The organism is Corynebacterium sp. MSK310, assembly GCF_030227355.1.
Classification (GTDB): Bacteria; Actinomycetota; Actinomycetes; order Mycobacteriales; family Mycobacteriaceae; genus Corynebacterium; species Corynebacterium rhinophilum.
This window is the reverse complement of the sequence record NZ_JASPFZ010000004.1, coordinates 56,311-113,981: the sequence shown is the minus strand read 5'-3', so window position 1 is coordinate 113,981 and position 57,671 is coordinate 56,311. Positions and strand designations below refer to the sequence as shown.

The following is a 57,671-nucleotide window of genomic DNA, read 5'->3' as shown; positions in this document are numbered from 1 at the left end:
CGGCGATGAGCACGCGAATGGCCTCCAGAATCTCCGGGCGGCGGAAGAAACCTTCACCGCCGCGGACTTGGTAGACCACTCCGGCATCGGCAAGCGCCTGCTCGAACTGTTCCGACTGGGCGTTAATGCGGTACAAGATGGCAATTTCTGAAGCCGGCACACCCTGATTGAGCAGTGTCAGCACCTGCCCAGCCACCTCCTGCGCCTCATTTTCCTCGGACTCGTAGGCCTTGAACGTCGGCTCCGGCCCGGGCTCGCGCATGCCCTGCAGCTCCAAGCGGGTGCCCGCCGCGCGCCCCGTAGCCTTGCCGATGACCCGGTTCGCCAAATCCGTTACCTGCGGCGTGGAACGATAGTCGCGCTGCAGCTTGACGATGGTCCCGTCCGGATAGCTGCGCGAAAAATTCAGCAGGTACTCCGGAGATGCGCCATTGAAGGAATAGATGGTCTGGTTGGCATCGCCCACCACGGTGAGATCATCGCGATCACCCAGCCAGGCGTTCAGCACGCGCTGCTGCAGGGGCGTGACGTCCTGGTACTCGTCAACGACGAAGGTGCGGTATTGCTCGCGGAAGGTCTCCGCAATGGCTGGGACGTTTTCGATGGCGCCCGCGATGTGCATGAGCAGGTCATCGAAGTCCAGATGCATCATATCCGGCGTGGCTTTGGCCTTTTCGTAACGCCGGAAGGCCTCGGCCACCTTGGCGGCATCAGCCGGGGCGGTGCGATCCGTTTCCGCGATGACGCTCTCATAGTCCTCCGCGCTGACCAGTGCGGATTTCGCCCATTCGATTTCCGCCAGCACGTCACGGATCATGTCTTTGGAATTATCCAGCCCCACCGAGCGCACCGCGCGGGCTACCAACGGGAATTTATTATCCAAAAGCGTCCATGGCAGATCGCCTGCGACCTGCGGCCAGAAATACTTCAGCTGCCGCCGCGCGGCCGCGTGAAAGGTTTGGGCCTGCACGCCAGCAACACCCATCATGCGCAGGCGATCCCGCATTTCTCCCGCCGCACGCGCGGTAAAGGTCACGGCCAAAACTCGCTGGGGGTTTACGAACCCTTGATCCACCATGTTGGCGATGCGATAGGTAATGGTGCGGGTCTTACCGGTGCCCGCGCCCGCCAAAATGCACACCGGTCCGCGCGGGGCGGTGGCCGCGCGGCGCTGATCCTCATCCAGCAGGGACAAATCCGGCTTACTCACCGTGATACCACTCCATAATCATCGTGTGTGCGATAGAACCCGCGGTGGCCAGCGGAAGCTTAGGCAGCTCGGCGCGGGTCACCCAACGAATTTCTTCCAGTTCCCCATCAGTATGGCAGGTGGCCTGGACATCCGATGTCTCTGCGTGAAAGCCCAGCATAAGCGAGCCACTCGGCGGCCACGGCTGGGATCCCCAGTAACGAAGATTCTCAATGCGCCGCCCAGTTTCCTCCATGGTTTCGCGGGCAAAGGCGTCCTCAATGGTCTCGCCCGGCTCCACGTATCCAGCAATCAAAGAAAAGAAGTTATTGCGCCCGCGATTGCGCGCCAGCAAAATCTTCTCCTCGCCCTTGAGCTCAATAAGGCCAATGACCGCGGGGTCCAAGCGCGGGAATACCATGCGGCGCGAATCCTGCGGATCGCGGCCAACGATACCCGGCGTTGGATAGTCCAACGGTTGGCCTGTGCGTGGATCGAAGCGTTGCTCCAACCTGTTGCGGATCAAGGCAATCGCCTGCATGATAAGGGAATTATCGGCGAAAAAGGTCGCAGGTTGCAGCTGCCCTATCCCCCGTGCAATTGCTTCCGGGCAGGCAAAAACGTGCAGCGTGCCGATGTCCACCATCTCCGGAGTTCCCACACCTTCCGGCAATTCCTCCACCAACGCCGCGTCCCCACTCGCGGTGGCGGGCACTAGTCCCGTGTGCGTTACGGGCAAATACAATTAATCCTCCTCGTCATCATCTTGCACTTCCACGGGTTGTTCCAGATCGTGCTTGATATACAGCAGGCGGTCGCCCGGTTTCAGTGCGGAGGCATCAGCAGTATCGACGCGGTGGAGTTCGTTATTGCGCAGCACCGCGAGCACGATATCCGCCAGGTGGCGCGGGTTGGACCCGACCTCGAACTCGCGCACGGCGCGCTCAGATACCGAAAAGCCCTCATTAGGAGAAAGCAGGTCTTCCATCATTTCCACCACGGTGGGGGTCACGGTGGCAAGCCCCAGCAGGCGGCCGGCGGTCTCTGCGGACGTCACCACGGAATCGGCACCAGATTGGCGCAGAAGGTGGCGGTTTTCGGACTCGCGCACCGAGGCCACAATCTTGGCCTTGGGGGCAAGCTCGCGCACCGATAGGCAGCACAGCACCGCGGTATCGTCCGAGGACGGGGTGACCACTATGGAGCTCGCGTGCTCCACCCCGGCCACCTTAAGCACGTCCTGCTTGGTTCCCGAACCAAAGATGGTGACCAGGCCGTGGTGCTCCGCATGCGCCAGCGACGCGCGGTTATTATCGATGACCACGATCTGGGAGGTGGGTACGTCATCTGCCAAGAGCGCGGCGACTGCCCCGGCGCCCTTCGTTCCATAGCCAATAACGACGGTGTGGTTACGCAATTGTTTTCTCCAGTTCTGGATTTCAAAGGTGCGGCGGGCCTTGTCCGTCAGCACGGAGAGCGTCGCACCAACCAACAGCACAAGGAAGACGAGGCGGGCCGGGGTGATAAGTACGAGGTTAATAAACCGCGATTGCTCCGTAACGGGAACGATATCGCCATACCCCACTGTGGTCAGCGTGACGGCGGCATAGTAGGAGGAATCCAAAAGCGACATGTCCTCGCTATAGCCCTCGCCGTCCAAGTACACCACGACGGTGACGAAGATGAGTATGCCAAATGCCCACAGCGCGCGTTTGGCCAACTGGCGCCACGGGCTGGCATTTTGATCCTTGGGCACAGTGATGACATCAAGGAGCGCGTGATCAGGTTGCGAGGACAACTCGACTTGGGGCAAAAAGCGCTGTTTAATACGCCCTTTGAACACCTTCGCACGTTTTCTGGCCACTGGCCCAGCCTTCTTTTCTGGATCGATTTTTCATTCCGCCGGTTATACGGGGACGCAACTATCCATTCATCGTCCGCATTCCGTCCCCATACCTTAGCCCTAGTGGCCTGCTACTGACGATTCAAGCAGGCTACGCAGCTCCTCACCTTGGGCTAAAGTATCTGGCTCAAAAGTATAACCATCGTGAACGTAATGGAAAGCGGCGCGGATTTTATCGCCGCCGTGGATGCGCCGCCAGGCTTCGGCATAGACCGCCAACTGGATCTTCGCCGCTTCCATAGCCGCCCCCTTCGGTGGCCGGCCAGTCTTCCAGTCCACCACCATCCACGCGCCATCTGCCAAGCGGAAGACGGCATCCATTCGCCCGCGCACCACAGCGCTGCCGATGGTGATTTCGAACGGCGCCTCCACAAAGTCCGGCTGGCGCTCCGCCCATTCGGAGTTCAGGAAGGATTCCTTGAGTTCTTCCAGGTCGAAGTCCTCCGGCTCATCGATGCCCGGCAATTCCTCTTCTCCTAGCAGCGCGGGGCTGCCAAAGCGCTCTTCCAGCCATGCGTGGAAGGCGGTGCCCCGCTTGGCATAAGAATTGGGCTTAAACGGCACCGGGCGGCGTTGCCGGCGCGCAAACTGTAGCGGATCACTGCCCAAGGCCACCATGTCAGAGGCGGTAAGCTCGCTGGGAAGTTCCACATCCACTACCGGTTGTTGCAGAGACTTGTATTCCTCAATGAGCGCGCCCGCATCCTGTTCCCACAACTCGAAGGTCTCGCCGTGGCTTAACTCAGGAAGGTCCTCCATGGCCGCTAACACCGCATCCGCGCCAGCCAGGGAATCCGGATCGGCTTCAAGGGCGGGGAAGAGCCCGCTTTCTGCCGCATTAGCCGACGTTTCCACCGGCTCTTCGGGCACAGTCCACTCCCCCACGTACTGGGGGAAAGATTCTTTTAGCCTTTCGAGGTACTCATACGGGCCCTTCTTGGCCTTGCCCGACCGGTTATTAGTACCGGAGCCGGTAACAGTCAACGTGGACTCGGTTCTGGTCAAGGCCACATAAAACAGGCGAGCCGCTTCCTCCGCATTATGCGCGCGGTCATCATCCAAGAATGCCTTGCAGGCCTTTTCGAATTCGGAGCGAGTGACCGCATCTGGTGATACCTCAATGTAGTCATCTTCACCGGGTACCTTTTCAATCTTGGACAAAAAGGTCTCTGCCTGTGCCTTATAGCTTGAAGAATCCGCGCGCACGACATAGACGTGCTCCCACTCCAGGCCCTTGGCTTTATGCACGGTCATGATTTGTACGCGATCCGTGGAAGCAGGAACTTCCCCAAGCCCAAGGCCATCTTCATGTTCGCGAGCGAGCTCCAAATAATCTAGGAGCGCATACAGGGAATCCCCATGGAATCCGGCGACGATATCGGCGAATTTATCCAGGTGGGTGGCTCCCCCGGCGCTGCCGCGGGCAAGAACCTCGGTACGGATATTGAAGATGGCCTCGATGTCAGCGAAGAGATCGCTTAAAGGCTTGGACAGCGAGTAAGTGCGCAGGTAGCGCAGCTTGGCAGATACCTCTTCCATGCGCGCTAAGCCCTCCGGAGTATAGCGATCGCGCTCGCCGAGGTCTGCCAGGGCATCGGCAAGCCCCACCGTCTGATCTGGGCCCTCGGCCGTAAGCTGCGCCAATTGGGCGCGCAGATACTCCTCTGGATCCATGCCCTCTTCCCATTGCAGGCGCTCTTGCTTCGCCCCCGCCAAGTTGTTTTGCCGCGCGGCAAGGGCTTGGATATCGCCCATGCCCAGCCCGCAAATGGGCCCGGCGAAAATGCGGAGGGCCGCTTGAGCATCTTCCGGCCGCACCAACATGGTTGCCAGCGCTACGAGGTCCTGGATTTCCGGTTGCCACAGCAATCCACCTAGACCATTGATTTCATTGGGCACATCGACGGCATCCAGGGCAGCTGCAATGGCTGCGGTTTGCCGGTTGGTGCGCACCAATACCGCTGCGCGAAAACCATCTCCCTCGCGCGCTTCCCACTGCTGCCTTACTTTCTGGGCAATAAAATCGTGTTCCTCGTCCTCGCTGGCGAAATAGCCCAGCTCAATCTCGCCTTCTCCCTTGTGCGGGGCCGCATGCAGCTCATCGACGGGGCGCGGGCCGCCCGCAAAGACCCCGGCCGCCACCGAGTTAGCCAGCTCCAAGGCACCCGACGGGTTGCGCCACGAGGTAGTCAGCTGATCCTTGGGAGCAGGGGCGCCATCTGCTTGCGGGAAATCCTCCACGAATGCGGTGAGGTTTTCTGAGGTAGCCCCACGCCAGCCATAGATGGCCTGCATGGGATCGCCCACCGCTGTCACGGAAATGTCTTTCTGCTCCCCGCCAAAAAGGCTGCGCAATAATACTCGCTGGGCATAAGACGTGTCCTGATATTCATCCAGCATGACCACGCGGTAGCGCTGCGCCTGTTGCTTGCCCACCGCTGGGTGCGATTGCGCGAGGCGCGCTGCCACAGACATCTGCTCGCCAAAAGTGATGACCTGCTGTTCTGCCTGCGCGCGCTTGAGTTCCTCGATCAATGGCACGTACTGCACGCGCAGATCCTGGACATTGATGTGGTCCTGCAGTTTCTTGGAATACTCGCCCTTCGTCCTCGGCGCCTTTTCCAGGTTGTCAATATCAGCGCGGAAATCCCGTGCGAACTCGGCAATATCATCCGGATCCTTCAAGGAATTGTCCATATCGGAAGTGATCTTGAGCAGGGTTTCCGTGATGGAACCCAAGGTCTTTTCATCCGATAATTTACCGCCGTAATTTTTCACCACGTCATAGGCAATGGCAAAGCGCTCCGCCTCCGTGATAATTCGCGCCGAGGGCTCGACCGGGACCAAAAGGCCGTATTCGCGCACGAGCTCGCCGGCATACGAGTCATAGGTGGCCACGGTGGGTGCGATATTGTTAAGCGCCTCTGCGGCAGGGCTACCGGGGACGATGAGGCCGGAATCGCGCAGCTGAATCAGTTGGCGGCGAATGCGCTGTTCTAGTTGCTGGGCCGCCTTGCGCGTAAAGGTTAGCCCCAGTACTTCTTCTGGGCGCACGTAGCCATTGGCCACCAAATAGACCACGCGGGAGGCCATGGTTTCCGTCTTACCTGCACCCGCGCCGGCCACCACGAGCTTGGGGCCAAAAGGACCCTCGATGACGTGGGCTTGTTCCTCAGTAGGTGGGTAATCCTTGCCCAGTGCTTGGGCTATTTCTTCCGGGGAAAAATTCTGCTTAGGCATGGATGGTCATCTTTCCTTCCTCCTGCACCGGGCAGATGGTACGAATGGGGCACTTATCGCAATCTTTATTGGTGCGCGCGGTAAGTTGCGGACCACGCAGTTCCGCTGCCAGTGGTGGCAAAAGTGCGGAAAATTCTTCCAGCGCCTCTGCGGTGAGCTGGCTTTGTGTGCGCGTGGTGATTTTGCTGGAATCTTTTCCGGGATAGACAAGAACTCCGCCTGCGCGCGGCATCCCTTCGCCATCGCGCACGCGCTGCCCGTCAAAGCTTCCCCGGGACAAGGCCAATTGGTAGGTCATTAGCTGGCGGTTTTCTTCCGCCTCTGCCTGCGTCGCTGCAGATTTACCGGTCTTGAGATCCACGACCAGGTAATTTCCGTCTCCATCCTGCATCAAGCGGTCCATGAAGCCGCCAACCCGGATATCCGGGGCGACCTCGACGTAGACGGGTACTTCTACCCCGGCGAGTTCATTTTTGACCTCGGATTGCTGTGCCCATTGCTGCGTGCGCTCCAGCAGGCGGGAGAATTCTTCCAACTTGCTCTGTAGTTGCCACTGCGGAACATCCAGGATGAGCTCATAGGCTTCCATGACGAGCAGGCGGGCCTTTTCCGCATCCATGCCGCGGCCGATGGCCTCCAAGAAGGCGTGTGCCATGGTGCCGCGCAAAAGGTGCTCGGCGCCGCTGGAATCTTCGGCCAAGTTTCCCACAATCGCCTTGAGCGGGCAGTTGAGCAGCGCTTCGACCCGGGATGGCGATAGGCTCTTGCTACCGCGCAGCTGCGTATGCGATGCCACAGAGCGCGCGGAAAACCACTGGTCTGGATGGGCGCCTGGGATTTCCGCCTGCGCTAAGCGCGCCAGCTGCCGGGCCGCTTGGCGCCGCTCCGCCTCGCCAGAATCTGGATTCGTGACCACGCGGCGCAATTGCGCCACAAAGGAAGGAACGGACAGTACCGCCACGTCGAGGGGATCGACCTCGAGTCCATCGCGCAGGGACACCGGTGCCGGCTCGGGAACGTCCAAGCCCAGCTCGCGGGGGAATTGGGTGGCGCGCAAGGCGCGGCTGGCTTCCCGGCGCGCCATTGTCCCGGGCACATCTACCCCGCGCCCGGTAAATTCCGCGATGAAGCGGGAAGGTTCTGCAAAGGCATCCTCGTTGGGATTTTCCACCGCAGCGATGAGTAACCGGTTCCGGTGGCGCGTGGTGGCGACGTGGAAGAGCCGGCGCTCTTCGGCCAGACGGGAGGCAATGTGGCTAACAGGGGTATCAGGCTCAATATCGCGGTCCAGGAGATCGATGAGATCTTCTTGGCCAAAAATGGACCCGGTCTCCCCCAGCGAGGGCCACGCGCCTTCTTGTGCTCCTACGACGATGACGGTATCCCATTCGCGGCCGACGGCGCCGTGGGCGGTGATGATCTCCACGGCCTGCGGGATGGCGGTACGGCGGTCGCGCACGCCGGTGGGCAGTTCTTGTTCGGTGATGTGAGTTAAAAAGGACTGCAGCGAGGAGCCGGGTCGGCGCTCGGAGTAATCACCGGCAGCATCAAAAAGCGCCATCATGGCATCGAGGTCACGATCCGCCTGCGAGCCGGTGGCGCCGCCGCGCAAGGCGGATGCCTGCAGGCGCATATCCAGCTCGGTAGCGCTCCATACCTCCCACAGGATTTCTTCCACAGAAGCCTGGGCTTGCACGGCCTGCCTGCCCGCGGAAAGTACTGCGCGCACGCGCTCTAGGATGGAAAATTCGCGTTCGGTGAGTTGGCCATTGAAGTCCGGCAGCTCGCCCTGCAAGAGCTCGCGCAGGCTATCCATGCCGCGCGCATCGGGCGCCCACCGGCGCAGACCGCGAATCAGGCGGCGCAGGGTGACGGGATCCGCCCCTCCCACTGGACCGGTCAGCAATTCCTCGAGCTCCACATTGCTGAGGTCTTCTTCCAAGGCGCGCAGGGCGAGGAGCATGGCAGATACTAGGCGTTGTTCTGCCAAAATCACGTCGGTCGGGCTGATGTGTACGGGTACGCCGGCGGCCAGCAAGGTGCGGCGCATCTGGCCTATATCCGCCGTCGAGCGGACGATGACGGCGATATCGCGCCACTGCACGCCATCGTCCAAATGGCGGCGACGCACGGTATCGGCCACCACATCGCGCAGGCGGCCCTCAGAATCCACGATGGAAACGCAGGCCGGGGATCCGTTGCGGTGCGGCTGCGAAAGCTCCACGGAGTGTTCCGCGGGAAATTCTTCAAGGAATTGCGAATTAGCACCGCGGAAGGCAAAGACGGATTGGTCCGCATCACCGCCGATGACCAGCAATTGTGCATCGGGGGCCAAGCGGGAGATGAGCTTGCCCGCGGTGGGATCCAATAGCTGGGCGTCATCAACCACGATGGTGTGCCACGGGTGTGAATTCGTAAGTTCTGGGCGCAGCAAGACTTGGTTGACTAGCTCGGCCGCGGAATAAGAATGCGCACCGGAAAGTGCTTGGACGCGTTCGTATTCGCGCAGGAACATACCGGCGGCAACCCACATTCCACGGCCGTACTTAGCCCCGAGGCTCTCCAAATCCGCGGGGCTTAAGCCACGTTCGATGGAGCGCAAAAGAAAATCGCGCAATTGGCGGGCAAAGCCTACATACTCTAGGGCGGGGCGAACTTCCTCCGGCCATTCGCCGTGGCCGGATTCAGCGTGGCCTTCGAGCAATTCCCGGATAACGGCATCTTGTTCCGCGCCGGTGATAAGGCGCAATTCCTCGTCGCTTGCACTGCGCAGGAGGGCAAAGGCCAAGGAGTGGATGGAGCGGACCATGGAGGATTGCGCCGCATAATCTTCGAGGCGCTCTGAAAGCTCACGGCGCAGGCGGGCGCCGGATTCCTTGGAGGCGGCAACAACGAGGATGCCGGAGGGATCTGCCCCCGTCTCCTGGGCGCGGTCGAGGGCATGAATGACGGTATCGATAAGAAAACTGGATACGCCGGTTCCGGCGGTGCCGGTTACCTTCCAGGTACCGGTTTCCGGCAGCTCAACGGGCCAGGAACGAGCGTGTGCGGACGGGGTGCGGGCGATGAGTCGTACCTCTGGCGACGGCGGTAGGACCACTCCCGCGCGGGCGGTGGAATGGGGATTGTAAGTCACCGCCCCAGTATCGCAGATGCCCTAGACACAAGAAACTGTTCCACCCGCTCAATATTAGAACGCACATTCGAGCGTGACCGCGGATTCAAATCATTGATATGCCGGCGGTAGGACACAGCCCGCAGCAAAAGCTCCTGCATACCCGGCACGTGGCCAAACCGCTGGCAAATATCATCATCTACCACTTGCGCGATCAAACCGTCCACGATCACGAGCGCGGCGCTCCACCCGGCTGGGCGCGCGGATTGACTCGGCACGAGATCCACGATTCCCGGTGGGTGCGCACCATAAAAGACCGTGGTGGTCAGCAGGGCGGTATGGGCGGTGACCAAGGGGACATCGGCAAGCGCGGCCTTATCGTAGGCCTCCCCCGTCTCCGCCCATGCGGTGCGCTCCGCGCGGGCAAAGGCATCATCGCGGTGCGTACCCGGAGGTGCTGGCGCATTAGCCATGGCATCGTCCAAACGAAGTGCCGTCTGCGCCGCTTCATCGATACGCCCGGTGACCTCGCCGGGAAGGAACTGCGTCGCCTTCCACCCGGCCGCGGTATGGCGCCCATCGCTCGCGAGAACCGGCCGCGATACCCGCGCGCCCGGCACGCTGAGCTTTTCGCGCACCTTGGCAGACCACGCCGCGAAGGGGCCAGCCTGGGAGTAGACCACGTCGCCCACCTTAATGCCGTTATCCCATACCGGGCCCAGCTGATCGCCTTGGGCCCGGCGCGATCCTGTCGCACCGGTTTCTGCGTGGAAGGCGCTTAATACATGCTCTGGGGGAAGCGGCATCCAGTACTCCTTATTGGGGTTGGTGGGGATCCTTTTGCTCCGGATTGGGATATGGCCACGGGTTAGGCTCGCAGGTCACATCCTCATCAGGATAGACCTCCTTGGGATTGCGGTCATGCAATTTTTTATTGTTCAAACTCAGCGTCTGCTGCATCATTACCGGGGCCAATTTGCCCTCGCCGCCGCACTGCTGGTGGGAGGCATAGCCAATGGCGTGGCCCAATTCGTGGTTGATGACGTACTGGCGGTAATTGCCCAAATCGCCCTCAAAGGGCGTGGCTCCGCGCACCCACCGCGCCTCATTAATGATGGTGGTGGATTCGCCGGTAAACATGGTGTGGCAGGAGGTTTCCGTCTCGATCTTCTCTCCACACCGCTCCGCGGCCGTGCCCAGAGAGGTCAGCTGGATGCGGGTATCGGGATCGTCTGCGGAGGCAACGTGCTCGAATTCGAAATCACCTTGGGCGGTCCACCCGCGTGGATCCGCAAGGGTTGCCTCCACCATTGCGGCAAAGGCATCATCACCGCCGTAGGGAGCGGTATTGAGCCCATCTTCCACCTCGATGGAGTAGCGCACCTTCTTCTCGCCGCCTTCACCGGCTACAGCACCGGGGCGGCCGATTGCGTGGAAAGTGCCCTTGCCCTTTTTGGTGAAGTCACTTCCAGGGGGCATCTCACTAATCTCGCGCTCTACCGCCTCCGCATTTGCGGGATCCGGGCCCGTGAGATCTTCGTGGGTAGGAGTGGCGGCGGCGGTAGTCTCCGCGCTGGATGCATCGCCATTGTCATCGGCCGAAGAGCCAGACGCGATATCCACAACCACCCAGACGGTAAGCAGCACCATCACTGGGATAGCCACCACACGCCACCAGCCGTAGCGGCGGGCGAACCGAACCACCGGGTTCGGGTGATCCGGAATTCGCCCATGGCTCTGCTGAGCCTTGCGATTCTGCCTACTTTCCATAGGCATTGAGGGTACCCGGTTGCCTATTCAAAACTGAATTAGCAAACCTTTAAAAGGCCCCAGGCTTAAGCGCCGGCGAATCCGACGGACTGCTTCTTAGCGGCGCCAACCTCGACGTACACCACGCGGTCCGTGCGCACGAGGTACTTGCGACCCTTGTCATCTTCTAGCTCCAACGTGGAGTTTTCCGCCAGGGCGCTATTAATCTTTTGCGTCAGCTCCGCCTGCTCGCCACTGGTGCTAATAATCAGCTCGCGCGGGGTATCTGCAAAACCAAACTTGATATCCATAAAAATTATCCTCCTTTAACGAGAGTTTTACATGCCAATGGCCCCACTATAACCATCCCGGCTACTATCAAGGTGTGTCTGTCATAAAACCCCAGCCACCGACCTTCGCGGAACTCGGCGTGGCCGCCGAAATCTGCGATGGGCTCGCTGACCGTGGCATCGCGCGAACCTTTGCAATCCAGGAATTAACCCTGCCCATTGCGCTCAATGGCCAAGACCTCATTGGCCAGGCGCGCACCGGCATGGGCAAGACCTTTGGCTTTGGTGTGCCGCTGCTCGATCGCGTTTTTGATGACGCGGATATTGCCCCACTGGATGGGACGCCGCGGGCACTTATCGTCGTGCCCACCCGCGAGCTCGCCCAGCAGGTCACCGCGGATCTGCAGGACGCGGCCGCGCACCTGCCTGTCCGCCTCGCCTCCATCTACGGCGGGCGCCCCTACGAGGAGCAGATTAAGCTCCTCCAGCGCGGCGTTGATGTGGTCATCGGCACGCCAGGCCGCCTGCTCGATCTGCACGAGCGCGGCGATCTGGTTCTGCGCCACGTCGCTATCGTGGTGCTCGATGAGGCCGATGAGATGCTGGACCTGGGCTTTTTGCCCTCCATAGAGGCCATTTTGGAAGCGCTCGACGGCAATGCGCACCAAACAATGCTGTTTTCTGCCACCATGCCAGGCGCCATCTTGAACCTGTCGCGCCAGTTCATGAATAAGCCCGTACACATCCGGGCCGAATCGGAGGCGGATGAAGTCACACACGAAACCACCCGCAAGGTCACCTTCCAGGCCCACCGCATGGATAAGGTGCCGGTCATCGCACATATCCTGCAGGCCCAGGGCCGGGGTCGCAGCATCATCTTTACCCGCACCAAACGCTCGGCGGCGCAATTGGCCGATGACCTTGCTGAGCGCGGCTTCCGCGTCGGCGCCGTGCACGGTGACTTGGGCCAAAAGTCTCGAGAGAAGTCCCTGCAGGCCTTCCGCTCGGGCGAGGTGGATATCCTCGTCGCCACCGATATCGCCGCGCGTGGCATCGACGTCGACGATGTCACCCACGTCATCAACTACCAGGTTCCCGATGATCCCATGACGTTTATCCACCGCATCGGGCGCACCGGCCGCGCAGGGCATACCGGCACCGCCGTTACCTTGGTGGGCTACGATGAGCTGGCGAAATGGCAGGTTATCAACGATGAGCTAGGCCTAGATTCGGCCACGCCGCCACAGTGGTTCTCCACCTCCCCGGAGCTTGCCCAGGCGCTTTCCATTCCCGCTGGTGTGCAGGAAAAGGTGGGACCTGCCACCAACGTGATTGGTCAGCTTCCGGCGCATAAGCGGTCCGCGGGACAGACCCAGACGCGACCCCAGTCGCGGTCGCGGTCCCGGTCCGGGGCTCGGCGCGGTAATGGCACGCCCCGAGGAGGGCGCCGATGACTAAGGCCCCCATCTTGCGGGCTACCGCGGCGGATTGGAAGGCCACCGGCATCATTGGCGCTATCTGTGCCATCGCGGTGGGCGGCGCGGTCGCCACCGCCAATATCCACCAGGCTGACCTGCACCAAGAGGTGGTTCCTGGGGAAGGCGATGCCGCTGTGCTTGCCGATGTCCCCTCCTCCCTCACCACCGCCTACAGCCTGCCCAACCAGCCCGTACCCGGCCAATACCGCGCCATTTCCGCCCACGGCTTGAGCATTAGCCACGATGGCGATGTGCTCACTGCCACCAATGCCGATGGCTCCACGGCCTGGACCTATACCCGCAGCGATGCCGAACTCTGCTCGCTATCGACTGCCTGGGGCAAGGTGGTTGCCACCTATCGCACGGGCGTGGGCTGCGGGGATACGGTGGCCATCAACGCCGCGACGGGCGAATATGACTCCACCCGCAGCGCTATCAATTCCCCGGACGTTATACCTGTGCAATCCAATGACCGGGCAGGGACCGTTTCTGCCGGGCGAATCGATCTATGGCGCTCAGATCTCGTGCGTACCGTGGAATACGGCGACGTAGAGGCCAAGCAGGAGGCGCAGAAGCAACCGCACGAGGAGTGCACCATTTCTTCGGCGCTCACGCGTACCGAGAACCTCGCACTGACGGAATCGTGCCCGGAGGAACTTCACACCACGTGGTTAAGGTTTCAAAACACCACCCCGGAGGACTCCCGGGAACCAGAAATGGATGCCGATGTCTCCGTCGATCGCGATGGAGCGCGGCTTATCGCGGTGGGCCAAGACGCCGCCGCGGTCTATATCCCCGGCCCAGAACCCCGCATTGAGTCCTATAACAACGAGGGCGAAAAGCTTTCTTCTACCCCCGTAAAGCCTTCCGCAGCCATCGATTCCGGCACAAGCCCTTTCGCCCCGGCCGTTGCGGATCTCCCGCACCATATGACGTGGTTTGATGGGCAGCGCCTCTACCTTTTAACGCCTAGTGATTTGCGAGTCGATCATGTCATCGACGGCGCCATCGGCACCCCAATTTCAGTGGCTGGGCGCATGCTGATGCCCACCGAAAAGGGCATAGCTGTCGTGGACTGGTCTACCGGTAAGGTACTGCGCGAAATTGCCGTCGACCGCGGAGATTACCGCGGTCCTGTCCACCTCACGTTGGCGGGCGAGACCATTGTAGAAACCCGCGGCGATACCGTCGTTGGCCTCAGCAGCGACTAAGCGAGTGCCACTCGTGGGCCCCGCGCGAGTGGCCCTTAGAAATTCGAGGCGGCCCACTCTGAGGACTCGCGTCTAAACATCAAGAGATAAAGCACCGCGACCGCGCTTAACAGGGTGATAGTCCCCAGTACCGGTGATCCACCGCTATACATTTGAAACGCGCTCGCACCCAAGATGAGCTCTACGAGGACCACGGCGCCTCTTCCCCATCGCTTTCCTTTCACCATGGCCCAGGAGCCTGCGATGACAAACCCAAAGACAATGAAGATAAAGATGGCGGTGCCAAGCCCCACAAAGCTTCCCGAACCGGAATCAGAAACCATCGAGTCATTTTCCGCGCCCACCGCTTCGCGCACGATGAGGAATATGCCAAAACAAATAACCGCGATGGATTGCACCGTGGCAATGCCTGCGCCTATAAGCACCGACTGCGGGGCACTATCCGGTGCTGCCGCTGGCGCTGCCGACTTATCTCGCTGCTGCTTATTTACGTGGCGTTTGTTCTGCTTAGACACAAATCCCCAGTCTACTAATGCGGCGCGGATTTTTTCTGTGCCACCCACGGCGGGGCCTCGATGTTGCCTGCAGTAGCGCGGGGGCAGAGGGCTGAACTGGGAGATTTGACGGTCTCTCCCTCACCACACTCACCACATAGCACCTATAGCTGCAGCTCACAGCGATTCTCACAGGATTCTTTAAAATTTGATTTTGGCATTTATGGCCCCCACACCGCGCCTATTCACGTGATGTTAACCACAATTTAGCCTGTACCCCTAGCGGCGATCGGGTAAACATGTCATGATTCTCTAGTAGCAAAAAGAAAGAGGGCGTAAACCTCTTCTTAACCTGGAGGAAACTTCAGGTAACAACACCGTGAACCATAGGCGGCGGCGACGCTGGCCCGACCTCGAGACCGGGCCCCACTGCTAGCAGACCAGTTCACACACCACCTAAAAATCAAGGTGCTTTCCTGTCCCGCACGGATTGCGCTCGTATTTACTGCTGTCAAAAATTTGTTAGGAGATATCAATCATGGATTGGCGCCACGAAGCCGTTTGCCGCGACGAAGACCCAGAGCTGTTCTTCCCAGTAGGTAACTCCGGCCCTGCCCTTACCCAGATCGCTAAGGCCAAGCTGGTCTGCAACCGCTGCCCCGTCGCTTCTTCCTGCCTCAACTGGGCACTCGAGTCTGGCCTCGACGCCGGCGTCTGGGGCGGCCTGTCTGAAGAGGAGCGCCGCGCCCTCAAGCGTCGCCGCAACCGCGGCCGCGGCCGTTCCCGCGTTTCCGCCTAAAAGCGCGGACCCGGGGAACCTAACCCCCGCCCCAATTTTCGTTTCGGCGCCCTTAGCCGCTACAGTTGAATAAAGTTCAGAAACCCTCAACGAAGGAGTGCGCAATGAGCAAGCGTGGTCGCAAGCGCAAGGATCGCCGCAAGAAGGCCGCTAATCACGGCAAGCGTCCTGGCGCATAACGTACAGCACATATTATAAAGCCCGGTTTCGTACCAGTTCACCTTAAGAACTCGTACGGCCGGGTTTTTAATCTTTCTATTAGAAATCCGACTCTCGGAGCAGTAGCGACCAGGGCGCTCATTTTGGGTTGATACTACTGGTCCATATCGGGACATCGGTCATAGCTTCCCCGAAGTGCACTAATTGAACTCATTTCGTGGTTTCCTTTTGCCGGCTTCCGTTAGCAGGTATAGCGATCGGCGATGGTGGCCCCTGTTACATATGGGTGCCCATCGTCCGTAAGCTGTTCGCCTCAACTACCTCCTCAAGGCGAAAGACACTTGACGACGACGAGTATGCAGGACTAGCCCGAGACTCACCGTGCAAACTGGTAGTAGCCGGAACCCGCACAAACATCGCTCCTCACTACGCCCAAATTGATGGAGTAGAGACATACTAAATCTTGCTGACACCAGAAACCGATTTAGGCGCATAAATATCCTCGGGGCAGCGATTCTCGCCTTCTGCACTTCGACAACGTCTCTGCTGCACCCCACAGAGCCGAATCTTGAATCCTCAGGACACAACAGCCAAATCTTCCTTGTAGAAAAGTGAATGCTGGAATACACTCAATCGTCTAAGAAGACAGCAAAACTGGGGACTGGGCTATATCCGCAACCTGCTTTTCGACAAGACTTTAAATCAATATTCAGGGGCTTGGGTTATACGCCCTGCATAGCCCGAAAGGAACCTAATGTGGCTTGACGGATATCATCAACAATTCGGAAATAGGCTGGAAGACTTCCTTTCAACAACAGTCCCCACGACACTTGCAGAGTTGACGCCTCTTCAGCGCAAGCAGGTCACCGATGGCACAAAAGAGTTTCCCTTCGAGATCGTACTCGAAATCTTAAACTCTAAACACAGCTATGAAGAGAAAGTATCCCGCATCCTCGCTATCAACGGCACATGGATGAATGCGATGTCAGGGAGTCAGTGGGCACTTGGCCCTTTAAATAGCACGGCCTACTCCGAAAGAGTCGGCATAGGCATCAGATGGGGCGAGATCGCTTTTTCACCGTTGCTAAACATCGCAGAAAACCTTATCGATACGTATCCCATCTGGCCGGGCGTACTCATGGAATTTGCTCACATGCAAGAAGACAATCGTGATTACTACCGCCAGCGAATTCAGAAAAACTAGCGCTGGTACCACCAGAGAGGTACCAGCCCAAAAACAGAACCCGTTCTTCAACTATTCGCAGGATGCGTATTTACCAGTCAGGGCTGGACATGACCCCAGAAAATGGACACGTCAGTGTTAGGCCCCTACTATTTGCCTATCCACTCGCATTACGCCCCAGGGCGTGTGGGTAGGGTTTGACTCGCGGGTTGACCGCTGCGAGTGAGATCCTATGGAAATTTTTTCTACAGCACCGCTTCGGCAGAGGGCGCCTGACGGTATGTATGTATGCTTCTGAACTGGAAGAGGAAATACAGCAGTACGAAATGCCTCGACTCTTGTTGCGAGGCGTTCTCAGTTCTAAATGACACTTTTACCAGCGGGATTCGATCTCCGTAATTTCTATCGAGATGCGGCGGCGCAGCGATTGCGGTGCCTTAGCTTGGCCGGCACAGCAATTGCGCACGAGGGAGCGGACGAGCTCTTCGCGCTCTAGTCGTTGCTGGCAAAAATCACATTGGGCGATGTGCTCGCGGATGGCTAAAGCGCGGGCGTAGGTCGTGGATTCATCGAGAAGCTCGCAAAATAGGTTGTGTACCTCAGTGGAGCTACACGCACCACAGTTCTTTCCGGTTGCGCCTTCCATTACTTCTCCTCCATGTCCGGGTGTTCTAATCCAATTCCTTGTTCACGTGCTACGTCCTTCAACGCCTTCCGGAGCATTTTTCTTCCACGGTGCAGGCGAGACATCACCGTTCCCAATGGAGTATCCATGATTTCGGCGATTTCCTTGTACGCTAAGCCCTCCACATCGGAGTAGTAGACCACCATCCGGTAATCCTCCGGCAGGTCATTAATGGCCTGCGAGATGGACCTATCTGGCATCTCTTTAAGCGCTGCCACCTCAGCGGATTCCAACCCGGTGGAATCGTGCCCTGCGGTGGTATAGAGCTGAAAATCACTCAGATCATCGGCAGAAGACTCGGTAGGACGCCGCTTCGCCTTGCGATAGGAGTTGATGTAGTTATTGGTCATGATGCGATAAAGCCATGCCTTCAGGTTCGTTCCCTGCTTAAAGGAATGAAAGGACTTATAGGCCTTCAGATAGGTCTCTTGCACCAAGTCTTCCGCGTCTTGCGGGTTTCGCGTCATGCGCAGCGCGCCGCCATAGAGCTGATCGAGCAGCGGGAGCGCTTCCTTTTCAAAGCGGCGCTGCAGCTCCTTCTCGCTCACTGTTTCTTTAACCACACAATCTATCCTAACGTCTCACGCTAAAATTCCTATATGGCCAAAAAGTCCCCGCATGCCGCTACCCCGGCGCTGAAAGTCATCGAAGATGCCGGAGTCAAACACTCCATATCCACCTTCGAGGCGGGCAAGGATCACTTTGGTGATCACGCCGCGGCGGCCTTAGACGTAGAACCCGAACGCGTGCTGAAAACGCTCATCATTGATCTCACCGCGGGCAAAGGTCCGCGCCGCGAGTTGGCGGTGTGCGTGATTCCCACCACGCACCATTTAAGCCTCAAGAAGGCCGCCGCTGCCCTTGGCGTATCTAAGGCCGCCATGGCGCAGGTGCACGATGCCGAGAAATCCTCAGGCTACGTGCATGGCGGTATTTCCCCGCTCGGACAAAAGAACCCGCTGCCCACGGTGATCGAGGAATCCGCGGTGCTTTTCGATACTGTCTTTATCTCCGGCGGCCGCCGCGGCCTAGATATTGAGCTCAACGCAGAAGACCTCGCGCGCTTGTGCGGGGCTGACTTTACCGATCTACTGGCGGATGAGTAGCTCCGGATAGTCATTAGAGACAGTCCCCACGGCCTTGTCCACAGCGTGGTACTCAAACCCTCGCAGGCCCGTGGGCGCTAGCAGCTCCTTGGCCTCCTCGGCGCTACCCTCGAGCCAGGTGTGCATCTCCTCCGGCGCCAAAAATCGCGGCAACCTGTGGTGCAGCCACTCCATCTCTTCGGTAGCCGCGGTGGTCACGACGGTGGCAGAGAGCCGATCCAACCCGGTATCCCAGAGCCCCGCGGCCCACAGCAGTCCCTGGTCTGGGTGGACGTAGTACGGCGTCTTGGTGGAGCCATCCTTGTGCCACTCGTAATAGCCGTTCATGGGGATAAGGCAGCGCTGGGTTTTAAAGGCGGTGCGAAAAGATGGCTTGCTCGCCACCGTTTCTGCCCGGGCATTAAAAAGCGGCGGGCCATCTAGGTCTTTCTTCCACTGCGGCAAGAGCGCCCACCGCGCGGGATCGACTTCCGCCAGTTCTTCGCGCACGCGCACGATGGGAATGGGCTGGGTCGGGGCAATGTTATATCGCGGCCCGGGCGTGCCCTGTGGGGCGTGGACGTCCTGGATTCCCGGGAGATTACCCACCTCATCGAGGAGGGACTCAGTAAAAAGAACGAATCTTCCGCACATGCCCTCTATTATGGACACTATGTCTCAACCTTGGACCGCCCCGCTGGCTACCAGCCCCGTTACGGGGGAACACCAGGTGCCAGGATCGAAGTCTATTACCAATCGGGCCTTCATCCTGGCCGCGCTGGCAGATTCCCCGTCCATCCTGCACGCCCCACTGGTATCGCGCGATACGCAGTTGATGGAGGACGCACTCAGTGCCATGGGGGTTCGCTTCACCCATGACGGCGCCGATATCCACGTCCAGCCTGGGAAGCTGCACGGTGCCACGGTGGATTGCGGGCTGGCCGGCACGGTAATGCGTTTTGTGCCGCCGGTCGCGGCGCTCGCGGATGGCCCGGTGCGCGTCGATGGCGATAAGCAAGCCTACAACCGCCCCATGTCCACGACGCTGGATGCGCTGCGCAGCCTCGGCGTTGATGTGGAAGGAGGTAGCCTGCCCTTTACGGTGTCCTCCAACGGCGTACCAGAAGGCGGCAAGGTCACCATCGATGCTTCTGGTTCTTCCCAGTTCGTCTCCGGCCTGCTGCTCAGCGGGGCGCGCTTTTCCCAGGGCATTCAACTCACCCACGAGGGCGGCCAGCTGCCGTCCATGCCGCACGTGGAAATGACGGTGGGCATGCTGCGCCAGGCGGGCGTGCGCGTGGATTCTGACGGCACGACGTGGACGGTGCACGCCGGCCCCATTGCCGGGCGCGAATGGTTCATCGAGCCGGATCTCTCCAATGCCACGCCATTCCTCGCCGCAGCGGCGGTAACCGGCGGGCGCTTGACCATCAAGAATTGGCCGGCAAATACCACCCAGCCAGGCGATGCCATCCGGCAGATCCTGCTGGATATGGGTGTGATGGTAACCCAGGAGCACAATAGCGTGACCGCAGTGGGCAACCCTGCGGGAAAGATGCAGGGCATCGAGCGCAATATGGGCGATATCGGGGAGCTTACCCCCACCGTTGCGGCCCTGTGTGCGCTCGCGGAAACGCCGTCGCGACTCACAGGCATCGCCCACCTGCGCGGCCACGAGACCGACCGTTTGCAGGCGCTCGCAGCGAATATCAATGCACTGGGCGGCAGGGTCACCGAGCTTGACGATGGCCTAGTGATCGAACCCGCCGAACTTCACGGCGGCGATTGGCCGTGCTATGCCGATCACCGCATGGCCACTGCCGGCGCCATTCTGGGTTTGAAGGTCCCTGATATCCAGATTGAGGATATTTCCACCACCTCCAAGACTTTGCCCGGTTTCGCCCGCATGTGGGAGACGATGTTACACCCCGACCAACAGTATTTACATGGCTAGACGTTTCGGTTCCTTTGATGAATCTGATGTGCGCGTGCGCCCCGGCAAGGGCTCGCGCCCGCGCACCAAGGATCGGCCCAAGCACAAAAATGCCAAATACGGCATGGTAATCACCAAGGACCGCGGGCGGTGGGGCGTTGCGCTTGACGATGGCCCCCAAGTCACCGCCATGCGCGCCCGCGAGCTGGGCCGCACCGCCATCGAGGTCGGTGACCGCGTCGGCGTGGTTGGTGATACCTCTGGTGCCAAGGACACGCTGGCGCGCATCGTCAAGCTGGCGGATCGCACCTCCGTGCTGCGCCGCACCGCCGATGACACGGATCCGTATGAGCGCATCGTGGTGGCCAATGCCGATCAATTGCTGATCGTTTCCGCCGTGGCAGACCCTCCCCCGCGATCCGGCTTTGTCGAGCGCGCCTTGATTGCCGCGTTCGTGGGCAACCTCCACCCCATCTTGTGCCTGACCAAGACGGATCTCGCAGATCCAACGCCGTTTGCAGAAGAATTCGCCGACCTAGATGTCACGGTAGTCGAAGCCGGAGTCGAGGATGGCCTAGATGCCGTGCGCGCGCAGGTAGATGGCCATATTACCGCGCTCATCGGGCATTCCGGGGTGGGCAAGTCCACGCTGGTCAACCGGCTAGTTCCAGATGCAGAAAGGGAAACGGGGGAAGTATCGGGCATCGGCAAGGGCCGGCATACCTCGACGCAATCGGTGGCCCTCCCCTTGCCCACCGACGCTCCAGGAACCGAATCTCAGGGCGGCTGGATCATCGATACGCCGGGCATTCGCTCCTTCGGGCTGGCGCATGTGGACGCGGATACCGTCCTTGGCGTTTTCGAGGACCTCGCCGCGGCTATTGAGGAGTGCCCGCGCGGCTGTACGCACGCTGGGCCACCGGCGGATCCTGAATGCGGGCTCGATGATCCAGAGGTCATTCCCGAGGGCACCGCTACCGCCCGCCGCCGCGATGCGGTACGCGGGCTACTACAAGCCCTGCGCACCAACGTGGAGTGGGAAAATTAGCGCGGCTTAGAGCAATTCCACGAGGAACGGCAGCTCCGTTGGGTGGTAGAAGGCCATGAAGTTATCCAGGGCATCACCCACCGCGAGCTCCGCATCCTCATCGCCCAGGTCCGCGGAATCGATGGCTTCGATGGCCTTGGCGGTTGCCTCTTCGGATTCTTCAATATCCACGTGAATGGCGGCGAGGTTATCGGTGCCAAACTGCGCTGGCTGGAGCTCTACCACCGGCTCACCCATATCTGGGCGCGGGGTGACTGCAGTGTCGTCAACGTCGATGGAAATGACCACGCGCCGGTGCGGGAACTTCTCCTCGTCCCCAATGGTCAACAGGCGCAGCGAGGCCATAGAGGCCTCAAGGAAGGCGGAGTAGGCGATCTCTTCTTCATCGCCTGCGGTATAAAAATCCCGCAGAGCCGGGGTAACCATGAAACCCCAACCGGAACGCGCCGCGAGCGTTCCGGTTTCTGCGAGCTCCGCCAGCATGGCATAGGTCGCCGGAATATAGACGCGGGCTTCAGCCACTAAAATTCCCCTTCAATATCGAATACGGCTTGAATTTCTACAGAAACGCGGTCGAAGCTGGTGTACAAGAAACCGATCATTCCGGCATCGACGGCGGCGCGCACGTTAAGGATCGAATCATCGACCATGACGCAATCGCTCAAGGGCAGCTCGAGGGCATCGGCAGCCGCTTGGAAGGCCGCAACCTCCGGCTTTTCCGCCCCGATTTCTCCAGACAACACCACGGCATCAACGTTGCCGCGATAATCCCACTCGCGAATGTGCTCGGCTCCGGAACCACCCGGGTCATTAGACAGAATAGCGGTTGCGGCACCATTTGCCTTCGCCGCAGACAGCAGAGCCTTCCAGCGGCGATTGTCCTCTTCAGCGCCATCGAGGACGCCGACATAGTCAATGATGAGACCACGCATAATTTTTAATCCTTCAGTACACGAATACTTTGTAACTCCCGAAAGTATAGCGAACTGCGCTTATATTCTCGCCCGCCTCATACAGGAAACTGCCAGAAATAGCGCGCGCAGCGCCCCCATGAGATAATTATCACGCGTTCGCCTCCCTGCCCTTTTTGCAGGAGCACTCATTTCACCATGTATGAGCCCATTCCCGGCTACTCTCATCTCAAGCTATACATCGCCCCGCACCGCATCCATTACGGCCGTCTGCCCACGACGGCAGAGGTAGCCGCTCAGCACCATATCCAAGCCTCGGTCGTCTTTATCCTTGAGGTCGCCGCCGGCTACCGCCCGCTGGCACACCTTAATTCTCCGCGCTTTTCGGATTCCATCCGCCTGCATATCGGCTCTTGGGTACACCGGCGAAAAAGCCCCTACGACACCGATACCCTGCGCCTTACCAGCCTGCACGCGCGGCCTAATGGCGAATACTTCGGTTCCGCGGTCATCGGCACGCACCGTCACGCCTTTACCGGCTCCGCCACGGACCAAGGGCTACGCTCGTTTCGGCTGCTCTAAAACTAACAGCGCCCCTCCCGCTTCCCCACCGCGCGAGGGCGGGGAGGAAGAGGAAGGGGTGCAAAAGAGCGCGGAGATTTTATGCCTCTACGGTTTCTTGGCCTGCAGGACCAGAGCCCGAGTCACCGCCGGATTCTTGGTTTTCTTCCTGCTGCTTGAACTGCTTGCGCAGCATAAACAACTGGCGCACGGTTTCTTCCTTCACGCCTTCATTCATGGCATTGAACATATCGCCACCCTCCTTCTGGTATTCCACCAGCGGGTCGCGCTGCGCCATCGCGCGCAGGCCGATGCCCTCCTTGAGGTAGTCCATCTCATAGAGGTGCTCGCGCCACTTCTGGTCAATAATCGGCAGAATCACCATGCGCTCGGTATTGCGCATCTGCTTGTCGCCGCCGATGGCAGAAACGGCTTCCTCCAGCTTGTCGTACTCCTGGTTCGCGTCGGTGACGAGGGCATAGCGCAGCTGCTCCGCAGTGAGCTCGCCTGGGGAACCGTACTCGGAGCCTTCCACGAGTTCCTCCGGGGACATCGTGGGGCCGTAGAGCGCCTCAAGGGCGTTCCAGAGTTCCTCGAGGTTCCAGTCTTCGACATAACCGGTGGCGGTAGCACCCGCGACGTAGGCAGAGACCGTGTCATCGATCATGGTGCGGATATCGTCCTTGATGTCATCGGCATCGAGGATGGAATAGCGCGTGGAGTAGACCACCTTGCGCTGCTCATTGAGCACCTCATCGTACTTCAACACGTTCTTGCGCATCTCGAAGTTTTGATTCTCCACCTGCGCCTGGGCGCCCTTAATGGAGTTCGAGACCATCTTGGCCTCGATGGGGACATCATCAGGCACGTTGAGGCGGTTCATCATGTGCTCCATAGACTGGCCGACGAACCGCACCATCAACTCATCGCGCATGGACAGGTAGAAGCGGGTCTCGCCCGGGTCACCCTGACGGCCGGTACGGCCGCGCAGCTGGTTATCAATGCGGCGAGACTCGTGGCGCTCGGTGCCCAAGACATAGAGCCCGCCCGATTCGCGCACCTCATCACCCAAGCGCTTCGAGCGCTCTTTCTCACCGTCGATCTCGGCTTCCCAGGCCTCCTGGTACTTTTCCTCATCCTCAAAGGGGTCGAGGCCGCGTTCGCGCAGCTTCTCATCGAGAATGACTTCCGGGTTACCGCCGAGCACGATATCGGTACCACGACCGGCCATGTTGGTTGCCACGGTCACGGTGCCGGGGCGGCCCGCACGGGCAATGATCTGGCCCTCTTCTTCGTGGTGCTTGGCGTTGAGCACGTTGTGCTGCACGCCGCGCTTGCTAAGCAACTGCGACAAGTATTCGGAGCGCTCCACAGAGGTGGTACCAACCAAGACCGGCTGGCCGTTTTCAACGTGCTCTGCAATATCATCAACCACCGCGGCAAATTTTGCCTCTTGCGTCTTGTAAATGCGGTCCGAGTGGTCGGTGCGCTGGTTCGGCTTATTGGTAGGAATAGGAACCACATCCAGCCCATAGATGGAATGCAGCTCCGCGGCTTCCGTTTCCGCAGTACCGGTCATGCCGGAAATTTTTTCATAGAGACGGAAGAAGTTCTGAAGGGTAACCGTCGCCAGCGTCTGGTTTTCGTTTTTGATCTCCACCTGCTCCTTGGCCTCAATGGCCTGGTGCATGCCTTCGTTATAGCGACGTCCTGCCAAAACGCGGCCGGTAAAGCCATCCACGATCATCACTTCGCCGTTGCGAACGATGTAGTCCTTATCGCGGGTAAAGAGCTCCTTGGCCTTCAACGCGTTATTGAGGTAGGAAACCAACTGGGAGTGCTCCGGCGCGTAGAGGTTATCAATGCCGAGCTGATCTTCGACGTATTCCACGCCCTCTTCCAAGACGCCGATGGTGCGCTTTTTGTGGTCCACTTCGTAGTGGATGCCCTCGCGCATGCGCGGCGCCAGCTGGGCAAAGACGCCGTAGAACTGGGAGGAGCCATCAACCGGGCCGGAGATGATGAGTGGGGTACGGGCTTCATCGATAAGAATCGAGTCCACCTCATCCACGATGCAGAAATTGTGTCCGCGCTGAACTACATCATTAAGGGTGCGCACCATGTTATCGCGTAGGTAATCAAAGCCCAGCTCATTATTGGTGCCGTAGGTGATGTCGCAGTCATAGGCTTCCTTGCGCTCTTGCGGGCGCATTTCTGCCAAGATTACGCCCACGGAAAGGCCCAACCAGCGGTGCACACGACCCATCATCTCGGCGTCGCGCTTGGCCAAGTAGTCATTGACCGTGACAATGTGTACGCCCTCGCCCTCCAAAGCGTTGAGGTAAGCGGGCAACAAGGAGGTCAGGGTCTTACCCTCACCGGTACGCATCTCTGCAACATTGCCAAAGTGCAGGGCGGCGCCGCCCATGATCTGCACGGGGTAGTGCTTTTGCCCTAGGACGCGCCAAGCGGCTTCGCGGACGGTAGCAAAAGCATCGAGCAAGATGTCGTTCTTTTCTTCGCCATCCTTGAGGCGAGTTTTGAACTCGTCAGTCTTGGCCTTTAGCTCATCGTCCGAAAGCTCCGCGTACTGATCCTCGAGTGCAATTACATCGTCTGCAATCTTGCCCAGGCGCTTGACCGTACGGCCCTCGCCCGCGCGCAGCAGCTTGGAAAGTCCAAACACTATTCGTTAGTCCTTCTTATCGCGACACATTCGTTAACTTCCCGCAATTGTACTCACGCTGCTGGCCTTGTCGCGTTCTACCCGCCCTTAAACGATAGTGATTCCACACTAAGAGCACTAAGAAAACAGATAACTCACAGCATGACAAATCCCCCTTCCCCACCTCATCGAGCAATAGCCCGATTGGTAGGAAGGGGGAATAAAGAGGTTTAGCGCTCTAGGCGGGCGCCGGAGGCTCTAGCCCTCTGCATCCTCAGACAAGGAGATGATGCCGTAGTCGAAAGCGTGGCGGCGGTAGACCACGGATGGCTTGTTGTTTTCCTCATTGACAAAGAGGAAGAAATCGTGACCAACCAGCTCCATCTCACTCAAGGCATCGTCCACGCTCATCGGGGTGGCCGGGTGTTCCTTGGTGCGCACGATCTGGCCGGGGCGAACATCCTCGACGGTCTCGGCATAAGGATCAACCAAGCGCTCTTCCTTGGCGCGCTGTGCTTCTGCCTCCGCAACCATCTCGGCGGCGATTTCGCCGGTGCCCTTCTGTGCGCGGTGGCCGCCCTTGACGTATTCACGGCGCACCTTCACCTTGCGCAGGGAGCGTTCCATCTTCCCCATCGCGGTTTCCAGCGCTGCGTAGAAGGAGTCTTCCTTAGCCTCTGCGCGGGCGATGTGGCCTTTACCGGTCGCAGTGATCTGGATGCGGTCGGACTCTGCTTCGCGGCGTGGGTTTGGCTCGTGCTGCAACTCCACGTGGAAGAAGGTCAATGTGGGATCAAGGCGTTCAATCTTGGCCAGCTTTTCATTGACGCGCTCTTGGAAGTGTTCCGGAACTTCAACGTTACGGCCCGTAATCGTTACCTGAGCATTATTTGGCTGGGACATTGAGATGCCTCCCTTTGGTAGTGGGGACTAGAAACAATCACAGTAACTGTTCCTCTGTGACACCTTTAATAATACCAGTGGTTATGACCTGATGGCATTAGGGGGTAACACCGTGCACCCTACTGTGTGATGTACCTTAAGCATCTGCGAAGGCCAATGCCCCATAGACTGTGGCGCCGGCGGCGCGTAGGGCCGCCATACTGGCCGCAAGGGTGGCGCCGGTGGTTATAACGTCATCGACAAGCAGCGCCGGCTTACCGTTCACTGGGGCGCAAACCCCCACTCGCCCCTGTAGATTCGCCCATCTATCCTGCGCATTGAGCTCAGATTGATCCTCGGTATTCGCGCCCATGATAAGCGCCTCCCGCACCTGCAGGGACCGTTGCCGGCGCGCCGCACCCTGGCACACGGCCGTCACGGGATCGCCGCCGCGCCTGCGCGCAGAGCGGCGACGAGTAGGTGCCGGCACTAGGCACAGCTCGCGGGGAGTCTCGCCGCGGGCAGCCAAGTGCGCCACGCCCGCGGCCACCACCGCACCGATATAATCGCGCACCTCCCTATTGCCCTGTTCCTTCATGCTGATGATGATATTGCGGCGAATATCGGAATAGGGCCCTAGGGCAAATACCGGTGCTCCCAAAAGCCGCGGGCGGCTTACCAGGTAAGGAGGCTGGCGCAGGTGCTCCCGGCACTGCGGGCACAAGACATGTCCGGGCGCGCGGCACCCCGCACACGCACGCGGAAAAATCAGTTCTCGCAGGCTCACTGCGCGCCACCGCCCCATCCCCCGAAAGGCCTTTGCGGCGGCGCCACCTAGAGCGCAACCGCCTTCTAATCGGACACGATAGGCGAAGAACGCCGACCCTGCAGGCCAGGCACCTCGCGCCAGTTCACCTCATCGACAACCGTGGCGGGAAGTTCCAACATGGCATGGGAATCCGTTATATAAAGCTTTGACGGCGAGGTCGCCACTGCGACTACCGGGGCGGTGATATTACCCGTCGGCATGGTAGAAGCCGAAGAACCATCCTGCTCGATGCGCCATACCGGCGACTGCCCAGAGGACGTACCCACGATGAGCGAGCCATCATTATTCCAATCCAGCGATAATGCCGATCCGGAAACCTCTGGACCCACCTCGCGGGCATTAACAATGCGCTTCTCGCCGCTGCTGGATTGGGCCACCGCGGCGATATAGACGTGTCCATCAATGATCATCGCCGCGCGTGCACCGCTATGGGAGAGGCGAATAACGGAGATTTCGCCTTCGATCTCGTCAATGCTGCGGGCATCGACCTCGGATTCCGAAATCCGCCCGGTAGTCTTGGAGCGCACGACGCGCACGATGCGGTCACCATCGACCACCGTCCAGGCTGCTTGCCCGTTGAATTCAAAGGTGGGCCGCGCCAACGTCTTGCCGTCGACCGAGTCCTGCATGACCGAGCCGATTTCGCCCATCTGCAGCTTGAAGTCACCACTAGACTTCCGGCTGACCGCCGCAATCATGCCGGATTCGGTGACATCGACTGACTGCACATTGCCGCTCGAGCCCAAGGCACCAGTGATCGGCTCGGCCACCCCACTATCGATTTCCAGCACGTTGCCCTCGTTCAAGGCGTACAGCGTGGACAGGGAATTGCTATTGATCTTGGGGTTATAGTCAGCAAAATCATCCACGCTGACTGTATCCATGCCTTCCACCAAGTTGCTGCCATCGGCCTTGACCTTAAAGGGGCCGATATGCCCGGCATCGGAAAGCGTCCAGACCAATTGCGCGGCAAAGCGGGTGCGGTCATTTTCATCCAGATCTGACAAGCCCTCGAACTGGTAGCCGTTTTCATTGTCGTAGCCAGCAAAGGTGACCTTTTCATCCGCTGCCCGGCGGGTAGCCGGGGCGATGCTGCTGGATGGGCCTTCCATCAAGAGGGTAATCAGCGTGGACTCGGATTCTTCGCTGCCTTTATAGAGCCACCGGCGATCCGGGACGAGGACGTCATCGGTTTGTTTATAAAAATAGAGCGATTGCGGGGTGTAATGATTGCGCAGCTCATTGCGCTCAATAACCAATCCTGCCGGCAGCCCGTTAATAAGCCACTGGTCATCCACCATTTTCATATCGATGGTAGCTTCGTAGCCTTCATTTTCCGGCACATACGCCCCACCGGATTTAAGCCGTCCAATGATGGTGCCCCGCACATTAAATGAGCGCACATCCTCCGCTGTGTTTTGTTTCTTATCGGGCGCGGTCACAATATCCAGGCTATCGACCACCATGACATCGCCCGAGGCATCCCACGCCCCGCGGGCGGTCTCCGTGAGGAATCCACGGGCCGCATCGTGATCATTGGTGGGAACGGCCGCAGCGCGGTAAAAATCGCGCAGGGTAAGGTCCGGGTCTGCTCCCACCTCTGGGGCAATGACTTCTTCCGGGCCATCGGGCTGATTGTGGTAGGTGCCTACGACCTGAGGGCTCGTATCGTGCGGCAAGGTTGAGCAACCGGTAACAAAGCACAGCACCGCCACCGCGCCCACTGCGGTGCTCCGCCGCCACAATCCGTTGCGTACGACCGAATTCATTTATATATCCCCCTTAAAATCTGGCGCCTTATAAGAGCGCCTCTCTGGCGACGCGGCCCCGCGATTGTGCTCGCGTTCTGAGGGCCACAGGATGCCGTCACCATCTGACTCGGCTGCGTCGGCGGAGTCATCGTCGATGCCAATTCCACGGCCCACCACTGAGCTATTGCTTGGCGATGCCCCACCAGCGGACACTCCGCCCTTATCTTCTGCTGCACCATCCTCCGTTGCATCAGCTTCCGCTTCCCCAGCTTCCTCGGTACTAATATCCGCGTTACTAGCATTCGCGGCGCCAGTTGCGCCGCTGGGGTCGGCGGTAGCAGGGGCATCGGAAAGCGCAGCGTGTCCAGAGTCTGAAGCTGTGCCTGGGGCACCTGGAATCTCGCGGGAGATGGGCTCATCACCAATCTCGGTATTCGGCTCGCGCGGGATGATGAGGCGGAAACGGGAACCATAGCCGAATACGCCAAAGGCATCGAGCGTGCCGCCATGCAGGGCTGCATCCTCGCGGGCGATGGCAAGGCCTAGCCCGGTGCCGCCGGAGTGGCGCTTGCGGGAAGAATCCGCGCGCCAGAAACGGTTGAATACTAGTTCTTCCTGCCCGGGTTTCAGGCCCACGCCGTGATCCGTAACAGCCACACCGACAGCCTTATCCGTGGTGGCAATATCGATCACCACGGGTTTGCCCTCGGAGTGGTCGATAGCATTGGCTAAAAGGTTGCGCAGGATACGCTCGATCCGGCGCGAATCGGCCTGGATGGTAATCCGCTCGTCCGGCATATTGCGAACGACCTCCACGTCGAGCTTTTGGGCCAGGTGCTCGACCTGGCGGTAGGCAGCATCCACGCAGGAGCGCAGGTCGATGGCCGTGGTGGATAGATCCGCCACGCCGGCATCGTGGCGGGAAATTTCTAGCAGATCCGCGAGCAGTTCCTCGAAGCGGTCCAGCTCCCTGGACATGAGCTTGGAGGCGCGCTGGGCGCCCGCGGGCAGACTATCGGCCTCGGATTCAATGAGGTCTGCGGCCATGCGCACGGTGGTAATGGGGGTGCGCAGCTCATGGGAGACATCGGACGTGAATTGCCGCTGCAAATCGCCGTATTCCTCCAGCTGCGCAATCTGGGAGGACAATTTATCCGCCATATTATTAAAGGAAGCGGCAAGGCGGCCCATCTCATCGTCCCGGTCCACGGCCATGCGCTCCTTAAGGTGGCCCGCGGCTAGGCGTTGGGCAATGCGGGACGCGGACTTAATCGGGGTAATGACCTGCTGGGTAGCCAACCAGGCAATGCCCACCAACAAGACCACGACCACCACGCCGGCAGCAGAGAGCAACCCGCGCATAAGCGCCATCGTGGATTCTTCCGACTCCATGGAAAGGGCCAGGTAGACCTGCAAATTCGGAATCTCTGCATCAGTGGGAGTGCCCACCATGAGCGCATTATAGTAATCGCCATTGCCGCGCGGGACAGGGTAATACTGCTGCGCAATCTGGTCCTGGCCCACCATCTGCCGCATTTGTTCCGGCACCGGGAAATCCTCCGGCGAGGTGGTGATGGATCCATCTTGGTTTTCCACCACGATGACGGGTTCATATACGGCCTGCGCATCGCCTTGTTGTGCAGAGAGCTGATCCAAGGAAGCGCGCGCGGAATTGATGCGCACCTGCACCGAGTTTGCCGAGCTGGTGGCATCGATTTGCTGCTCCACCGCCGTGCGGGCGCGCTCGAGTTCCTGCAGCGCCACGTCTTCTTTTTGGGATACTAACCGCTGGGTCAGCACGGAGACCAAGGCATAGGCCAAGATGATCATGACCACCGAGGAGGCGACCACAATCATGCCGATAACGCGCGCCTGCAATGAGGTGCGCAGCGTATCTACTATGGCGTCACGAATGCGCCGCACGCGGTCCAGAATTCTGATGTTTCCTTACTCCCCGGCACCGGCCTTGCCGGTCTTATACCCCACGCCGCGCACCGTCAGCACGATCTGCGGATCTTCCGGATCGTGCTCGATCTTGGCGCGCAGGCGCTGCACATGCACGTTAACCAAACGAGTATCGGAGGCATTGCGGTAGCCCCAGACGGATTCCAGCAGCGATTCGCGAGTATGCACTTGCCCCGGGTGGCGCGCCATTTCCAGCAGGAGATCGAACTCCAGCGGGGTCAGGTTTAATTCGGTGCCATCGGTACGGCGCACCGTGTGTTCCGGCACGTCGATGACCAGATCGGCAACCTCAAGGGTTTCCGGTTCCGCGGAGTCAGTGCGGCGCAGGCGCGCCCGAATGCGGGCGATGAGCTCTTTCGGCTTAAAGGGCTTGGTGATGTAGTCATCCGCGCCAGATTCAAGGCCTAAGACCACATCCACGGTATCGGTCTTGGCGGTAAGCATGACAATGGGCACCGCGGATTCGCGCCGGATGGTGCGGCAGATATCCACACCATTCATACCCGGCAGCATGAGGTCCAAAAGGATGAGATCCGGTTCGTGCTGGCGGAAGGCAGGAACGGCATCGTTGCCATCCATGACGGGGACGGGATTGAGTCCCTCAGATTCAAGGACAATGGTCAGCATTTCCGAGATCGCTGGATCATCATCCACAACCAAAATCGTTGGCGCCACGTTTTAATCTCCTACAAGGTCATCTATTGCTGCCGTAATAGTATCCGCATCGGCGGTGGCGATCCAGCGCCCGCCCCACCCGGACTCGACTAGGCGCCGGTAAGCGGCGGCGGTGCGCTCCTGCAATCCCCCATCGCGTTCATAGTGGTCGCGCTCGCGGGTGGAATCACTGGCGGCTCGGGACTGCGCTCTTGCCGATGCCACCTCCACCGCCGTATCCACATACACCTGCAGGTCTGCTTGTGGCAGGCCCAAGGTGCCAAATTCTAGGTCATAGACCCATTGGAAGAGGCTATCGTCGCGCAACCGGGCTGCGGAATAGGCAGCGTTGGAGGCTACATAGCGGTCTAAGATCACTACCTCGCGCGTTTGCTTCGCCGCCAGCAATTCCTCTTTTACCCCAAAGCGGTCGAGGGCGAAAAGCGTGGCCATACCGTAGGCCGAATCCGTAAGGTCGCCCATCTTTCCGTAGAGCGCCTCGCGCGCAAGCTGCGCGTGGATGGAGGTCTCATAACGCGGAAAGGAAACGGTTTTTACTGGGACTTGGAGGGCGTCCCGCACTGCGGTCGCAAGTGTATTTTTTCCGGCGCCATCAATGCCTTCAATGCTTATAAGCATGGTGAGATATGCAGAATCCTTTCTGCTCCTAGGCGGCGCCAGCGGCACCGAGGGAGGTGGGTTTTAAGAAAGCGCCTCGATAAACGGTTCCACGTCGTAGTCTTCTTCGACGGTATCCAGGATCTCAAGGGCATTTTCGGTCAGGGTATCGTCAACGGTTCCCACCAAGTCCCTAATATAGGGGTAGTCTTCAACGGTTTCGCTGGCGCTGAACGGCGCGCCTGCCCAAATGGCGGCGATCGTGGCCGCAGCGTGGGCGTTGAGCTGTTCTTCCTCGGTTAAATCGTTCTTGCTGCGAGCCACCTCGCAGGCATCCTGTACTGCGCGGATTACCCCTTCTTCATCGAGGTTTGCCAATTCATCTAGAAAATCCACGTTGAGATCGGTGCTAAAAATCTCTTCGTCCCAGCTGCTCATTTCTCACTCCTTCGACGGGTTTAGCGCCATTTATACACGCTTTTGCGGCGCAGAAAAATCGGGCATGAAAAGGATTGCATTGAAAATCCACTTTCCCATTTGAGCTTTGTTCACATATCACGGATTCTAAAGGCTGTCGCGAAAATTCCAATGCATGATACTCTCGTTATCAACTTGTTACCCACCCTATGTAACTAAGAAAGGAGAGCACGATGAAGCCAGATTCACGTCGCGTGTACGTGTTCATCGTGCTCGGCCTTATCGCCGCCGTCGTCGTGGGAGTGGGCGTGTGGCGCATGAGCACGCCGAGCGCCCGTTACTCCAACGCCGCGAATGAGTCCCCTACCTCTAGCGTGGCACCAAAAAATACTTCCGCTGAAGAATCGACGACATCGTCGACACATAAGAAGCCTTCGCCGGAAAACTCCACCTCCGCAGAGTCTAATTCAGGCGCTGGTGAATCGGACCATCAGCGCCCGCAATCGACGGACCCATACTTGGCGCCCAATGCCGTCACGCATCCCCACGCGGCTACCCGCCCTACCAAGGTGTACCGCCCCGGAAATGTCTACTCTCCAGACGCTTCCGCTAATAACGCCCCGTCCGCCCAGGGCGGCCAGGCTCCGCAGAATGGTAACGGTGCCGGCACCATGCAGGCAGCGCCGGATAATCCCAGCAAGCCGGATAACTTAGCACCGTCTTTCCCGGCACCAAGCTCACCAGCTCCATCTTCTGCTCCAAGCGAGGGGAAGCCAGGTCAAAGTGAACAGGGTGGAGAGTCCGGAAAACCGGTAGAGCCCGCCGGATCCGATAACCCGGAGTCGCCATCAACGCAGGCCCCACAAAAGTCATATACCAACGGGAGCGCGCAGCGCACCCCGTCTGCTCGTAATGCCACCACAGAGGATCACGGTGCGGGAACGAGCGCGCCTTCTAGCGCACCGCAGGCGAAAAATAAATCCCACGCCAAGCCGGAAGCAACCGGGAAGCCTGCCACTACGCAACAGACGGGAAACCAAGAGCCCACGGATCTCCCGGCAACGGGAAGCTCTGCCGCGGGATCTTCCGCTGCGCGCTAAGTCCTCTATGCGGCTAGCGCAACTGGTACCAAGGAGTTAGCCTCGGCCCAAATGCCGCCAACACCTAAAAGTGCCCCCTTGCTGGGATTTTCTAGCAAGGGGGCACAGTTATAAGACCTATTAGACTCGGGCGACGAATAATTGCGCCGTGCGGTCCTCAGGACTTGACTCATGTACAGCGTGAGCTTGGGCGGTAACCACACCATCGGAGGCCGGCAGCCATGCGGCTTGGCCCGGAGAAAGGATCAATTCCTCGCCTGCGGCATTGCGAAGGTTAAGGGAACCAGCGGTGCACAAGGCGATGGTGGGGCCGTCATAATCGAGGTCGACGGAAGAATCGGGCCCGAGCTCGGCGCGATCAAGCAGAAATTCATCGATGGGCACCGGATAGGACCAAGCCTCGGCACCATGGACGTTATCCTGGTCCCGCTTATCTTTTTGCTGCACCCGCGGCTCATTGGCGGCCGCATAGGTCAGGACCTTCACCAACTCCGGCACATCCACGAATTTCGGGGTCAATCCGCCGCGCAAGACGTTATCGGAATTGGCCATTATTTCTACGCCAAGTCCGGAGACATACGCATGGAGCTGCCCGGCGTCGAGGTAGACGGCCTCACCTGGGGCAAGCTCGATGTGGTTGAGCAAGAGCGCGCCAAGCACGCCAATATCGCCAGGATAGCGGTCATTCAGGTCCACCACCGTAGCCATGACCCGCGCCTTCCAATCCTTCGGGTCGGCGGAAATCAGGCGCTCGCCGGCGGCAATGATGGCCTTAATAAGCTCCTTGCGCTTGGCCGAAGGGATGGTAATCCACGTGGTGAAAAGCACCCGGAGGTTGGCGGATTCGGAGGATTCCGCGGGGTCATCGTCAAGCATGGCAAGATAACGCTCAAGCTCTGGGCACTCCAAGGCGGCAAAGAGCTCGCGGGTTTGTGCTAGGGGACGGAACCCGGCCATGGCGTAGAAATCCGAGAGCGCCACGATAAGTTCCGGCTTGTGGTTATCGTCCTTGTAATTGCGATTTGCGGCCTGCAGGGCAATACCCGCCTCGTTTTCGCGGGAGAAGCCCTCTTCGGCCTGCTCCTTGGAGGGGTGGGCCTGCAAAGATAGCGGGTCTTCGGCGGCGAGAATCTTCAACAAAAACGGCAGTTTTTCGCCGTATTCTTTGTAGACTCGCGTACCCAACTGGCCTTCTGGATCCTCCGCAATCACCTCGTTGAGAAGCTGGCCTTCCACCGTGGAAGGATCACCGGGGTGGGCACCAAACCAGAGTTCAGCTACCGGCTTTCCTGCGGCTTCTTCGCCCCGCAGCTCAGGGATGAGGGTGCGTGATCCCCAGGAATAGTTGCGGATTGCGCCTTCCAGTAATTGCATATATTTCTATCCTTTAGAAATCTCGTAGGCGGTCGCGGCAAAACTCCGCGTAATAAGCTGCAGCGAGCGGGCAAGGTGCCCTAGGCCCGGTTCCGGGTCGGTGCTGCGGACTGCAAGCGAGTCGGGCAGGTTCGCCTCTTCCTGCCCCCAGAAAATCACTTTTAAGGGTATCAAAGGTGCCTCCGCGCCAGCACCGTCGATAAAGGGATCGTAGAAAAGGTCATCGGCCGGCGTGGACGCCGTGCTGGATTCGGCGCCTCGGTCGAGTGCGCCACTCAGGTCAGCGGGCTCGACGAAGGTCCCGGGCAGCCCGTGCACGGCCCAGATAGTCGCGGCCATGCGGGCGACCAGGGTATCGATGTGCACGCGCTCGCGGCGCTCGGCATATGCATAGGGATCGATAACGCAAGAATGGATAATCCGCGCAACCTCTGCGTATTCGCGCAGCTGCCGTCCCGGATTGATGGCATCATCGCGCTCTGGAGAAAGCTGCTCGATTTCGCGGTCCACGGCGGCGGCGAGGTCCTCTAGCTCCTCGCGCACCGCATGCGGGGAGGTATGCACGATGCTGCACAGCGCGTATAGGGCCGTGATAAATCGCGCCGGCGAGCAGCCCTCTGCGGTGGGAAGCGACGGGGCAATCAGGGTGTCCTCTGGGCAATCCTCTACCAAGGGACCGCTTGCCGGGCCCACCAGAATTGTGGTGGCGCCGCGCTGGCTCGCGGCAATGAGTGCGCGGGAGGCCCAATCGCATTCTGCGGGCTCGCCCACTGCCACGACGATATCGAGCGCGCCCACGTACTGCGGCAGCGATTCCGTCACCACCAGCGGGATGCGCAGCGGTTCGGCCAAGCCGACGCCGAGGTGCGCTGCCTCGCGGGCGATGGCGTCGGTGGGTAATATGACCAAGGAGCGCGGGTTGAGCCCGTTTAAGATTTCACCCCAGCGCTCCACTTGCCCGGCGAGCAGACGAATCTGCGCACCCTCGTGGGCGACATCAAAAAATCGCACCGTTTCGGTGTCATAGGTGGAACCATCAGTGAAACCGTTATCCATATCGCTCTAGCATAGTCGGGCTCCCACTAAGATGGTGCGGCATGACGTCAGCACAGATTCATCCCGTATCCCTTATCGGTGGCGGCCCCGGCGCGTGGGACCTGATTACGGTTCGCGGCATGCGCGCCTTACAGGAGGCCGAGGTCATCTTGACCGATCACCTAGGCCCTGCCCCGCAGTTGGATAAGCTCTGCGATATTTCCGCAAAGGAGCTTATCGATGTCTCCAAGCTGCCCTACAAGAAGTCGATTACGCAGGACAAGATCAATGAGCTGCTCATCGAGCATGCCCAAGCCGGGCGGAAGGTGGCGCGGCTCAAGGGCGGCGATCCTTTCGTGTTCGGCCGCGGCTTTGAAGAGGTACAGGCCCTAGCCCAGGCATCTATCCCCACCACCGTGATCCCGGGAGTGACCTCCGCTATTTCCGTGCCTGCAGGCATTGGCATCCCCGTCACCCAGCGCGGCATGGTCCACGGCTTTACCGTCGTATCGGGCCACCTGCCTCCGGGGCACGAGAAGTCCCTCGTGGATTGGCACGCCCTGGCCCAATCCGGCGCGACCTTATCCATTATCATGGGCGTGAAAAATGCCCCGGCGATTGCCAGGGCATTGCAAGACGGCGGGCTTGCTGGGTCGACGCCGTGCGCGATTATCCAGGAGGGCACCCTGAACACGCAGCGGGAATTTCGCTGTGAACTAGCGCAACTTGCGCAGACGATGGAGGATCATAATGTCTCCTCCCCCGCCGTCTATGTCATTGGCGAGGTTGCCGGCCTCGGCCCAGCCGGGGATTAGGCCTTATCCGCCTGCGGTGCGGAGTCCTCCACGATGCTCACGTCCTTGGAGGCACCGGCCGCGTTGTGCGCAAAGCCTGCGGCATGAAATTCCGCGTGTGCCTTGGTCTCGGCGTTCTCGGCTTCCAGCTCCCTTACGCGAGCAGCCCGGGTAGCCCGCGCGCCGTGGATGGTAGCGGAAATACCCACGACGAGAATCATGACCATGAGCAGCGGGGAGACGAAGCCCGGCACCGTCAGCCCGAAGTAGGTTTCTAGCCCGCCTAAGACCTTGCCGATATTCAGCGCCACGATAGCCGTACCCACGAGGCCACCGAGGACGACCGGCTCAATCCGGGAAATCACCCATGCCGCAATCGGCGCGGCAATGGAACCACCGATGAGCAGGGCCAACACGGCGGAGAGGTTGGCGACGATATCCTGCCACAATCCAACGACGAAGCCGAGGGTGGCGCCCAGTGTGACCAGGAATTCGGCGGTATTTACCGTGCCGACGATGCGGCGAGGCTGCTCGCGGCCAATTGCCATAAGCGTCGAGGTAGACACCGGACCCCAGCCGCCGCCACCGGTGGAGTCAACGAAGCCGCCAACAGAACCGAGCCCGATCAAAAATGGGGTGGAATGGCTGCGTTTTTGTACGAACTTCGCCCGGCGCGGGCGGGAAAAGCGCCAGATGAGGTTGCTGCCGATGGCCACCAGGATGAGCGCGGTAATGGGAGCGGCCGCATCGGTGGAGATATTGGAGAGCACGGTGGCGCCGATAAACGCCGCGATGGCACCCGGCACGCCCAGCCGGAAGACGGTTTTCCAATCCACATTGCCAAAGCGGGCGTGGCTGAGGCCAGACATTGCAGTCGTCCCCAGTTCCGCGGTGTGGACTACGGCGGAGGCTTGGGCGGGTCCCAGGCCCGCCAGGAGGAGGATGGTGGTTGAGGTAACGCCGAAGCCCATGCCGATGCCGCCATCGACAAGCTGGGCGGCCGCACCGGCCACGGCGATTAAAATAAGGGTTAGCATGGAACACCGACCTCCTGGGCGATGTGATAGTGAGCAGCAACGATGCCAGCGAGATCGGTACCAAGAACGGGATCGACGGTGACATTGCTGGGGGTAGATGACAGTGGTTTAAGAAGCAGTCCTGCGGTAACAAACAGCGGGATAACCCGCATTCGCGCAGTGCTTCTTGCCAATGCATGAATGTCATTGCTGCCACCGCGGGTGGCGAACGCGGCCGTGGCGGGTACACCGGTGAGCTGGGATACCCGAGCGGCGAGCCGGTGGATGGAGTCATTGGCCGCAGCATCAGAGGAACCAACGGAGTAGATGACGTGGTGGGTATCCCCAGACCTGGCGCGTGCGGCGAGCACCGCCGCCAATTGCGCTTCTGCGGCTTCCCGCCTGCCCACATCTCGTACGGCACGCCCTCCGCCTAAGCACTCACCTTGCACCAAGCGCAGGCCTGAAGCCTGTTCGGCCGCAGCGATAACGCGGGGAACGTCAACGCGCTGGTGGTAACCCTGCGTAAAGAGCAATGGAATGACTACGGCCGTATCCTCCCCGCAACGAGCGAGATCGACCGCAGCGGCGGTGAGATCGGGAGTATTGAACTCCAGGTGCGCCGCACGATAAGCCGGTCGGCCTGGTATCGCGGCGGCAGCGGTCTGGGTGAGCCGTTCAATGCCGGCGGCGGCGCCCGAGTGGCGCGAGCCGTGGGACAAGGTAATGAGTGCGGTCATGGTGCATCCTTAATCCACTGGAGCCGTGGAGTGTCCGCGGCGGGCTAGGGAGCGCTGCAGGGCCTCAGTGGAAGAGACTGCTGGGGCCGGTGCTACGGGGGCATCATCTTGTCCGTGGAAGCGGACCGAAAATACGCGCAGGCACTCCTGGCAATTCCAGGCAAAGTCGTCTTCTTCATCGGGGAAAAGATCAGTGCCGGCGCAGTACGGGCAAAAGGTGGGGTGATTGCGATTGGGATTAGGTTTTCGGCGAAAATTCACTGCAGATCTTCCTCCTCGGCGCGCAGTACCCAGTGGCGGAACTGCTCGCCTTCTTCGCGTTGTTCCTTGTATTTATTGACCAGCCGGATGACGTAGTCCGGTACTTCATCGGCCACGACCTTGTGACCGCGGAGCTTGCGGCCCCAGTCGGGGGAAAGGCCGAGGGCGCCGCCCAAGTGGACTTGGAATCCCTCGACGCGGTTGCCATCGGCATCGGTGACGATCTGGCCCTTGAGCCCAATATCGGATACCTGGGAGCGCGCGCACGCATTCGGGCAGCCGTTTAATGCGATGGAAATGGGTACATCCAAATCCCCCAGGGTGTCTTCGAGGATGTCCACCAATTCGATGGCACGGGCCTTCGTGGTCACGTGCGCCAACTTGCAAAATTCCAGACCAGTGCAGGAAATGACGCCGCGGCGAAACTCCGTGGGCTGGGAATACAGGCCCGTTTCATCCAGCGCGCGCGAGAGCGCCGGAATATCGTCTTCCTCCACATCGAGGAAGAGCAATTCCTTCATCGGGGTGGTACGGATGCGCGAGATGCCGAACTTTTCTGCCACATCAGCAATGGCAATGAGCTGTTCGCCCGTTGCATGGCCCACGGTGGGTTTCACGCCAACGTAGAACTTGCCGTCCTTTTGCTTGTGCACACCTAGGTGATCGCGGCTGCCGGGATTGACCTCGAGCGGGATGCCATCGGCCAGCGGCTTGTCCAAGTACTCCTCCTCGAGCACTTGGCGGAACTTTTCGATGCCCCATTTAGCCACCAAGAACTTCAGGCGCGCGCGATTGCGGTTGCGGCGGAAGCCATAGTCGCGGAAGATGCTGACCACGCCGGCCCATACTTCCGGAACGCGCTCGAGTGGCACCCACGCGCCTAATGACTGCGAGAGCATGGGGTTGGTGGACAGTCCCCCGCCCACGAAGCAATCGAAGCCGGGCCCATATTCGGGGTGGTTGACGCCTACGAAGGCAACGTCTTGAATTTCGTGCGTAACGTCCTGGCGCGCATTGCCGGAAATAGCGGTTTTGAACTTGCGGGGAAGGTTATGGAACTCCTCGCGCGGTAAGTAATTATTCTTGATTTCCTCGATAGCTGGGGTGGCATCGATAATCTCATCTTCAGCCACTCCCGCGACCGGCGAGCCCAAAATGACGCGGGGCACATCGCCGCACCCCATCAAGGTGCCCAGGCCCACGGATTCGAGTTTGTCCCAGATGGTGGGTACGTCTTCGATCTGAATCCAGTGCAGCTGGATATTCTGCCGGTCTGTAAAGTCCGCGGTAGAGCGAGCATAATCGCGCGAGATTTCTCCCACCGCGCGCAGCTTGGCCGGATCAGCACGGCCGCCATCGAAGCGCACGCGCATCATGAAGTATTCATCTTGCAATTCTGCATTGGACAGCTTGGCGGTCATCTCCCCACCCAAGTTCTGATTGCGCTGCGTATACAGCCCCAACCACTTAAAGCGCGGCGCTAAATCCTCCGGTGGGATAGAGGAAAATCCCTGCTTGGAGTAGATGTCTATTACGCGCTGCTTGGCTGAGAGACCACCATCGTCCTGCTTGATGGCCTCATCGTTATTCAACGGTTCCTTACCGTCAATTTTCCACTGGCCCTCGGGCTTATTGGCGCGTGGCTTGCGTTTGGTCGTCGTTGCGGTAGCCATAATGTGGTGTAGACCTCCCTTTCAAAGCGTTGAAGGAAAACCTACCCGTCTACAGATCGCAGACAAAGCGGTCTGTTTTATTTTCACCCTCGCCAGCGCCGTGACCAGCGCATTAAAGGCATTTAATAAAGAATCTAATTATCCCACTTGTGCACAAACAGACCATACGGTTCACTCTGTTAAGAGAAATCCCGCACTCAACCACCACAAATAGACCATCTAGTCTATTTATATCTATCCGTTGAGGAACCCTGTTTCCCTTCACATTGCCGCGGGAGAATACGCACACTAGAAAGGCAGATTTACCGTGTCAGACAAACCCTTAAACGTAGCCGTCATTGGTGCCGGTCCTGCCGGCATTTACGCCTCCGACATTCTGGTGAAAAAGACCGGCGGAAACGTGCGCATCGATCTCATTGAGCAAATGCCCGCGCCCTTCGGTCTCATCCGCTACGGCGTGGCCCCTGACCACCCACGCATTAAAGGGATCATTAATTCCTTGCACCGCGTCTTAGATACGGAGCAGATTCGCCTGCTGACCAACGTGCACATCGGCCGCGATATCACGGTTGATGAGCTCCAGCAGCACTACGATGCCGTCATCTTCGCCACTGGCGCCGTAGGCGATCGCCACCGCGATATCCCTGGGGCACAACTGCAGGGAGTGCACGGCGCCGGTGAGTTCGTGGGCTTTTATGACGGAAATCCGCGTTTTGAGCGCGAGTGGGATCTCTCCGCCAGCGAGGTCGCCGTCATCGGCGTGGGCAATGTGGGACTGGATGTCTCACGCATTTTGGCCAAGACGGGCGATGAGCTCAAGGTGACCGAAATCGCCGATAATGTCTACGATTCGCTGGCACAAAATAAGGCAGAGACCGTACGCGTCTTCGGGCGCCGCGGGCCCGCCCAAGCCAAGTTCACCCCGCAAGAGCTCAAAGAGCTCGACCATTCGGAGAACATCAATGTGGTCGTCTCCCCGGAAGATATTGATTACGACGAGGCCTCGCTAGAGGCTCGCGCTTCCAGCAAGTCTACGGATTTGGTGTGCCAGGTTCTTGAGCAATATGCCATTCGCGATCCCAAACAGGCCCCGCATACGCTGCAGATCCACCTCTTCGAGCAGCCGGTGGAGATCCTCGGTGAGAACGGCCGAGTCAGCGGGATTAAAACGGAGCGCACAGAGCTGACCGGCGATGGCAGCGTGCGCGGGACGGGTAAATTCACCACGTGGCCAGTGCAAGCGGTCTACTTTGCCACGGGCTATCGCTCAGACGCCGTGGATGGCGTGCCATTTAATAGCGAGAAAAACGTTATCAACAATGACGGCGGCCACGTCATCGACGAAGAGGGCGCCATCGTGCCCGGCCTCTACACCACCGGCTGGGTAAAACGCGGGCCCGTGGGCCTGATTGGCAATACCAAGTCCGATGCCAGTGAAACCATTGGCATGCTGCTTGATGATGCCGCCGCGGGCACCCTACCATCCCCCACCGCCGACGATATCACCGAGGCCTTCGCAGATAAGGGCATCGACTACCTCACGTGGCAGGATTGGCAGCGCCTCGATGCCGCTGAGCGCGCTTTGGGCGAGCGCGAAGGCCGCGAGCGAAAGAAGTACGTGGAGTGGGAAGACATGGTCGCCCACTCCCGCGCGCAGTAATTCAGTAATTAGCGCCTGATGATGGCGAGGACCTCGTCTACGATCTGCTGCACCTCTTCGGAGGTCTTCGCCTCAACATTGAGTCGCAGCAGCGGCTCGGTATTGGAAGCGCGCACATTAAACCAAGCATCCGTGCCCTTGAGCTCGACCGTAACGCCATCTAGCTCATCGACGGATTCAATCTTATCCGCCAGCTCATCGAGTACCGCCTGGGTGGCGGCCTGTTGATCCGCCACGGTGGAGTTGATCTCCCCGGAGGCCTCATAGCGGGAGTACTCCGCCATGAGCTCACTAAGCGGCTTATCCGTCTGCCCCAGCGCGGCCAGAACGTGCATGGCGGCCAGCATGCCGGAATCGGCATTCCAGAATTCCTGGAAGTAGTAGTGCGCGGAGTGCTCGCCGCCAAAGGCCGCCCTGTGCTCGGCCATTTGAGCCTTGATGAAGGAGTGACCCACGCGCGTGCGCACTGCGGTACCGCCCTTTTCCGCGATGAGCTCCGGCACCGTCTTGGAGGTAATTAGGTTGTGGATGATGGTCGCGCCTGGAAATTTATCCAAGTAGCGGCTAGCCACCAGCGCACAGATGGCAGACGGCGATACCGGCTGGCCCTTTTCATCCACCACGAAGCAACGGTCTGCGTCGCCGTCAAAGGCAAGGCCGATATCGGCCTTTTGCTCTACGGTGAATTTCTGCAGATCCTCTAGGTTCTTGGGATCCAGCGGGTTCGCCTCATGGTTGGGGAAGGTGCCATCGAGCGCAAAGTAAAGATCGCGGACATCGAAGGGCAGGCCATCAAAGACGGCCGGGACGGTGTGCCCGCCCATGCCATTGGCGGCATCGACGGCCACGACCAGCGGCTTGGATTCTTCCAGCGGCACGAGGTGGCGCAGGAAGTCCGCGTAACCAGTCAGGATTTCCTGCTCGGCGATGGCACCATTGGGGCCGTCGTAGTCTGGGGTGCCATCGATAAGCATCTGCTTAATCTCTTCCAGCCCAGTCCGTTGTCCAACGGGGACGGCACCGGCGCGGCAGAGCTTGATGCCGTTGTACTTCGCCGGGTTGTGGGAGGCGGTAAACATCGCGCCCGCGCACTCCATAGAACCCGCGGCATAGTAGAGCTCATCGGTGGAGGTAAGCCCCAGAAGCGTCACGTGGAGGCCTTGGCTCACCACGCCTTCAGCAAAGGCTTGCGCCAGCGCGGGAGAAGACGGACGCATATCGTGGCCTACGGCCACGGTGTTTTCGCCTTCTTCGCGCAGGATTGCGGCAAAGGCGGCACCAGTATCGCGCACGAAGTCTTCATCGATATCTTCGCCCACCACGCCACGGACGTCATAGGCCTTAATCACTGCATCAAGATGCTCACGAGTTCGCATACCTCGCAATATTACTCCCCGCCTGCGGGCAACTAGGGCAGTGCTCCATCCGTGTCTGCAGCTAGCTAGCGCAAACTTTCACGGGCGCTGTGCCCAGCGCCCGTGGTTTAGTCAGACTCAGAGTCCGTGTCCTGCCTCTCGGCAGAATTATCTTCGCTGTGCGCATCGGGAACTACGGACAGGTGAGCGCGGCGGGCCTTTTTGGCATAGGCCACGCGGCGAGTGCGAAATACCGGGTGATTAGAATTGGCAGGATCAGCGCCATCGAAGGTGGCGGTGTAATCGATGGGATCTGCCCCGGAGCCGGCGCTGCGGTCATCGACAAGCCCCGTGGTTACCCTGCCGTCTTCCTTGACCGCCTGCGCCAGGGCCATAAGGTCATCATCCTCGTCCAGCTCAATGCGGTCTACGCGCACCAGCTCCCACCCCACCGGCGCAGAGATGCGGTCGCGGTGGGTGCTGCACAGATCCCAGCTATGCGGGTTATCCTCTTCTGCCAGCGGACCAACCACTGCGGTTTGATCCGCATATGCATAGGTCAACGTCGCCACGGCGGGTCGGCCGCAGCCTGGGCGGGAGCAATGGCGAGATTCAGTCACGGACAATAGTCTAAACCCTTGGTTGAGATTTAGATAGTACTTCCCCGGCGTGGCTGCACTTATTGCGCCGTCACCGAGCTTTAGAATCAACGCCATGACCGCCGCTCGCCCCCGCCCGCATATTCGCCCCGCCCGCGACCGCCACGGGTGCGGCCTGCACGGGCCCTTGCTACCGCAGCAAACCCCGCGCTACCGCAGCGCCCGCGAGCTCTTCGATGCCGCCGTCCTCGAGGCCTACGCACCCATTCAGCACGCCTTCGCCCCGCAATTGCGCGGGCTCGACCTTGCGGTAGATACCATCCCGCGCATGCGACTTTCGGCGGATATGACGGTGCTGCCAGATGAGATCATTGCTGATGGCCCAGTGCCGCTCGGCCGCATCGTGCCCGCCGGTGTCGACCCTGCTGGCACCCCCACTCGCGCCCGGCTCGTTATCTTCCGCATGCCCATTGAGCAGCGTGCCGTCACCTCCGCCGAGCGCGCGGAACTCCTCGGCACGGTCATTACCGCCCTGGTGGCCAATTACTTAAACCTCACCCCAGAGGAGGTAGACCCGCGCTATAGCTGGTAGGGACACCTTTTCGCACCACAAAGAAAACTCTAGCCCTTGACCGCACCACTCAGGGGGCGCAGCCAAGGGCTAGAGCACACAACTTAATTAACCAATCTCGCGCTTAAGGCGACGGCGTTCGCGGTCCGAAAGCCCGCCCCAAATTCCGAAGCGTTCATCGTGCTCCAGCGCGTATTCCAAGCATTCATCGCGCACCGCGCAGGCTTGGCAGATACGCTTTGCCTCACGGGTGGAACCTCCCTTTTCAGGGAAGAATGCCTCTGGATCCGTCTGCGCACACAACGCTTGATCCTGCCACTCCTGCTCGACGGCACCGAAGAGTTCATCGAGCGATACCTCTGCAGCAGCACCGCCACGGAGAATGGCGTTGTTATTAGCCATTTTGTCCACGCCTTTTCCTTTCTCCGAGGTTGGGTAATCCTAATCAGTGCAACCGACTGTACACGAGGCTGAAGTGCGGCTAAATCGCCGTCAATCCGCGAACCAATCCGTGAAAACAAGTGCGTCGGTCGCCGTTTCTTGCACTGATGTAATTTCACACCGGATCACTAAATATCGTCAACCTGAATTAGTGCCTTTTTCGCGCTTTATCGCAAAAACGCTGCACACGATCCCCATCCGTCACATTAGTAACACCCGGTGCCATCCGGGGGTGTAGGTAGGGGGTACTAGATATAGTGGTACCCGGTTTTTCTGTCAACAATTTTCAGGAACTTTCGGCGTGTCTCCCAAATCTCGACCGGGCAGGGATCACAAAGCCCTCCACACCGCGCGGCGTTACCGAGCTGCAGGCGGTGCGGAGGGAAGGCGGCGGGCGCTTTAGGCGTCGGAGCTAAAGCGAATGCCGGCATCCGGGATGGTCACGCCGGGAAAGACTCGCATGCCGTCCACGAGCTCACAGCGGGCACCCACGTGGGCGCCTTCGCCGATGACGCAGTTTTCGATGACCGCATTGGCACCGATGTGGGCGCCCGAGGCAATGATGGAGTTGTGGATGATGGCGCCCGGTTCGATGCGAACGCCATCAAAGACCACCGTTCCCTCCAAGCGGGAGCCCGCACCCACCTCGGATCCGCGGCCCACCGCGGTGCCAGATAGCAGCAGCACGCCGCCGGCAATTCCCGCAGAGGATTCCACGAGGGACTCGCCGGTGCGGCCCTCCAACAGCGGCGATGGGGCGATGCCGCGCACCAGGTCGGAGGAGCCGCGGGTGAAGTCATCCGGGCGGCCCATATCGCGCCAGTAGGAGTTATCGACGTGGCCGACGACCAAGCGGCCATCGGCAAGCAAGCCCGGGAAGGTCTCGCGCTCTACCGAGACCACGCGGTCTGCAGGGATGGACTCGATGACGGAGCGGTCAAAGACGTAGCAACCGGCATTGATCTGGTTGGTTGGTGGATCCTCGGTCTTTTCCAAAAAGGCCGTGACCCGGCCCTCAGAATCCGTGGGCACGCAGCCAAAGGCGCGCGGATCCGCCACGTTGAGCAGGTGCATGGTGACATCGGCACCCTTGTTGTGGTGCGTGGTCAAGATGCCCTCTAGATCCATGCCGGAAAGAACATCGCCGTTGAAGACCATGACGGTGTCATTGCGCAGCTTGTCATAGACGTTGCGGATACCGCCGCCGGTGCCCAGCGCGGTTTCTTCCACCACGTATTCAATGTCTAGGCCGAGCTCGGATCCATCGCCAAAGTATTCCTCGAAAACCTCTGCCTTATACGAGGTGGACATCACCACGTGCTCAATGCCCGCGGCCTTGATGCGGGCGAGCAGGTGCTGCAGGAACGGGTAATTTGCCGTCGGCAGCATGGGCTTGGGCGTACCAATGGTCAGTGGGCGCAGGCGGGTACCGCGCCCGCCCACCAAAATCACCGCATCGGTGGTGGCACCATGAGTGGTGGCTGCTTCAGTCATAGTCATCCTTTGTATGCAGACAATCTTATTCTGAGGTTTTTCGAAGGTCAGTGTATGCGGCCGCGGCCAGAAACCAGGTCAACGGCACGCGCTTCAGGCCTCCGAATCTTTGGCCGTGCTGGCGCGTGCGGCCGTTACCGCTCCCCGCGCCTGCAATCCCAGCCACAGCGCGGCGCGCAGCGGGGCCTGCCACCACGCCGGGTGACGGTCCGCCTGGAAGCGATACGCGGAACTGTGGTGCGCGCGCAGCATCGCCCCGGCGTGCGCCTGGGTGGAATGCCCCTTGGCGTGGCTGATGACGGCTTCCGGACAGAAAATATTTTGATACCCGGCGCGCGCGAAGCGATCGCCCAAGTCCACGTCTTCCAAATACATGAAGTAGCGCTCATCAAAACCGCCGATGGCATCGAAGGCCTCCCAGCGCACCAAGAGGCAGGATCCGGATAACCACCCGGCGGGGCGCTGGACGGACATATCGGCATCGTTGCGGTACGTGCGTGTCCACGGATTAGAGGGCCATAGGTTAGAAAACAGCGCGTGGCCGATGCCGGTGGATATATTGGGCACCGACCGGGCAGACGGATAGTTGCTGCCATCTGGTTCCACGATGCGCGGGCCTACCGCCGCGGCATCCGGCCAGCGGCGTGCGCACGCGATCATCTGGTCAATGGCGCCTTCACTAAAGGTGACATCCGGGTTAGAGATAAGGAAAAACTCATCATCTACGCGCTGGTTCTCGCGCACCCACCGCGCACCGGCGTTCATGCCGGCGCCGTAGCCGATATTGCCGCCGGTATCGAGGAAGTGCACGTCCTCTTCTTCCGCAGCGGCGGCTTCCGGGATACCGTCGGTCGAACCATTATCCGCCAGCACCACCTGGGTGCCGTTAGCACCGGAGTCCGGCAGGGAGTCTATAAAGCGCGCCAAGTACTCACCGGGGTTGTAGGTCACGGTGATAACGGCGAGCGGAGCTGTAGTTTCAGTAGTCACAATGGGCCCCAAGCTTAGTCATGCCAGAGGCCACGTCAGGAGACAGACACTGTTTCAAACACGCGAAACTGGTCACGGATCCCTAATTTCGGCGAGATCTCCCCTAAACTATCTCCAGATCCCCGGAAAGTAGAAAGCCTTCACTTGTGACTTCTGAGAACACTCGCCGGGCGCGCAATATCCAACCCGCGCCCTCTGCCGCTAGCGCGGTTAAGCAAAAGGGTTCCACGGCCACCAAAACCATCGTGGCCGTCATTTCTGCCCTCATCCTAGCTGTCTCCGGCGTGGGCTATGCCACGGTGGGGCGCCTGGATACGGGCATGTCCTCCGCCTCGGACCTATCTTTGGGCGAGGATGGTTTATCCGATCCTTCCTTGGACGGCGCCGCCGATATCTTGCTCGTGGGCAAGGACTCGCGTACCGATGCCCAGGGCAATCCGCTCTCCGAAAAGGAGCTGGCGGATCTCCACGCCGGCGTTGCCGAGGGCGAGGAAAATACCGACACCATCATGCTCGTGCGCATTCCAGAAGACGGCTCGCGCGCTACCGCGGTCTCCATTCCGCGCGATACCTATGTCAACGATCCGGACTACGGCAATATGAAGATCAATGCCGTCTACGCCTCGCACAAAAACGACAAGGTGCAACAGCTCCAGCAGGAAAACGCCCAGGCGGAGGCGCAGGGCGAAAAGAAACCGTATTCGGATAAGGACATCGAAAAGCACGGCGTGGAAGCCGGCCGCGAAGGCCTGCTCAAGATGGTGCACTCCCTGACCGGCGTGTCCATTGACCACTACGCCGAGGTGGGCTTGCTGGGCTTTACGCTGCTTACTGATGCCGTCGGCGGCGTCGAGGTGTGCCTCAACGAGGATGTTGAGGACGAGATGTCCGGCGCCAATTTCCATAAGGGCACCCAGACCCTCGATGGCGCGCAGGCGCTGACCTTTGTGCGCCAGCGCTATAACCTGCCGCGCGGTGACCTTGACCGCATCGTGCGCCAGCAGGCGTATATGGCCTCGCTGGTCAATAAGGTGCTCGATAATGACACGCTGACCAGCCCGTCCAAGCTATCCAAGATTGCGAAGGCTGTGGAGCGCTCCGTGGTCATCGATGATGGCTGGGACATCATGGGCTTTGTCACCCAGCTGGCCGGCCTGGCCGGCGGCAATGTCACCTTCACCACTATCCCGGTCACTTCTATCGATGGCCGCGGCGATTACGGCGAATCCATCGTCACCATCGATACCAATGAGGTCCACCGCTTCATGGAGGATCTGGCCATGTCGCACGAGGAAGCCGAAGAGGACGCGGCCAACAAGGAGGAAAACTCCGAAAACGCGCCGGAGCACGATGCCGATATCAACTCCGATAACGAGGTCCACGTCCTCAATGCCGGCAATATCGATGGATTGGCCGCTGGCATTGGCACCTGGCTGGAAAACACCGGCTATACCGTTGAGCGCTCCGCCAACGCCCAGCCCGGTATCTACTCCGAGTCCCAGGTCGTGGCCGCAGACCCGGAGAGCGAAGATGCCAAGAAGCTGGCGGAAAAGCTCGGTGGCCTTCCTGTGGTAGAAAATCCGCAGCTCGATGACAATACCTTGCTCGTCGTGGCCACCGATGATTACCAGGGCCCTTCCGATGAGGAGGCCAGCGCCGAGGAATCCGCAGCCGAAGAAGATACCGACCTGGTAGGAACACCGGGCAATGACTTCGGTGCCAACAAGGTCGCGCCTGAAATCGACGCCGGCGGCCACGGTCCGCGCTGCGTGAACTAAGCAGGCTGGCCTACGATGGGCGGGTATGGAACTACTCGCCCATCTTTTAAACGCCGATGCCGCCACCCCGCGGCTGACTGTTTATAACGAATCCACCGGCGCGCGCATGGATTTTTCCGCCCAGACGCTCGATAACTGGGTGGCCAAGATCGCCAATATGTTGGAAGAAGAGCTCGACTTAGAGCCGGATTCCACCATCGCCATCGACGTGCCCACCTCGTGGCAGGCCGCCGTCATTGCCTTAGGCGCCCTTGCCGCCGGGCCCACCTTTGATTTCGGTGAATCGGCCGCGCTTGCCGATGTCGTCTTTACCTCCCCCTCCCGCTACCTCGCTGCCCAAGAGCGGCAGCCACAGGCCGATATCGTGCTCATCAGCGATGATCCCTTTGGCCGCGGCATCGTTGAATCCGGCGGAGAACTGCCCACCGGTGCCATTGACTTCGGCCCCACCGTCCGTTTTTATGGAGATCAGTACTTTGGTGAAACCCAACCCCTGCCGGAATTGGTGACCCCGCCCGGCGGCGCCGAGCGGCTGCTATCCACCGGTTGGAGCGATAAATCTTCCTTCACCCGCGCCGTCCTCGAGCCCTTAGCGGCCGGCGGCTCCGCCGTCATCGTCGCAGGACTTTGCCCCGCGTCCCGCCTGGATGAAATTGCAGCGAATGAGAAAGTAACCGCCCGGCTCTAGGCCAAGTGCCCTATACTTGCCTTCCATCATGTTCTTGGGAATCTCTTCAGACGCGTGGGTCTACATCTTTATTGGTGTGCTCATTTTGGTCGGCACTATCACTCAGGGCTCGATCGGCTTTGGGCTCGGCACCATCGCCACCCCCATCATCGCGCTCCTGCGCCCGGATTTAGTCCCCACGCTCATTTTGCTCCTCGCGCTGTGCATTTCCATCTATACGCTGGCGCGGACGTACCGCGAAACCTCATGGCGCCTAGTTGGCATATCCGTCATAGCCCGCATTCCTGGCTCGTTTGCCGGCGCGTGGGCGATCGCTTCTCTCTCGCACGATGGCCTTTCCATCTTCATCGGCTGCGCGGTGCTCTTGGCGATGTCCCTCTCCAGCCTCGGCTGGAGCCCCGAGCCCACCAAGCGCAATACCGTCCTGGCCGGGCTTACCTCCGGATTCCTGGGAACCTCTACTTCCATCGGTGGCCCGCCGATGGCGCTGATTATGAAGCGCTTTGACCCACAGCGCACCCGCGGCAGCCTCGCCGGAACCTTTGTGATCGGTACCGTCATGTCCCTTTTCATCCTGGGCTTTAGCGGCCAGGTCACCCAGCCGCAGGTCTATGCCGCAGCGGCGTACAGCCCCTTGGTGGTCATCGGCCTGTTCATTGCCAACTACCTAAACCACTTCATCGATACCAAGCGCCTTAACCGCATCGTCACGGTGGTAGCTATTACCGCTGCCCTTGCCCTTATTGGCCAAGTGCTGTTTTTCTAGGCCTCCAATAAGACCGGTATGACGTGGTAATCACTGCCCCCGGTTTTGTCTCCAGCCTGTCCAGCTATTGTTTCGCGCTGAAAAAAGCTTGTACGCTAGAAGCACATCATCAGCGCAGAGGAAGGACCAGAGAGTCTGTGCCCCTAATAATTTTCCCTGCGCCCTATTCTCTTTCTTTTAGGTGATGAAATGAACGAATTTATCGCTGCGCGCTGGCAGGATATCCTTTTCCGCAGTTACCAGCACGCAAGCCTTGTCATCCAATCAGTTGCCGTGGCCCTGGTCATCGCGTTGATTATTGCCATTTTCGTAGCCCAGCGCCCGCGCGGTGCGGCTATCGCTAATGCCCTGACCTCCATCGGCCTGACCTTGCCATCGCTGGCGCTCCTTGGTCTTGCCATCCCGCTCTTTGGCATCGGCACCATACCGTCCGTTGCCCTCGTGGTCTTTTATGCCGTCCTTCCCATCCTGCGCAATGCCATCGTCGGCTTGCACAATGTCAGCGACGATGTCATCGAATCCGCCCGCGGGCAGGGCATGAGCTCGACGGCTATCCTCTTCCGCATCCGGCTGCCGCTGGCCTGGCCGGTGATTATGACTGGCATCCGCGTCTCCACCCAGATGTCTATGGGTGTTGCCGCCATCGCCGCCTATGCGCTCGGCCCAGGACTGGGTGGATATATCTACTCAGGGCTGAGCCAAATCGGTGGCACCAACGCACTTAATTTCACGCTGGTGGGCACCATCGGCGTCGTCATTATTGCGCTCATCGTGGATGCGATTCTCGCCGGAATCCAAAAATTGACCACCCCGAAAGGTATTTAAGAATGTCCGATTCAACGCACGCTTCGTCCACGCACGCCGCGGACGCGAGCAATAGCGGTGCCAGCATCGTATTTGACCACGTCACCAAGGCTTATTCGGGCCAAGGTTCCCCTGCCGTCGAGGATCTGTCTTTCGAAATTCCGGCGGGCGAGCTGGTCGCGTTCGTCGGGCCTTCCGGTTGCGGTAAGACCACCTCGCTGAAGATAATTAACCGCTTGGTGGAGCCGACCAGCGGCACCATTTATATCGATGGCGAGGACGCCACCAAGAAAAACCCCACGCAGCTGCGCCGCGATATTGGCTACGTCATCCAAGGCGGCGGCCTCATCCCGCACATGTCCGTCGCGGATAATATTGCGCTTGTGCCCAAGCTGAAGAAGTGGAAGGCCGATAAGATTGCTCAGCGCACCGATGAACTTTTGGATATGGTCGGGCTCGATCCTGCAACCTACCGCGATCGCTTCCCCAGCGAGCTTTCCGGTGGCCAGCAACAGCGCGTCGGCGTCGCCCGCGGCCTGGCTGCGGATCCGCCGGTGGTCTTGATGGACGAGCCCTTCGGCGCTGTCGACCCCATCACCCGCACCCGCCTGCAGGATGAATTGGTCAATATCCAATCCGAGTTGAAAAAGACCATTATTTGCGTCACGCACGATACCGATGAGGCCATCAAGCTGGGCCACCGCATCCTCATCTTTGAGCCAGGCGGGAAGATCAGCCAGTACGATACGCCCGAAAATATCCTCGCCGCGCCCGCGAATGACTTCGTGGCCGACTTCATTGGTTCCGGCTCCGCCCTAAAGCAGCTCAACCTGCGCCGCGCGGACGAGCTGGAACTTGCGGATCAGGCCACCGCGCGCATCGGTGAATCCACAACCGAGGCCCTAGCGCGCCTGCGCGAAGCCGGCGAAGAAATGGTGGTCATCGTCGATGACAAGGGCCATCCCCGCGACTGGATCTTCGCCCGCCAGCTCGAGCGCTACGAGACCATTCCGGAGCCGCAGTTCGAGCTCAACTCCGTTGTGGATGCGCGCTCTACGCTTAGCGATGCCATGTCTGCCATGCTTGCTTCCTCCCACAGCGGGGCGCTTGTTACCCGCCGCGGTGAATTCGTGGGCGTTTTGTACTACGAAACGGTCACGGATTATATCCAGCAGATGAATGCCGCCGCCCAAGAGGCTTTAGATGACCAGGAGGTGGATTCCGGTGGAGAAATTTAAACGCCTCACTGGTGAAGACCGCCTCCTAATCATCGGCATCCCCATCCTGGTCGTACTCACGGTGGGCGGCTGGCTCATCTGGCACGCCACGGCCGAATTGGATGATATTGAAGAGCGCACCCTGCAGATTAGTTCTGTGCTCACCATGACCCGCGAGCATTTAGTCCTCGTGGTCATCTCCGCGCTGCTGGTCATCGCCACGGCCGTGCCGCTGGGCATCGTGCTAACGCGCAAGTCCACCAAGTTCATGGCGCCGATCATCACCAGCATCGCGAATATTGGACAGGCCGCGCCCGTCGTCGGTGTCATCGTCCTATTGGCCATCTGGCTCGGCTTTGGTGAGCCGGTGGCCATCCTCGGCCTCTGGTTCTATGCCTTCTTGCCCGTGCTCGCCAACGTGATTGCGGGTTTGCGGGGTGTGGATAAGCAACTTGTCGAGGCCGCCTACGGCCTCAGCATGTCACCAATCCAGGTGCTCACCAAGGTCGAGCTGCCCATGGCCCTGCCGGTCATCATGACCGGCATCCGCACCTCCCTGGTGCTTTTGGTCGGCGCGGGTGCGTTTGCCACCTTTATTGATGCCGGCGGCCTCGGCGGGCTGATTACCACCGGTATTACCCTCTACCGCAACCCTATTCTCATCTCCGGCGCGGTCCTCATCGCCGCCTTAGCCTTAGCGGTCGAATGGGTGGGCCGCGTTCTTGAGGTTGTCTTCGCCCCGAAGGGAATGATCAAATGAAACGCCTCCTCGCAACCCTCGCCGCCGCAGGCACCTTCTTCCTCGCCGGGTGCGGCCTCGGCACCGCCGGTGGACTCATCCCGAGTGGGGAATTAAAGGGCGACCTGGCCGATATCAACTTGGACGGTGCCAATATTTCCATCGGTTCCAAGAACTTCACCGAGCAGGTCATCTTGGGCAAGATTGGCGCGATCCTCTTGGAATCCGCAGGTGCCAACGTAAAGGACCTGACCAATATCCCCGGCTCTACCTCGGCGCGCCAAGCGCTGGAGGTCGGCGATATGGACTCCATGTTCGAATACACCGGTACCGCCTGGATTACCTACCTGGGCAACGCCGATCCGGTCCCCGGCTCGCAGGAGCAATACGAGGCAGTGAAGGAGGCCGATAAGGACCATGGACTTACCTGGCTACCCCCAGCGCCGATGAATAATACGTACGCGCTGGCCATTAGCGAGCAGTCCCACGCACAGTACGGCCTTGAGTCGCTGGCCGATATCAAGGGTATTCCCACCAATGAACAGACCTATTGCACCGATAGCGAGTTCTTAGCCCGCAATGACGGCCTGCTTACCATGTTGGATAGCTATGGCATTGAACAACCACCGCGCGACCGCATCCGGATTATGGATTCCGGCGCCGTCTATGCCGCCTTGAATAAGGGCGAGTGCACCTTCGGTTCGATCTTTGCCACCGATGGCCGCATTAAGTCCTTAAACCTCACCGTGCTGGAGGACCCTGAGCTCTTCTTCCCCAAGTACAACCTCGCCCCGGTCGTGCGCACCGAGGTCTTGGAAGAATACCCAGAGATCAAGGATCTCTTCGCTCCCCTCGCGAAACTCCTGACGGATGAGAAGATGCAGGAGCTTAATGCCCGCGTGGACGTCGACGGTGAGGACTACACCGCCGTGGCACAGGATTTCCTCATCGATGAAGGCCTGCTAGAAGGATAATCTTTGAGGGCCGCTTACCAGCGCAAATGGATTTACAGGAAACTTTCAGTATTTTTCAGCGACCTATCAGATAGATTCCATTGCTGTTCCAGCCGCGTGCCCCATACTTAAATCATGCGTTTGAGAGAGCGCATACGAGAGAGATAGAGAGAACCCCTCAGTTTCCAGAGGGCGGTGCAAACCGATACATGGAAACACCCTTGTAGAGAGAGACGTCAGCGGCACTCGGAACCGAAAGGAACCGGGTGCCGCTGGCGTTTTACTGGTTCTGGGGGCGGGGGTTAAGGGCTATGCCACCAGGTCGTTTTTGCGCGGCGCGAAGAGCACGGCGGTACCCGTCACGATTGCAGCCGTCACAAGGTAAAAGGCTGGGGCGAGTTTATTTCCGGTGGTATCAATCAGCCACGTCGCGATCATCGGTGCGGTGCCACCGAAGATGGCATTGGCCGTATTAAACGTCAACGCGAAACCAGACAGGCGCACGTGCGTGGGGAACTGCTCGGAAAGGAAGGAGGGCAAGACGCCATCGTTAAGCGCCAGCACCCCACCCAGGCACACCTGAATGATGATGACAAGCAGGATGCCTGCGCCATCGAGAAGCATGAATGCCGGAATGATGGCAAGGCCCATAAAGAGCGCGGCGCACAGCATGGTGGTGCGCCGGCCAAGGCGATCGGACAGCAGGCCTGTCAATAGCGCGAAGCCCACGTAGAACGCGGAGGCCACCGAGGACGCGATAAACGCCGGGGTTTCCGCCATGCCCAGCTCCTCTGAAAGATAGGTGGGCAGGTAGGTCAAGATGACGTAGAAACCAATCGCGTTGAGCACCGCGCCGGCAAAGGCAATGGCCAGGGCCTTGGGGTATTTCAGCACCTGACGCAGGGGCGAAAGCTCGGTTTCCGCGTGCTTTTCAAAGCGGGTGGATTCCTCCGTGTGGCGGCGAATCCATAGCCCGTACAAGCCCAGCGGCAGCGCCACCAGGAAGGGCACGCGCCAGCCCCAGGAATGCAGGGCATCATCATCAAGCACGCCAGTAAGAAATGCCGCGATGAGCGAGCCCAAGAGCAGCCCGGATGCGGTGGCCGAGGGCACCACCGCAGCATAAATCCCGCGTTTCCCAGGTGGGGCAATCTCAGCCAGGTGCGTGGCGGCGCCGGCGTATTCACCGGCGGCGGAAAAGCCTTGCACCATGCGGCACAGCAGGAGCAATAGCGTGGCGGCAAAGCCAATGGTGGCATACCCAGGCAATAGACCGATGCAGGCGGTCGCCAGTGACATCAACACGATGGAATAGGTCAACGTGTGGATGCGGCCGTGCTTATCACCAATATGTCCCCACACGATTCCACCGATGGGGCGCACCAAGAATGACAGCGCGAAGAGCGCGAAGGTCAAAATCAGCGCGCGGCGGCCTTCCATTTCCGGGAAGAAGACGCGCGAGATAATCGCGGACATATAGATATAGGCCGCATAATCGAACCACTCAATAAACGTGCCGATGAATGCGGCCTTGATGGCGGAAACGCGCTGTTCGTGTGAAGTACCAGGAACGTCCACATCCGTTGGGGCAGATTCATCACTCGCTGGCGGTGGGGCTATCAGAGGAGCCATGCTCCTCACCTCGTTTCTGTTGAGCTTCTTTCGCAAAAATGGCGCAGCATCATCTGCACCCATAACGACGAGCCTACAGAAATAACTATGGTTTAGATCACCTTTATCTGCTTTTATAGCCTCGCCTATAAGCTTCGCTTGCCGATGCCTCCCTTCCCCACCTAACTCACAGCACTTAGCAGCAACCTTTCAGGCAGATTCCATGGCTGTTCCAGTCACATGCCCCATACTTAAATCATGCGTTTGAGAGAGCGCATACGAGAGAGATAGAGAGAACCCCTCAGTTTCCAGAGGGCGGTGAACACCGATACATGGAAACACCCTTGTAGAGAGAGACGTCAGCGGCACTCGGAACCGAAAGGAACCGGGTGCCGCTGGCGTTTTCCTATCCGTATTTTTGGCAGCCGCATTGCCTAGTGCCTCTGGCCGCCGTCTCTGGCTGCCATTGCGGGTGGCTGCCGCAAAGCCGGGCCACCCGCGCTAGGCGGGCTTCTTTCGTGGGATTTCCTTATCGAAGTCAATGAGCCGCCCCAACGCCCAGTCGCGGTCCGTAAGCAGACGGGCAAATACCATCCCTGCGCCGATGGCGCCTACCACCATCAAGCCGGTGGCCACATTCGCCACCGCCTGATCCATCTGGCCATCATTGAGGTAATAGACCGCGCGGAACATCGTCACCCCGGGGATCATGATGACGGCGGCAGGCACGGTGGTGGTAATGCGCGGCAACCGCGCCTTTTGCGAGGCCACCGCACCCAAGAGTCCGATGATCAGCCCGCCAATAAAAGCCGCAAAGTAGATGGTCGTACCCAGCTCGAGCAGACCCAGGCGCACCGCGTTGGCCACTGTCCCCACGCTTGCGGCCACTAGGACCATGCGGCGCGAGGAATTAAAAAGGAAGGCAAAGCCCGCGATGCCGAAGAAACTGGCGACAGAAGCCAGTAGATACCACCGCGTATCCGGTGCGGGAACCGGCGGATCTGGGCTGAGATCTGTCAGCCAACTGACCATGGAGACGGTAAACGTAGCGGTAAAGATGACCGTAAACGCATACCCTAGCCTGGCGATGCCCGCATCAAAGTCAAAGCGCGCAATATCAATCAGGGCCGAGAACAGCGGGAACCCCGGAATCAAAAAGAGCACCGCCGCTACATAGCCCGAGGAAAGCGAGCTCGGC

55 protein-coding genes (2 of these 55 only partly in view) are annotated in these 57,671 nt (G+C 59.6%); 20 read left to right on the top strand and 35 right to left on the bottom strand.

The window, feature by feature from the left end; all coding sequences use genetic code 11:
* From QP891_RS05170 to QP891_RS05135, 8 genes are all read right to left on the bottom strand, one after another.
* On the bottom strand, positions 1–1,210 hold the 5' portion of the coding sequence (locus QP891_RS05170; RefSeq protein WP_284770006.1) for an ATP-dependent DNA helicase UvrD2. It extends 845 nt beyond the left edge of the window; only the first 1,210 of its 2,055 coding nucleotides appear in the window; it begins with the start codon at positions 1,208–1,210; its stop codon lies off the left edge, out of view.
* The gene (locus QP891_RS05165; RefSeq protein ID WP_284781742.1) at positions 1,203–1,934 is read right to left on the bottom strand and encodes an NAD(+) diphosphatase; all 732 of its coding nucleotides are present in this window, start codon (positions 1,932–1,934) and stop codon (positions 1,203–1,205) included. The genes QP891_RS05170 and QP891_RS05165 overlap by 8 nt, the downstream gene beginning before the upstream one ends.
* The gene (locus QP891_RS05160) at positions 1,935–3,053 is read right to left on the bottom strand and encodes a potassium channel family protein (RefSeq protein WP_284770008.1); all 1,119 of its coding nucleotides are present in this window, start codon (positions 3,051–3,053) and stop codon (positions 1,935–1,937) included.
* Positions 3,054–3,152: 99 nt separating this feature from the next.
* Positions 3,153–6,332 carry an ATP-dependent helicase gene (locus QP891_RS05155; protein ID WP_284770009.1) on the bottom strand — a complete coding sequence of 1,060 codons (3,180 nt, stop codon included), beginning with the start codon at positions 6,330–6,332 and terminating at the stop codon, positions 3,153–3,155.
* Complete coding sequence (locus QP891_RS05150) at positions 6,325–9,432, bottom strand: ATP-dependent helicase (protein ID WP_284770099.1); 3,108 nt, start codon at positions 9,430–9,432, stop codon at positions 6,325–6,327. Before QP891_RS05150 ends, QP891_RS05155 begins: the two co-directional genes overlap by 8 nt.
* 32 nt (positions 9,433–9,464) lie before the next feature.
* Entirely contained in the window at positions 9,465–10,253 is a 789-nt protein-coding gene (locus QP891_RS05145; RefSeq protein WP_284770010.1) for a hypothetical protein, read from the bottom strand.
* Positions 10,254–10,263: 10 nt separating this feature from the next.
* Positions 10,264–11,217 (bottom strand): DUF3152 domain-containing protein, encoded by a 954-nt coding sequence (locus QP891_RS05140; protein ID WP_284770011.1) that lies wholly within the window; start codon positions 11,215–11,217, stop codon positions 10,264–10,266.
* Between the two features lie 65 nt (positions 11,218–11,282).
* Positions 11,283–11,507, bottom strand: coding sequence for a DUF3107 domain-containing protein (locus QP891_RS05135; protein WP_239269424.1), 225 nt, complete (start codon positions 11,505–11,507; stop codon positions 11,283–11,285).
* Between the two features lie 74 nt (positions 11,508–11,581).
* On the opposite strand from QP891_RS05135, the gene QP891_RS05130 reads away from it, so the two are divergent.
* Both QP891_RS05130 and QP891_RS05125 read left to right on the top strand, forming a co-directional pair.
* Complete coding sequence (locus QP891_RS05130; RefSeq protein ID WP_284805873.1) at positions 11,582–12,940, top strand: DEAD/DEAH box helicase; 1,359 nt, start codon at positions 11,582–11,584, stop codon at positions 12,938–12,940.
* A complete protein-coding gene (locus QP891_RS05125; RefSeq protein WP_284770013.1) occupies positions 12,937–14,175 on the top strand; it encodes an Rv3212 family protein in 1,239 nt (412 codons plus the stop codon). The genes QP891_RS05130 and QP891_RS05125 overlap by 4 nt, the downstream gene beginning before the upstream one ends.
* 35 nt (positions 14,176–14,210) lie before the next feature.
* On the opposite strand, the gene QP891_RS05120 is transcribed toward QP891_RS05125, so the two are convergent.
* Positions 14,211–14,690, bottom strand: coding sequence for a membrane protein (locus QP891_RS05120; protein WP_034658073.1), 480 nt, complete (start codon positions 14,688–14,690; stop codon positions 14,211–14,213).
* A 517-nt stretch (positions 14,691–15,207) separates the two neighbouring features.
* Here QP891_RS05120 and QP891_RS05115 point away from each other — a divergent pair.
* From QP891_RS05115 to QP891_RS05110, 3 genes are all read left to right on the top strand, one after another.
* Positions 15,208–15,468 (top strand): WhiB family transcriptional regulator, encoded by a 261-nt coding sequence (locus QP891_RS05115; RefSeq protein ID WP_005277545.1) that lies wholly within the window; start codon positions 15,208–15,210, stop codon positions 15,466–15,468.
* 104 nt (positions 15,469–15,572) lie between these two features.
* Complete coding sequence (locus tag QP891_RS11965; protein ID WP_369707509.1) at positions 15,573–15,647, top strand: 50S ribosomal protein bL37; 75 nt, start codon at positions 15,573–15,575, stop codon at positions 15,645–15,647.
* Between the two features lie 734 nt (positions 15,648–16,381).
* Positions 16,382–16,831, top strand: a complete 450-nt coding sequence (locus QP891_RS05110; RefSeq protein WP_284770014.1) for a hypothetical protein — start codon at positions 16,382–16,384, stop codon at positions 16,829–16,831.
* Between the two features lie 352 nt (positions 16,832–17,183).
* Here QP891_RS05110 and QP891_RS05105 read toward each other — a convergent pair whose 3' ends face one another.
* Both QP891_RS05105 and QP891_RS05100 read right to left on the bottom strand, forming a co-directional pair.
* Positions 17,184–17,456, bottom strand: coding sequence for an anti-sigma factor (locus QP891_RS05105; protein ID WP_239269419.1), 273 nt, complete (start codon positions 17,454–17,456; stop codon positions 17,184–17,186).
* Positions 17,456–18,058, bottom strand: a complete 603-nt coding sequence (locus QP891_RS05100) for a sigma-70 family RNA polymerase sigma factor (RefSeq protein ID WP_239269418.1) — start codon at positions 18,056–18,058, stop codon at positions 17,456–17,458. The genes QP891_RS05105 and QP891_RS05100 overlap by 1 nt, the downstream gene beginning before the upstream one ends.
* Positions 18,059–18,094: 36 nt before the next feature.
* Here QP891_RS05100 and ybaK point away from each other — a divergent pair, with 36 nt between their 5' ends.
* Positions 18,095–18,601 carry a Cys-tRNA(Pro) deacylase gene (gene ybaK / locus QP891_RS05095; protein WP_284770015.1) on the top strand — a complete coding sequence of 169 codons (507 nt, stop codon included), beginning with the start codon at positions 18,095–18,097 and terminating at the stop codon, positions 18,599–18,601.
* Here ybaK and QP891_RS05090 read toward each other — a convergent pair.
* Positions 18,584–19,234: an SOS response-associated peptidase gene (locus tag QP891_RS05090; protein WP_284770016.1), complete on the bottom strand. Its 651-nt coding sequence runs from the start codon at positions 19,232–19,234 to the stop codon at positions 18,584–18,586. The two genes, ybaK and QP891_RS05090, sit on opposite strands and share 18 nt — an antisense overlap.
* On the opposite strand from QP891_RS05090, the gene aroA reads away from it, so the two are divergent.
* On the top strand, positions 19,233–20,534 hold the full coding sequence (aroA, locus tag QP891_RS05085) for a 3-phosphoshikimate 1-carboxyvinyltransferase (protein WP_284770017.1): 1,302 nt from the start codon (positions 19,233–19,235) through the stop codon (positions 20,532–20,534). The two genes, QP891_RS05090 and aroA, sit on opposite strands and share 2 nt — an antisense overlap.
* Entirely contained in the window at positions 20,527–21,561 is a 1,035-nt protein-coding gene (gene rsgA, locus QP891_RS05080) for a ribosome small subunit-dependent GTPase A (RefSeq protein ID WP_284770018.1), read from the top strand. Before aroA ends, rsgA begins: the two co-directional genes overlap by 8 nt.
* 6 nt (positions 21,562–21,567) lie before the next feature.
* On the opposite strand, the gene QP891_RS05075 is transcribed toward rsgA, so the two are convergent.
* Together QP891_RS05075 and QP891_RS05070 are read right to left on the bottom strand one after the other, a co-directional pair.
* Positions 21,568–22,083, bottom strand: coding sequence for a DUF6912 family protein (locus tag QP891_RS05075; protein WP_005277532.1), 516 nt, complete (start codon positions 22,081–22,083; stop codon positions 21,568–21,570).
* Complete coding sequence (locus QP891_RS05070; protein WP_284770019.1) at positions 22,083–22,493, bottom strand: HAD-IA family hydrolase; 411 nt, start codon at positions 22,491–22,493, stop codon at positions 22,083–22,085. The genes QP891_RS05075 and QP891_RS05070 overlap by 1 nt, the downstream gene beginning before the upstream one ends.
* Before the next feature lie 177 nt (positions 22,494–22,670).
* On the opposite strand from QP891_RS05070, the gene QP891_RS05065 reads away from it, so the two are divergent.
* Positions 22,671–23,054, top strand: coding sequence for a hypothetical protein (locus tag QP891_RS05065; RefSeq protein ID WP_284770020.1), 384 nt, complete (start codon positions 22,671–22,673; stop codon positions 23,052–23,054).
* A 79-nt stretch (positions 23,055–23,133) separates the two neighbouring features.
* On the opposite strand, the gene secA is transcribed toward QP891_RS05065, so the two are convergent.
* The 8 genes from secA to QP891_RS05025 all read right to left on the bottom strand — a co-directional run bounded on the left by secA (position 23,134) and on the right by QP891_RS05025 (position 32,835).
* The gene (gene secA, locus QP891_RS05060) at positions 23,134–25,719 is read right to left on the bottom strand and encodes a preprotein translocase subunit SecA (protein WP_284770021.1); all 2,586 of its coding nucleotides are present in this window, start codon (positions 25,717–25,719) and stop codon (positions 23,134–23,136) included.
* A 237-nt stretch (positions 25,720–25,956) separates the two neighbouring features.
* Positions 25,957–26,601 carry a ribosome hibernation-promoting factor, HPF/YfiA family gene (hpf, locus tag QP891_RS05055; protein ID WP_023025625.1) on the bottom strand — a complete coding sequence of 215 codons (645 nt, stop codon included), beginning with the start codon at positions 26,599–26,601 and terminating at the stop codon, positions 25,957–25,959.
* 136 nt (positions 26,602–26,737) lie between these two features.
* Entirely contained in the window at positions 26,738–27,367 is a 630-nt protein-coding gene (locus QP891_RS05050) for a ComF family protein (RefSeq protein ID WP_284816980.1), read from the bottom strand.
* A gap of 65 nt (positions 27,368–27,432) precedes the next feature.
* Positions 27,433–29,178: an MtrAB system accessory lipoprotein LpqB gene (gene lpqB, locus QP891_RS05045; protein ID WP_284805875.1), complete on the bottom strand. Its 1,746-nt coding sequence runs from the start codon at positions 29,176–29,178 to the stop codon at positions 27,433–27,435.
* Positions 29,179–31,017, bottom strand: coding sequence for an MtrAB system histidine kinase MtrB (gene mtrB, locus QP891_RS05040; RefSeq protein WP_410758206.1), 1,839 nt, complete (start codon positions 31,015–31,017; stop codon positions 29,179–29,181).
* A 90-nt stretch (positions 31,018–31,107) separates the two neighbouring features.
* Positions 31,108–31,800 carry an MtrAB system response regulator MtrA gene (gene mtrA, locus QP891_RS05035; RefSeq protein WP_284770025.1) on the bottom strand — a complete coding sequence of 231 codons (693 nt, stop codon included), beginning with the start codon at positions 31,798–31,800 and terminating at the stop codon, positions 31,108–31,110.
* A gap of 3 nt (positions 31,801–31,803) precedes the next feature.
* Positions 31,804–32,418 carry a dTMP kinase gene (locus tag QP891_RS05030; protein WP_284770026.1) on the bottom strand — a complete coding sequence of 205 codons (615 nt, stop codon included), beginning with the start codon at positions 32,416–32,418 and terminating at the stop codon, positions 31,804–31,806.
* Between the two features lie 63 nt (positions 32,419–32,481).
* Positions 32,482–32,835, bottom strand: coding sequence for a DUF4259 domain-containing protein (locus QP891_RS05025; protein WP_023025612.1), 354 nt, complete (start codon positions 32,833–32,835; stop codon positions 32,482–32,484).
* Positions 32,836–33,047: 212 nt separating this feature from the next.
* On the opposite strand from QP891_RS05025, the gene QP891_RS05020 reads away from it, so the two are divergent.
* Positions 33,048–33,914, top strand: coding sequence for a hypothetical protein (locus QP891_RS05020; RefSeq protein WP_284770027.1), 867 nt, complete (start codon positions 33,048–33,050; stop codon positions 33,912–33,914).
* Between the two features lie 120 nt (positions 33,915–34,034).
* Here the strand turns inward: QP891_RS05020 and manA are convergent, their stop codons facing one another.
* Positions 34,035–35,288 carry a mannose-6-phosphate isomerase, class I gene (gene manA, locus QP891_RS05015; protein ID WP_284770028.1) on the bottom strand — a complete coding sequence of 418 codons (1,254 nt, stop codon included), beginning with the start codon at positions 35,286–35,288 and terminating at the stop codon, positions 34,035–34,037.
* 6 nt (positions 35,289–35,294) lie between these two features.
* Positions 35,295–36,344 carry an exopolyphosphatase gene (locus tag QP891_RS05010; RefSeq protein WP_284816977.1) on the bottom strand — a complete coding sequence of 350 codons (1,050 nt, stop codon included), beginning with the start codon at positions 36,342–36,344 and terminating at the stop codon, positions 35,295–35,297.
* Between the two features lie 41 nt (positions 36,345–36,385).
* Between QP891_RS05010 and cobA the strand changes: the two genes are divergently transcribed.
* Complete coding sequence (cobA, locus tag QP891_RS05005) at positions 36,386–37,138, top strand: uroporphyrinogen-III C-methyltransferase (RefSeq protein WP_284781762.1); 753 nt, start codon at positions 36,386–36,388, stop codon at positions 37,136–37,138.
* On the opposite strand, the gene QP891_RS05000 is transcribed toward cobA, so the two are convergent.
* Genes QP891_RS05000 through QP891_RS04985 form a run of 4 tightly spaced genes read right to left on the bottom strand, consistent with a single transcriptional unit; the run spans position 37,135 to position 40,807 of the window.
* Positions 37,135–38,154, bottom strand: a complete 1,020-nt coding sequence (locus QP891_RS05000; protein ID WP_284770031.1) for a sulfite exporter TauE/SafE family protein — start codon at positions 38,152–38,154, stop codon at positions 37,135–37,137. The two genes, cobA and QP891_RS05000, sit on opposite strands and share 4 nt — an antisense overlap.
* A complete protein-coding gene (locus QP891_RS04995; RefSeq protein WP_284770032.1) occupies positions 38,148–38,873 on the bottom strand; it encodes a sirohydrochlorin chelatase in 726 nt (241 codons plus the stop codon). The genes QP891_RS05000 and QP891_RS04995 overlap by 7 nt, the downstream gene beginning before the upstream one ends.
* A gap of 9 nt (positions 38,874–38,882) precedes the next feature.
* Positions 38,883–39,134: a hypothetical protein gene (locus QP891_RS04990; protein WP_005277497.1), complete on the bottom strand. Its 252-nt coding sequence runs from the start codon at positions 39,132–39,134 to the stop codon at positions 38,883–38,885.
* Positions 39,131–40,807 carry a nitrite/sulfite reductase gene (locus QP891_RS04985; RefSeq protein WP_284770033.1) on the bottom strand — a complete coding sequence of 559 codons (1,677 nt, stop codon included), beginning with the start codon at positions 40,805–40,807 and terminating at the stop codon, positions 39,131–39,133. Before QP891_RS04985 ends, QP891_RS04990 begins: the two co-directional genes overlap by 4 nt.
* 307 nt (positions 40,808–41,114) lie before the next feature.
* Between QP891_RS04985 and QP891_RS04980 the strand changes: the two genes are divergently transcribed.
* The gene (locus tag QP891_RS04980; protein WP_284796180.1) at positions 41,115–42,467 is read left to right on the top strand and encodes an FAD-dependent oxidoreductase; all 1,353 of its coding nucleotides are present in this window, start codon (positions 41,115–41,117) and stop codon (positions 42,465–42,467) included.
* 8 nt (positions 42,468–42,475) lie between these two features.
* Here QP891_RS04980 and QP891_RS04975 read toward each other — a convergent pair whose 3' ends face one another.
* Positions 42,476–43,843 carry a phosphomannomutase/phosphoglucomutase gene (locus QP891_RS04975; protein ID WP_284770035.1) on the bottom strand — a complete coding sequence of 456 codons (1,368 nt, stop codon included), beginning with the start codon at positions 43,841–43,843 and terminating at the stop codon, positions 42,476–42,478.
* 107 nt (positions 43,844–43,950) lie between these two features.
* Positions 43,951–44,442, bottom strand: coding sequence for a DUF3499 domain-containing protein (locus QP891_RS04970; RefSeq protein WP_410762405.1), 492 nt, complete (start codon positions 44,440–44,442; stop codon positions 43,951–43,953).
* 94 nt (positions 44,443–44,536) lie between these two features.
* On the opposite strand from QP891_RS04970, the gene QP891_RS04965 reads away from it, so the two are divergent.
* Positions 44,537–45,013, top strand: coding sequence for a metallopeptidase family protein (locus QP891_RS04965; RefSeq protein WP_284770037.1), 477 nt, complete (start codon positions 44,537–44,539; stop codon positions 45,011–45,013).
* Positions 45,014–45,100: 87 nt separating this feature from the next.
* Here QP891_RS04965 and QP891_RS04960 read toward each other — a convergent pair whose 3' ends face one another.
* From QP891_RS04960 to QP891_RS04950, 3 genes are all read right to left on the bottom strand, one after another.
* Positions 45,101–45,394 carry a WhiB family transcriptional regulator gene (locus tag QP891_RS04960; protein ID WP_005277485.1) on the bottom strand — a complete coding sequence of 98 codons (294 nt, stop codon included), beginning with the start codon at positions 45,392–45,394 and terminating at the stop codon, positions 45,101–45,103.
* A 438-nt stretch (positions 45,395–45,832) separates the two neighbouring features.
* The gene (gene manB, locus QP891_RS04955; RefSeq protein WP_284609975.1) at positions 45,833–46,927 is read right to left on the bottom strand and encodes a mannose-1-phosphate guanylyltransferase; all 1,095 of its coding nucleotides are present in this window, start codon (positions 46,925–46,927) and stop codon (positions 45,833–45,835) included.
* 93 nt (positions 46,928–47,020) lie between these two features.
* Complete coding sequence (locus tag QP891_RS04950) at positions 47,021–47,929, bottom strand: glycosyltransferase family 2 protein (protein WP_284770038.1); 909 nt, start codon at positions 47,927–47,929, stop codon at positions 47,021–47,023.
* Between the two features lie 134 nt (positions 47,930–48,063).
* On the opposite strand from QP891_RS04950, the gene QP891_RS04945 reads away from it, so the two are divergent.
* The 7 genes from QP891_RS04945 to QP891_RS04915 all read left to right on the top strand — a co-directional run bounded on the left by QP891_RS04945 (position 48,064) and on the right by QP891_RS04915 (position 54,883).
* Complete coding sequence (locus QP891_RS04945; RefSeq protein ID WP_284781770.1) at positions 48,064–49,695, top strand: LCP family protein; 1,632 nt, start codon at positions 48,064–48,066, stop codon at positions 49,693–49,695.
* A 25-nt stretch (positions 49,696–49,720) separates the two neighbouring features.
* Positions 49,721–50,383 carry a TIGR03089 family protein gene (locus tag QP891_RS04940; protein ID WP_284770040.1) on the top strand — a complete coding sequence of 221 codons (663 nt, stop codon included), beginning with the start codon at positions 49,721–49,723 and terminating at the stop codon, positions 50,381–50,383.
* Between the two features lie 28 nt (positions 50,384–50,411).
* Positions 50,412–51,149, top strand: a complete 738-nt coding sequence (locus QP891_RS04935) for a sulfite exporter TauE/SafE family protein (RefSeq protein ID WP_284770041.1) — start codon at positions 50,412–50,414, stop codon at positions 51,147–51,149.
* Between the two features lie 189 nt (positions 51,150–51,338).
* The gene (locus tag QP891_RS04930) at positions 51,339–51,974 is read left to right on the top strand and encodes an ABC transporter permease (protein ID WP_023016902.1); all 636 of its coding nucleotides are present in this window, start codon (positions 51,339–51,341) and stop codon (positions 51,972–51,974) included.
* Between the two features lie 2 nt (positions 51,975–51,976).
* Complete coding sequence (locus QP891_RS04925) at positions 51,977–53,191, top strand: ABC transporter ATP-binding protein (RefSeq protein ID WP_284770042.1); 1,215 nt, start codon at positions 51,977–51,979, stop codon at positions 53,189–53,191.
* Complete coding sequence (locus tag QP891_RS04920) at positions 53,178–53,930, top strand: ABC transporter permease (protein WP_023016900.1); 753 nt, start codon at positions 53,178–53,180, stop codon at positions 53,928–53,930. Before QP891_RS04925 ends, QP891_RS04920 begins: the two co-directional genes overlap by 14 nt.
* A complete protein-coding gene (locus tag QP891_RS04915) occupies positions 53,927–54,883 on the top strand; it encodes a glycine betaine ABC transporter substrate-binding protein (RefSeq protein WP_284770043.1) in 957 nt (318 codons plus the stop codon). The genes QP891_RS04920 and QP891_RS04915 overlap by 4 nt, the downstream gene beginning before the upstream one ends.
* 288 nt (positions 54,884–55,171) lie before the next feature.
* On the opposite strand, the gene QP891_RS04910 is transcribed toward QP891_RS04915, so the two are convergent.
* Together QP891_RS04910 and QP891_RS04905 are read right to left on the bottom strand one after the other, a co-directional pair.
* Positions 55,172–56,494, bottom strand: coding sequence for an MFS transporter (locus tag QP891_RS04910; RefSeq protein ID WP_284796186.1), 1,323 nt, complete (start codon positions 56,492–56,494; stop codon positions 55,172–55,174).
* A 480-nt stretch (positions 56,495–56,974) separates the two neighbouring features.
* On the bottom strand, positions 56,975–57,671 hold the 3' portion of the coding sequence (locus QP891_RS04905) for a threonine/serine exporter family protein (protein WP_198010391.1). Its footprint extends 575 nt past the window's final position; 697 of the gene's 1,272 nt are visible here — the last part of the coding sequence; its start codon lies beyond the right edge, outside the window; its stop codon occupies positions 56,975–56,977.

Bases quoted from the DNA above. Each gene is read 5' to 3' on its own strand.
- QP891_RS04910 (WP_284796186.1), bottom strand. From the start codon at position 56,494: ATGGCTCCTCTGATAGCCCCACCGCCAGCGAGTGATGAATCTGCCCCA.
- QP891_RS05025 (WP_023025612.1), bottom strand. From the start codon at position 32,835: ATGAGCAGCTGGGACGAAGAGATTTTTAGCACCGATCTCAACGTGGAT.
- QP891_RS05135 (WP_239269424.1), bottom strand. From the start codon at position 11,507: ATGGATATCAAGTTTGGTTTTGCAGATACCCCGCGCGAGCTGATTATT.
- hpf (WP_023025625.1), bottom strand. From the start codon at position 26,601: ATGTCCCAGCCAAATAATGCTCAGGTAACGATTACGGGCCGTAACGTT.
- QP891_RS04995 (WP_284770032.1), bottom strand. From the start codon at position 38,873: ATGACCGCACTCATTACCTTGTCCCACGGCTCGCGCCACTCGGGCGCC.
- QP891_RS05140 (WP_284770011.1), bottom strand. From the start codon at position 11,217: ATGGAAAGTAGGCAGAATCGCAAGGCTCAGCAGAGCCATGGGCGAATT.
- QP891_RS05105 (WP_239269419.1), bottom strand. From the start codon at position 17,456: ATGGAAGGCGCAACCGGAAAGAACTGTGGTGCGTGTAGCTCCACTGAG.
- QP891_RS05110 (WP_284770014.1), top strand. From the start codon at position 16,382: ATGTGGCTTGACGGATATCATCAACAATTCGGAAATAGGCTGGAAGAC.
- QP891_RS05020 (WP_284770027.1), top strand. From the start codon at position 33,048: ATGAAGCCAGATTCACGTCGCGTGTACGTGTTCATCGTGCTCGGCCTT.
- QP891_RS05155 (WP_284770009.1), bottom strand. From the start codon at position 6,332: ATGCCTAAGCAGAATTTTTCCCCGGAAGAAATAGCCCAAGCACTGGGC.
- rsgA (WP_284770018.1), top strand. From the start codon at position 20,527: ATGGCTAGACGTTTCGGTTCCTTTGATGAATCTGATGTGCGCGTGCGC.
- QP891_RS05115 (WP_005277545.1), top strand. From the start codon at position 15,208: ATGGATTGGCGCCACGAAGCCGTTTGCCGCGACGAAGACCCAGAGCTG.
- lpqB (WP_284805875.1), bottom strand. From the start codon at position 29,178: ATGAATTCGGTCGTACGCAACGGATTGTGGCGGCGGAGCACCGCAGTG.
- QP891_RS04940 (WP_284770040.1), top strand. From the start codon at position 49,721: ATGGAACTACTCGCCCATCTTTTAAACGCCGATGCCGCCACCCCGCGG.
- cobA (WP_284781762.1), top strand. From the start codon at position 36,386: ATGACGTCAGCACAGATTCATCCCGTATCCCTTATCGGTGGCGGCCCC.
- QP891_RS04935 (WP_284770041.1), top strand. From the start codon at position 50,412: ATGTTCTTGGGAATCTCTTCAGACGCGTGGGTCTACATCTTTATTGGT.
- QP891_RS05010 (WP_284816977.1), bottom strand. From the start codon at position 36,344: ATGGATAACGGTTTCACTGATGGTTCCACCTATGACACCGAAACGGTG.
- manA (WP_284770028.1), bottom strand. From the start codon at position 35,288: ATGCAATTACTGGAAGGCGCAATCCGCAACTATTCCTGGGGATCACGC.
- QP891_RS04985 (WP_284770033.1), bottom strand. From the start codon at position 40,807: ATGGCTACCGCAACGACGACCAAACGCAAGCCACGCGCCAATAAGCCC.
- QP891_RS04960 (WP_005277485.1), bottom strand. From the start codon at position 45,394: ATGGCTAATAACAACGCCATTCTCCGTGGCGGTGCTGCTGCAGAGGTA.
- QP891_RS05070 (WP_284770019.1), bottom strand. From the start codon at position 22,493: ATGCGTGGTCTCATCATTGACTATGTCGGCGTCCTCGATGGCGCTGAA.
- QP891_RS05145 (WP_284770010.1), bottom strand. From the start codon at position 10,253: ATGCCGCTTCCCCCAGAGCATGTATTAAGCGCCTTCCACGCAGAAACC.
- QP891_RS04915 (WP_284770043.1), top strand. From the start codon at position 53,927: ATGAAACGCCTCCTCGCAACCCTCGCCGCCGCAGGCACCTTCTTCCTC.
- QP891_RS05000 (WP_284770031.1), bottom strand. From the start codon at position 38,154: ATGCTAACCCTTATTTTAATCGCCGTGGCCGGTGCGGCCGCCCAGCTT.
- QP891_RS05030 (WP_284770026.1), bottom strand. From the start codon at position 32,418: ATGCTTATAAGCATTGAAGGCATTGATGGCGCCGGAAAAAATACACTT.
- manB (WP_284609975.1), bottom strand. From the start codon at position 46,927: ATGACTGAAGCAGCCACCACTCATGGTGCCACCACCGATGCGGTGATT.
- QP891_RS05065 (WP_284770020.1), top strand. From the start codon at position 22,671: ATGTATGAGCCCATTCCCGGCTACTCTCATCTCAAGCTATACATCGCC.
- QP891_RS04975 (WP_284770035.1), bottom strand. From the start codon at position 43,843: ATGCGAACTCGTGAGCATCTTGATGCAGTGATTAAGGCCTATGACGTC.
- QP891_RS04930 (WP_023016902.1), top strand. From the start codon at position 51,339: ATGAACGAATTTATCGCTGCGCGCTGGCAGGATATCCTTTTCCGCAGT.
- QP891_RS05125 (WP_284770013.1), top strand. From the start codon at position 12,937: ATGACTAAGGCCCCCATCTTGCGGGCTACCGCGGCGGATTGGAAGGCC.
- aroA (WP_284770017.1), top strand. From the start codon at position 19,233: ATGCCCTCTATTATGGACACTATGTCTCAACCTTGGACCGCCCCGCTG.
- QP891_RS05090 (WP_284770016.1), bottom strand. From the start codon at position 19,234: ATGTGCGGAAGATTCGTTCTTTTTACTGAGTCCCTCCTCGATGAGGTG.
- QP891_RS04925 (WP_284770042.1), top strand. From the start codon at position 51,977: ATGTCCGATTCAACGCACGCTTCGTCCACGCACGCCGCGGACGCGAGC.
- ybaK (WP_284770015.1), top strand. From the start codon at position 18,095: ATGGCCAAAAAGTCCCCGCATGCCGCTACCCCGGCGCTGAAAGTCATC.
- QP891_RS04965 (WP_284770037.1), top strand. From the start codon at position 44,537: ATGACCGCCGCTCGCCCCCGCCCGCATATTCGCCCCGCCCGCGACCGC.
- mtrB (WP_410758206.1), bottom strand. From the start codon at position 31,017: ATGATTGTGGTCGCCTCCTCGGTGGTCATGATCATCTTGGCCTATGCC.